We start from the raw sequence: 43,683 nt of genomic DNA, 5'->3' as shown, positions 1-43,683 counted from the left end.
CCATCATCGAAGCCGGACCCGACGGAGTCCTCTCCGCCATGGTCCAAAACACCACCGACAACACCACCGCCATCCCGCTCCTGCGGCGCGACCGCCCCGAACCCGACACCCTCGTCACGGCACTCGCCCAGCTCCACACCACCACCACGGTCGATTGGCAGACCTACCTCGCCGGCACCGGCGCCAAGCAGGTCGACCTACCGACCTACGCCTTCCAGCACCAGCGCTACTGGCTCGACACCCCCACCACCAAGGGCGACGCAACCGACCTGGGCCTCACCGACACCGGCCACCCCCTCCTCGGCGCGGCAGTGGCGATCGCCGACCGCGACGAGCACATCTTCACCAGCCGCCTCTCCCTCCACACCCACCCGTGGCTCGCCGACCACACCATCGAGGGGACGACCGTCCTCTCCGGCGGAGCGCTGGTGGAACTGGCGATCCGAGCGGGCGACGAGCTCGCAGCCACCGTGCTCGACGAACTCGAACTCGCGGCGCCCCTCACCATCCCGGCCCACGGCGGCATCCAGCTCCAGGTTCGTGTCGGCGCCCCCGACGCGACGAACCGCCGCTCCCTCACCGTCCACGCCCGACCCGACGACACGACCGACGCCCCGTGGACCCTCCACGCCCAAGGCCACGTCGCCGCCGGTGGCGGCGGGGTCGGATCGTGGAGTGCACGGTCAGGGGATGGCACCGGTGCCGAGGTGGTCCTCGCCCCGGAGCGTACGGGTGACGCGCCGCGCTTCGGACTGCACCCAGCGCTGCTGGACGCGGCCCTCGCCGGACACGGGCTGCCCGAACAAGACGGACACGTCTGGATCCCGACCGCATGGCAGGGCGTACGCCTGCACGCCACCGGTGCCACAACCGTACGAGCCCACGTCACCCCCACCGGAGGCGACAACACCGTCTCCGTCGTGCTGACCGACCAGACCGGTCAGCCCGTCCTGACCGTCGACTCCCTGACCTACCAGGCCGCATCCACAGAGAAGTTCCGCAACCCTGTGGCAGGGCACCTCGACGCCCTCTTCCACCTCGACTGGCTTCCGACCGCGCTGCCTCAGCCGGCAGCACAACCCACCTGGGGTGTCCTCAGCCACGAGCCCACGCCTGAGCGGGCCGCCTACTCCCACGCCGAGCACTTCACCGACGTCGAAGCCGTCGCCAAGGCAGTGGAAACGGGCACCGAACTCGACGCCGTCCTGCTCCCCTGCCCGCCGGCCACACCCGAAACGGACGTCATCGCGGCCACGCACAACGTCACGCGACGGACGCTGGCCGTCGTACAGGAGTGGCTGGCGGACGAGCGCCTGGCCCGGACCCCGCTGGTTGTGATCACCCACGGCGCCATGTCCACCTCCGACACCGGCACCGGCACCGGCACCGCCTCCACCGTCACGGGCCTCGCCGGCAGCGCCGTGTGGGGGCTCCTCCGCTCGGCCCAGTCGGAGAACCCCGGCCGCATCGTCCTCGCCGACCTCGACGACGACGCCGCCTCGTTCGAGGCCCTGGGCGCGCTGCTCTCCGCCGAGGAAGCCCAGGCCGCCGTCCGACGCGGGAAGGCCTTCGTCCCCCGCCTGCGGCGCCTCACGGAGCCCAGGCCCGAGATAGGATCCGCCACCCCGACGACCCCCTGGGCCGACGGCGACGGAACCGTCCTCATCACCGGCGGTACCGGCTCCCTGGGCGCCCTCTTCGCCCGCCACCTCGTCACCCACCACGGCACCAAGCACCTCCTCCTCACCAGCCGCAGCGGCCCCAACGCCCCTGGCGCCACCCAACTCCGCGACGAGCTCATCGCTCTCGGTGCCGCGCACGTCACCATCGCCGCCGTCGACACCACCGACCGCGACGCCCTCGCCACCGCACTCGACTCCCTCTCCACCAACCACCCCGGCCACCCCCTCACCGCCGTCATCCACGCAGCGGGCGTCCTGGACGACGGTCTCGTCTCCTCGCTCACGCCCGAGCGGCTGGCAGCGGTCCTGCGGCCCAAGGTGGACGCCGCGTGGCATCTGCACGAGCTGACCCGGACCATCCCCACGGTCTCCGCGTTCGTGCTGTTCTCGTCCCTCGCCGGCATCATCGGCGGCCCCGGCCAGTCCAACTACGCGGCCGCCAACGTCTTCCTCGACGCCCTCGCCGAGCACCGCGCCGCTCAGGGGCTGCCCGCGACCTCCGTGGCCTGGGGGCTGTGGGCGCAGGCCACCGGCATGACCGGTCAGCTGGGCGAGGCCGATCTCCAGCGCATGGCCAAGGCCGGCTTCCGGCCCGTCGAGTCCGACCAGGGCCCCGCTCTGCTCGACACCGCCCTGCGGCTGGGCCGGGCCACGACCGTGGTCACGCCCTTGGACATCGCTGCCCTGCGCGCCCAGCCGGGCAGGCCGCCCGCGGTGCTCGGCGCCCTGGTCCGTACTCCGTACCGCCGCAAGGCCCGCAACACCGACACCGGTACGGGATCGGCCTCGGCGGCCGAGTTCGTGGCGGCGCTGCCGGCCGACAAACAGCTGCCGTTCGTCCGCGACCGGCTGCTGGCGGAGATCGCGGAGGTGCTCGGCCATCCCGACACGAGCCGTATCGACGCCGACCAGGCGTTCGGGTCCCTCGGCTTCGACTCGCTCACCTCGGTGGAACTGCGCAACCAGCTCAGCGAGTTCACGGGCAGCAGGCTGCCGGCGACCCTGGTCTTCGACCATCCCGATCCGGCCTCCCTGGCGGCGTACCTCCACGCGGAGCTGCTGGCGCAGCTGGAGCCCGGGACCGGGCAGGACGAACCGGCGACGCCCGAGACGCGGAAGGTGGACTTCTCGGCCGAGATCCACCTCGACCCGGTCATTCGCCCGGAGGGCGGTGACCGAGCGCCCGAAGAGCCCGGGGACATCCTCCTGACGGGCGCCAGTGGCTTCCTCGGCGCGTTCCTCCTGCGCGACCTGCTGCGTACGACGCGGGCCACGGTCCACTGCCTTGTGCGCGGATCCGACGAGGCGCAGGCGTGGCAGCGGCTGCGCGAGAACCTGGAGTGGTACCGGGTGTGGGACGAGATGGAGGGCGAGTCGGAGCGGATCAAGGTCCTCGTCGGTGACTTGTCGCTGCCGCGACTGGGCCTCGGCGAGGACGTGTTCGACGACCTGGCACGTACGGTCGACGTCGTCTACCACAACGGCGCCACCGTCCACTGGCTGCGGCCGTACGCGGACCTGAAGGCGGCCAACGTGCAGGGCACGCAGGAGGTGTTGCGGCTGGCTGCGCGGCACCGCACCGTGCCGGTCCACTATGTGTCGACGGTCGGCGTCTTCGCCGGCGGCGCGGCGCACGGCGGGCCGACGAAGGTCACCGACCCGACCGGCCCCGGTGAGGCTCTGCCCAGCGGGTACACGCAGAGCAAGTGGGTGGCCGAGCAGATCATCGGGCTGGCGAGGGAACGGGGTCTGCCCGTGTCCATCTACCGCGTGGACGTGGTCTCCGGTGACCAGCGCAACGGTGCCTGCCAGACGCGTGACTTCGTCTGGCTGAGCCTCAAGGGGCTGCTGCAGGCGGGGGCGGTTCCGGACGTGGACGGCGGGCGGTTCCACATGCTGCCGGTCGACTACGTCAGCGCGGCCGTCGTGAACCTTTCCCAGCGAGCGGACGCGGCAGGCCGCGCCCAGCACGGGGACACGGCCGGCCGTACCTTCCACCTCTACAACAGGAGTTCGCTGAGCCTGCGTACCTGCGCGACGTACCTGCGCTCCCTCGGCTACGAGCTGGCGGAGAAGGACCACGCGTCATGGAGCGAGGCGGTTCGGGCCGACCGGGAGAACGTGATGACTCCGCTGCTGCACGCCTTCGACATCATGATCTCGGACACGGACGCCTTCTACCCGCCGTTCGACACCAGCGAGACCGACGCGGCCCTCGAAGGAACCGGCATCGAGTGCCCGGAACTGACGGAGGAACTCTTCCGGAAGTACGTCGCCTTCTTCGTCGAGGTCGGCCACTTCGAGCCGGCGCCGCAGCTGGTCGAGGCCTGAGGAAGACACCATGACCATCACCCAGAGTGAAGCCCTGCGGTTGATGTCCCGTATGGAAGGCGATGTCGCACGGGCGATGGCGGAGGGCGACGCTGCTGCCCTGACGGCGGGCTTCGCGCCCGACGCCCTGCTCTTCGCGGATCAGCGCAGCGGGCCGATCGTCGGGCGCGAGGCCATCGCCGCGCACTTCGGCTCGCTCCTGGACGAGGTACGGGCCATGGGCGGAACGCTCACGTGGCGGGCGGTGGGCGAGCCGCACGTGAGCGTCCACGGCGACCTCCTCCTCGACTCCGGCATCGCGGTGACGACGGTGACGCTGCCCGACGGCACGGTGCACGAGGAGCACACGAACGAGCTTGTCGTGTGGAGGCTCATCGAGGGCGAGTGGCTGATCGTCCGCCAGATGAGCAACAGGGCGTCGCCCCCGGAGCCCGCCCATGGACAACCCGCGCCCGCCCACTAGCGACCCACGGCAACCCACGACAACCCACGACAACCCACGGCCAGAGATACCTCCTGGGCACCTGATTACCTCGTGGTGAGCGACCGCAGGTGCCCCCACCCCTATGTTCGTCTCATGAATCTCCTGAAGGGTTCGGCATGAGCTCCGTGTCCACCGAGGAAACAATCGACCGAATCCCCATGGGTGAGCCGTCGTCGTTGCGCGAGACGATGTCACGCTTCATCACCGGCGTGATCGTCCTGAGCGTCGGCGGCGACCATATCCACGGCATGACGGCCAATGCGTTCAGTTCGGTGTCCCTGGATCCGCCGACCGTGCTGTGCTGCGTGTCTCACAGCGCGGTGATGCACAAGGCGATTCTGGCCGAGCGCCGCTTCGGCGTCTCCGTACTGGGCGCGGAGCAGGAGAAGTTGGCGCGCTACTTCGCCGACAAGAACCGGCCGCTGGGACCCGAGCAGTTCCGCGACCTCGACTGGGAGCCGGGTACGTACACCCGGGCACCGCTGCTGCGGGGCGCCATGGGCTGGCTGGAGTGCGAGCTCACCGAGGTGCACGACTCCGGCGACCATTCCATATTCCTCGGGAATGTGGTCGCCGCCGGCAATGGTTCGGAAACGTCCGGGCTGCTCTTCTTCAACGGAGCGTTCCAACAGGTAAGTGCCGTAGCCAAATAGTGGGAGCATGGGAAGTGGTCACGCTATGGGAAAGGGAATCGGCGAGAGCCCGGAACGGCTCGGAGGAGACGGAACGGAGAGGGCGGAGGGGACGGAGAAGGCACAGGGGGCAGACGGAGAAACTGGCGTCTGGCCGCACTTCGTCGGACGCAGCTTCGTCCAGGCGCTGAACGAGGGCCTGAGCCGATCGTCCACGCCGCCCAGCCGTCCTACGACAGCCGCGAGCCCCGCGCAACCAGTCCCCATGAGCAAGCAGTTGGCCGACCGGTTCGGCGTCACCACGGTGACCCCGGTGATCCGGTCGCTCAAGGCCGCCCTTCCCCGTTCGTCGGCACGGCGGCCCGGGACGACCCTGGCCGCACCACCCCTGCACGGTCTCGAACTCCGGCCGGAAACCGAGGAGATCGCGGCACGACCGCCAACAACGCACCCCCGCAATGCAGGTGGCCCGACGCGATCAACCCCCAACCTCCGCCCGTACGCGCGTTCTAGACTGCACCCCATGAACAGTGGCCTCCTCCCCGGAAAAGTCGTCCTCGTCACCGGCGCCAGCAGCGGTATCGGCGCGGCAGCAGCGCAGGTGTTCGCGCAGGAGGGTGCGACCGTCGTGCTGGCCGCCCGAAGAGAGGAGCGGCTGGCAGAGCTGGTCGCCGCCCTGCGGGACAAGGGGGCCGAGGCCTCCTATGTCGTCACGGACGTGTCGGTGGCCCAGGACGCCGCCCGGGCGGTGGACTTCACGGTGTCCACGTACGGGCGCCTTGACGCGGCCTTCAACAACGCGGGGATCGGCGGCGACCGCACTCCGCTGCACCTGATGTCGGACGACGTGTACGACTCGATCATGGACGCGAACGTCCGGGGGCTGTGGAACTGCCTCCGGTACGAGATCGCCGCGATGCTGGAGCACGGTGCGGGAAGCATCGTGAACAACAGCAGTGTGGGCGGGCTGGTGGCGATCCCGACCGCCGCGCCCTACGTCGCCTCCAAGCACGCGGTCGTGGGCTTCACCCGGGCGGCCGCGGACGAGTACGCGAAGCAGGGCATCAGGGTGAACGCGGTGGCTCCAGGGACGACGCGCAGCGAGATCACGGCGGACTGGTTCGGCCGCAACCCGGGGCTGGAGGACATGGTCAACTCGATGACCCCGCAGGGCCGTACCGCCGAGCCGGAGGAGATCGCGGCCGCGGCGGCCTGGCTGCTGAGCGACCGCTGCCCGTTCCTCACCGGCACGGTGCTGCCGGTGGACGGCGGGTTCGTCAACCAGTGACACGCACGGCGGGGTGGGCGGGCGAAACGCCCTACCCACCCCGCCGTAGCACGCCTCTCCCGGCGCACCGGACGCCACACGGCACACCGCATTCGCCATGCGCGCTGCGCCCTGCGCCCTGCGCCCTGCGCCAGAGGCCATGACCCAGCGGTCTACTGAGCAGTACCACTCAAGTCGACCCTGAACACCCTCTGGCCGCCCTGTAACCCGGTGACCCGCACGGTGAGGCGGCCGGAGGCGGGGAACGGGATCAGCTCGGCCTCCAGCCAGCAGGGCTCGTCGAACTCGACGTACCGTTCGTAGCTGGTGGCGAGATCGGTGGGTACGAAATGCGCCGGGGCGGCCGCGGCGTGCGCGGCCTGGTGGGCGGCCTCCATCAGGACGAGGCCGGGGACATGGTCGACCGGGTGGTCGTAGAGCAGGGTGTTGCCGATGTCGTTGCGCAGCTGCCAGCGGCCGGGACGGTCGCCGGCGGCGAGGAGGACGTCGACCGGATCGGTACGGCCGACCGTGTGCGGCTCGACGGGTGCCGGCACGAGCCAGTTCCCCCAGTCGACGGTCACGTGCTCGCCCCGCAGGCGCCGGTAGGCGGCCGGCGACACCCATCCGAACTCGGAGTCGGCGCGGGCGACGGTGATGCCGTCCTGACGTATGTGCATGTCCATGCGCAGGGCGCTGGCGCCGCGACCGTTTCGTCGCGTCTCGGTGACCCGGACCTCGACATCGAGGGCGGCGGGCTCGACGGGCGAGACCCGGAACTCGGGGTGGACGGTGTAGTTGAAGTCCCACAGCAGCGTCTGGTGGGACAGCGGAATGCCGTATTCGGCATGGACGATGAGAAGGCCGCTCTGCCGGATGGTCTGGGTGAGGACGCGCGGGTCGTAGGGGCCCTCGACCGCCGGTGCGGGCCATTGGGTGGTCAGTGTGTAGAAGGAGTCGTCGTGGCGGGTCCATCCCGTGACGACGACGGATGACTCGTGGTGGAGGTGCACGTATTCCTTCGGCACCCCCCTTGTGCCTCGTGGCGTTTTCGTATGTGCGTACGCGGTTGCCTCAGACACGGTTCCCCCATGGATGTGGCGACGATTGGACAGGTGATCGTCCGCAACGCTGATAAGATACCGGCTCTCCGGTCTTTTTCAAGAGACGTCAAAATCAAGACAAAACCACTTGACATGGGTGATGAGTTGGCAAGACAGGAACCGAAGCAGGAACGGGCGATCCGCACGCGCAGGATCTTCCTGGAGGCCGCCGCCCACGTCTTCAACGAGCACGGGTACGACGCCGCGTCCATCGCCGCGATCGTCGAGCGGGCAAGCCTCACGCGCGGCGCTCTGTACTTCCATTTCACGTCGAAGGAGGAGCTGGCGCGCGGCGTGTTGGCCGAGGCGGTCACCGCCGATGGGGTCCAGCCGCAGACCTTCAAGCTCCAGGAGTGGGTGGACCTGGGCCTGGTGCTCGCCCACCGGCTGCCCCGGGAACCGCTGCTCAGCGCCTCGGTGCGGCTGTCCGTCGACCCCCAGGCGCGCGCGCTGTTCGGCACGCGCTGGCCGGACTGGGTCGAGCTGGGTTCCGGCATTCTGGGCGAGGCCAAGGAGCGGGGCGAGTTGCTCGCCCACGTCGACCCGGCCACGACGGCCCGACTGGCCGTCGGCGCATGGACGGGGGTTCAGTTGCTGACGGAGTCGATGCCCGACTGCCAGGACCTGTCCGTCGAAATCGCGAACCTCTTCGACCACCTCCTGCCGAGCATCGCCGTACCGGGCGTGCTGGGACGACTGGACACCTCCCCGGACCGGGCCGTGCGCCTCCTCAAAGAGGCACGCGGCCTCGAAAACTGAATCGCCGGTATGTTTACGCAGACCTAACACGGCCTGATCGCCGGAACATCGCCGGCGAGAGCAACCTCACTGACCTGCACAGTTCGCCAGTCATCCCAGGTGGCAGGGCATCCGAGGGCCGTCAGGGCTCCCCAAAAACCCCTATACAAAGAACCGGATGAATGGTTTCTTTGTATCGAGATAGTTGTTCGGCGCCAGGACCGTACGAACTACGGGCCCCTGCCGCCGCTCGTCCGCGCACAAGGGGGAGCCATGGAATCCGACTTCGGTCAGCAACCTCAGGTCTCAGCCGAGGCCTCCTGGCCTCCGTCCCGGTGCGGCCGTACCGGGACGTGACCGTCGCGGGGCCACCCGTCGCATCGCAAGACGAAGCAACCCACAGGCAGTTCGACGGCCACCGACCCGTCGAGCCTGCCGGGGATGTCCTCCGATCGACTCGCGCGCGGACGCGCGGAACAGGAGTGTGCGCAGTGCAGTTCAACCTCATCGGTCCATTCGAGATCATCACCGATGACGGCAGGGAATACGCACCGAATGCACCGAAGATCTGTCAGATGCTCGCCCTGCTGGCACTGCAGCCCGGTGAGGCGGCCGCCACGGACTCGCTCATCCTGGAACTGTGGGGAGGCAACCCTCCGCGCAGCGCCCTGCGCACGTTGCAGACCCACGTCTACCACGCGCGCAAGATGCTCGTGGACGAGAACGCCGTCGCCCCTGGCCGTAACCTCCTGGTCACCAGGGCACCCGGTTACGCGATCCAGCTGCGCGAGGACGAGGTCGACGTGAGCATCTTCGAACGCCATGTCCGGGACGCGCAGGCCGACTTCACCGACGGCGCCTACGAGCGGGCCTCCGAGAGGCTGCAGCGCGCCCTGGCCCTGTGGCGCGGCCCGGTGCTGAGCAACGTCCCGGTCGGGTGCGTGCTCGCCGGCCGGATCGCGCGCGTGGAGGAGCTGCGGATACGCGCTCTGGAGCTGCGCATAGAGACCGAGAGCCGGCTCGGGAGGCAGCGCGAACTCCTCCCCGACCTGCGGACACTGGTCAACGACTACCCGCTGCACGAGTGGTTCCACGGCCAGCTCATCGCGACCCTGCACCAGGCGGGCCGTCGCGGCGAGGCCCTGCAGGCGTACCGGGACCTGCACCGCATCCTCAACGACGAACTGGGCCTTGAGCCCTCGGAGGACCTGCAACGCCTCCAGTCCGAGATCCTCCACGCCGCCGCAGGCGAGGTCCCCCTCCCCCTGCGCCGCCGCGACGACAGAACGACGCGCTCAGCCGTGGCCCCCCTCTGGGCAACCGCCGTCGCCAGCTGACGCCCGGCGCGTAGCAGCAACAGCCTGAAGACCTCACGGCACCTCCCCCGCCGCCCATGGCGTACGGGGGAGTCTTTGGCTACTTCTGAGTCACCTCGGTGATCGGGTAGCGTCCGGAGCTGCCAAGTCCGCTTCCGTGCCGCCGCCCCGTCTTGAGGACCTATGTCTGCCAGAGAAGTCCCCGCCCGTGCTGCCCGCCGGGCGCGCCGCTCCATCGACCTGGCCGCCCCGCGGTCCGCCCGGTTCGGGCCGTCTCGAATACCGGACGGTGGAGCTCTGGTTGCATGAGATTTCGGATCAGACGCCAAGAAAGCCCGCCGCCCGAGGTCCCGCGGTCGGAGGATCCGACAGGACCCGCCGCCGAGGCCGTGCACCCCGGCAAGCCAGAGGTCGTCGAGGCGCCCCTGTCGGACCGCGAGATAGAGCTCATCCGCGCCTCCGTCTCGGTCGTCGAACCTCTCGCCGCGGACATGACGGTCTATTTCTACGCGATCCTCTTCACCCGCTATCCCGAGGTGCGGCCGATGTTCCCGCCGGGGATGGACGCCCAACGCGACCGTCTGCTGCGCGCGCTGCTGCGCATCGTCGACCTGGTCGACGATCCGGAGAAACTGGTCCGCTTCTGCGGACATCTTGGGCGGGACCACCGTAAATTCGGCACTCTCGCCGCCCACTTCCCCGCCGTGGGCGAGTGCCTCCTCGCCTCCCTCGCCCGCTACGCAGGCCCGGCCTGGACCCAGGACATCGCCGCCGCGTGGACCAAGGCGTACGGAGCGGTCGCCGGCGCCATGATCGCCGCTGCCGAGGAGGACGCGACGTCACGGCCGGCCCTCTGGCCCGCCACGATCGTGCACCTCGCCCGGCGCGGGCCCGGCATCGCCGAGGTCACCCTGCAGCCCCACACGCCGTACGAGTACGCCGCCGGTCAGTACGCCAGCATCGAGACCCCCTGGCATCCCAAGCAGTGGCGCTACTACTCCCCCGCCAACGCGCCCCGCGAGGACGGCACCCTCACCTTCCACGTACGGGCGGTGCCCGGTGGCTCGGTCAGCCAGGCGCTGGTGCACCGGGCCGCGGTGGGCGACGTGGTCCACCTCGGCGCGCCGATGGGCGACATGGTGCTGGACGCCGCCGTCCACGGCGACCTGCTCTGCGTGGCGGGCGGGACCGGTCTCGCCCCCATCCGCGCGCTGATCGAAGAGGTCGCCCGACGCGGTGGCCGGCACCAGGTGAACCTCTTCCTCGGCGCGCGAACCGGTGCCGAGCTGTACGGAGTGGACGACATGCTGCGCATGGCGCAGCGGCACCACTGGCTGACGGTCAGGGGCGCCGTCTCGGACGAGTACATCCCCGGGATCCGGGGGTCTCTGCCGGAGGTCCTGGCCGAGTACGGACCGTGGTACCAGCACGACGTCTTCCTCAGCGGTCCGGCCGCCATGGTCACCTCGGCCACGGAGACGCTCACACTCACCGGCACGTCGCCGGAGCGCATCCACTACGACCCGTTCGACACCCCGGTCCTGGCGACCTCCTGAACACGGCCGTAGAGCACCGCCCCCCAGCCTCTCTCCCTCCCTGCCAGGAGACCACACACCGTGACCTACCCCCCAAGGCCCTTCGGATCAGCGGGCGAACACCGCCTGCAGCAGCAGCTGGGCACCTCCGACCGCGCCCACAGGTTCTACGACCAGCAGGTGCGCCCCTGCCTCACACCGCAGATGCGGGACTTCATCGGCCGCCAGTCCATGGTCTTTCTGGCCACCTCCGACGCGCGGGGGGAGTGCGACGCCAGCTTCCGGGCCGGCCCGCCGGGTTTCGTCCACGTGATCGACGAACACACCCTGGCCTACCCGGAGTTCCGGGGCAACGGCGTGCTCGCCAGCGCCGGCAACATCACGGAGAACCCTCACCTGGGCATGCTGTTCGTGGACTTCACCGACGACCGCATCGGCCTCCACGTCAACGGCGTCGCGAGCCTCTGCACCGACACCGACCTCCGCGCGCGCCACCCCGACCTGCCGTCCGACGTCGCACCGGGGCGCGACCCCGAGCTGTGGGTGCACCTGAGCGTCGAGGAGGCCTACATCCACTGCTCCAAGTACATCCCCCGCCTCACCCCCGCCCCCACCGTCCCCACCCCCACCCGCCCCAAGGACGCCCAATACTTCACGGGCCCCCGCCACGCGGCCCACCCCACCCCGACCGAACCGACGACGCCCCACCCGTGACCCTGCTCCAGCGGCGCCTCGACCGCGGCCTCACAGCACCAGGGGTGGCCGGTCGATCCGCTTGCCGCTCTACCAGGTGACCGGCAGTGCCACCGGTCCTCGGACGAGTACGTCCTTCTGCCAGGCCACGTCGGCGGGATCGAGGGCCAACCGCAGCTCGGGGAGGCGTGTGGTGAGGGTGGTCAGGAGCAGTTCGGCTTCCATGCGGGCCAGCAGGGGTGCCAGGCAGTGGTGGGGGCCGTAGCCGAAGGCCAGGTGTGGGGGGCCGCTGCGGTCGATGTCGATCCGGTGTGGCTCGGGGTAGTACCGGTCGTCCCAGTTCGCCGCCACGTAGGAGACGTAGACGGCCTCGCCGCGGCCGATCAGGACGCCCCCCACCTCCACGTCCTCGGTGGCGATGCGGGCCTGTCCCACGCCGTGCTTGTGAGGGATCCAGCGCAGCAGTTCCTCCACGGCCGCCGGTACGGCATGCGGGTCGGACCGCAGTCGGCTCCTCAGGCTGTCGTCGGTGAGCAGGAGGTAGACCATGTTGGAGGTGTGGTTGCGTACGGCGTGCCAGCCGTTGATCGCCATCAGCATGACCAGGGCGAGGAGTTCCTCTTCCTCGATCCTCCCGCTCTCGGCCGCGGCCTGCAGTTGGCTGATGAGGTCGTCCTGCGGCTGGAGCCGGCGTTCGCGGGCCAGGTCGCGGAAGTAGACGCGTACTTCTTCCTTGGCCCGCCGGGCCCGCTCGACCCCCGCTTCGTCCTTCGCCCGGGTCAGCACGGTGTCCGCCCACGTGCGCAGGCGCGGCCTGTCGCCCTCCGGCACACCCAGCAGAGCTCCGATGACATGCATGGGAAAGGGAGAGGTCACGTACCGGACGAGGTCGGCGGGCGGTCCGGCCGCGACCAGGGCGTCGATGAGGTCGTCGAGCACGGCTTGGGCGCGGGGACGCAGGGCCGCGATGCCGAAGCCGTTGAACGCCGAGGAGACCACGGAGCGGACGCGGGTGTGATCGGGCGGGTCGACGAAGCTGACCGCGCGGTCCAGCGGGACGAGGTACCTGTTCATGCTGGGCAGCGGCCGGCCGACGATGTCGCGACTGAACCGGGGGTCGGAGGTGACGAACCGGACGGCGTCATGCCGTGTCGCCAGCCAGCACTCCCCAGGCGCCCCGTGCGGCAGCCGGATCCGGATGACCGGTTCGGCCTGCAGCGCCTCGCGGAGGAAGGGGTCGAAGTCGAGTGCGGCCAAGTCCGACACCTCGTACAGGGGGGCGGTTCCGTCCTGCATCACTGGCTCCTCGCCGGCTGGTCGTGGCGCAGCGGTGTGAGCTGCTCGATGTCGTGGCGGCGGCGCAGTGCGGCGATGGCGCCGTGGTCCACCGGCCCGTCGGCGGACAGGATCGTCAGGAGTTCCTCGAAGTAGCGCTCGTGGTCCGGGGGTGGGGACGACTGGAAGAACATCCGGGCCGGGGCGCCGGTGGGGTTGGCGAAGGCGTGCGGGCAGCCGGGCGGGACCAGGATGACCGTGCCGGGCGTGGCGCGGACCACCCGCTCACCCTTCGGTGACTGCCATCCCCGCCAACCGTCCGGGGTGCGCACACGCGGCTCGAAGGCGAGAACGTCGAGTTCGCCCTCGAGGACGTAGAACAACTCCTCGCTGCGCGCGTGGACGTGGGCGCCGACGTCGAAGCCCGGTGGTACGAGCACCTCGAAGCTCGACGCGAAGCGCGACTGCGCGCCGGTCACTTTGAACGTCACATGCTGGGCGGCGGCGCGAAGGGTCCGGCCTTCGCCGGGGGGCACGATCAGGCCGCTGTCCGCCGGTGGCGGGGCGGCGTGGGAGTAGTCGGTCATCGGGTCTGCTTCCGGAAGGGTCACGGCGTGCGGCTCCAGCGGCCCAGCGTCATCTCGGCCGTGATGCCCGGGCCGAACCCGGCCAGGAGGCCGGGCGCCTGGTCGGCGGCGCCCCCCTCGTCGAACAGCCGACGGAGCGCGTCCAGTACGACGGCGCTCGCGATGTTCCCGTACTCGGTGAGCGTGGCCCGGCTGTGCCGGAACGCCTCCGGCTTGACGTCGAGGAAGGTGCCCAGGTCGTCGAGAATCCGCGGCCCGCCGGCATGCACGACGTAGAAGTCGAGGTCGGAGGCGTCCCAGCCGTGCCGGTCGGCGAGGCTGCGCAGCGCGGGGGCGAGCGGCTCCATGGTGCCCGGCACCCGCTTGTCCAGCAGGAAGTGGAAGCCGGTCGCCCGTACGTCGTACGCGATCCAGTCCTCCGTGCCGGGGACGAGGTACGAGCCGTTGCGCTCCAGGCGGATGCCCTGGCCACCGGTCCCGCGGACGACCGCGGCGGCCACACCGTCGCCGAACAGACCGTTGGACAGCAGCGATCCGATGCCGATGTCGGTGGGCTGGTAGCACAGAGAGCAGAACTCGCATGCCACGATCAGCGCGTTCGCCCCCGGGTAGGCCGTGCAGAAGTCGTGCGCCCGGTTGATCGCCGCCCCGCCCGCCGCGCAGCCCAGCTGAGCGATCGGTAACTGCCGGGTATGGGACGGGAATCCCATCGTGTTGATCAGCCAGGCGGTGAGCGAAGGCATCATGAACCCGGTGCAGGACACATAGATGATCACATCGATGTCCGCGGCCCGCAGTTCGCCGTCCTCCAGCGCGCGCCGCACGACCCGCGGCACACGGGCCTTCGCCTCGGCCGCGTACAGCCTGTTGCGTGCCTCGAAGCCGGGGTGCGCGAGCGTCTCGTCGACCGGCTGCACAAGATGCCGGGTGCGCACCCCGGTGTTCTCGATCAGGCGTAGCGCGAGGCCCAGTTGGGGATGGCCGGCATGCAGCGTGCGTGCGAGCTCGAGCGTCTCCTCCATGGTGATGACGTACTCCGGAACCGACACGGCCGGCCGACACAAGGTCGCCATGCGACACCCCTACCCCAACGGCACGAGCGTGCCTCCGTTGACCCGGACAGCTCCTTAACGATCATCAATCGTCCAGGTCACCCGTTCGGCCCCGGGGCGCCATCGCCGTGTCCGGGGCCGGGCGGTCCTCGGGGCCTCAGCCGGTGGTGCCGACCTCGGACAGGCGGAAGCCGTCGAGTTCCGCGACCAGGGCGGCGGTCACCGGGCCGGGCTGTTCGTTGAGGTAGAAGTGACCGCCGGGGAAGGTCCGGATGTCGAACGAGGACGTGGTGTGCTCGGCCCAGCGCTCCGCCTCCTCCCGGGTCACCTGCGGGTCGGCGTCGCCGGTGAAGATCCGGATGGGGCAGCGGAGTTCCGGACCCTCCCTGTACTCGTAGGTCTCCACCGCGGTGTAGTCGGCCCGGAGCGAAGGCAGCGCCATCCGCAGGATGTCCTCGTCGACCAGCAGGGCCGGGTCGGTGCCGTTCAGTTTCTGGATCTCGGCGATGAGGCCCGCGTCGTCCCGCAGGTGGACGGACTCGTGGCGCACCGTCCGGGGGGCGCGGCGGCCGGAGAGGACCAGGCCCAACGGTTCCGCGCCCGGGACGGCCGCGAGGCGTCGGGCGGTCTCGAAGGCGAGGATGGCGCCCATGCTGTGTCCGAAGAAGACCGTCGGACGGCCGGCGAGGGGCCGCAGTGCCTGTGTGATCCCGTCCACCAGCCCGTCGACGCTCTCGATGCACGGCTCGTTCCTGCGGTCCTGCCGTCCCGGGTACTGCAGGGACAGCACGTCGACGCGGGGCGACAGCGCGCCGGCGAGCGGGCGGAAGTAGCTGGCCGATCCGCCCGCGTGGGGGAAGCAGACGAGGGTGAGATCGCTGCCGGGTGCCGGATGGTGCCGTACGAGCCAGCGGTCGTCCAGCGGGGGGAGCTCAGGCATGGGTTTCTTCCGTTTCTCTTGCTGCGAGTTCTCTTGCTTCATGGACGACTTGAGCGGGGGCTTCACGCGCCGGGACGTGGACCGCGGTCACGACGAAGTGCTCGTCGGCCGCCCACCTGCCGCTGAACGCGGTCAGTGTGCGGCCGTCCACCACGGGACCGGGTACGAGCAGGCTCGCGCCGAACCGTCCGTCCGCGGTGAAGCCGATCCGGGCCTCGTCGAAGTCGAGCCGGCGCCCGGCCAGGGGGAACCACGCCTTGTACACGGACTCCTTCGCGCTGAACAGCAGCCGGTCCCAGCTGATGCCGGGCCTGTCGCGGCGCAGGTTCCCGAGATGGGCGCGCTCCTCCGGCAGGGCGATGGCCTCCAACACACCGTCGGGCAGCGGTGCGTGCGGCTCGGCGTCGATGCCGACGGCGCGCACGTCCTCGCGCCGGGCCACCGCGGCGGCCCGGAAGCCGGCGCAGTGGGTGAGGCTGCCGACGACCCCGTCCGGCCAGCACGGCTCCCCCCGTGGCCCGGAGGGGATCGGCGCCGGTGGGATGCCGAGGCCCTCCAGGGCCAGCCGGGCACAGTGCCGGCCTGCGGCGAACTCCGCCCGTCGGGACTCGACGGAGTTCGCGACGATCGCCGCCTCGGCGGGGAAGAGCGCCTCGGGCCCGGGGTCGTGGTCCAGTGTCGCCCAGGACGCCGCCGGCGGCAGGACGGCCCCGATCACCTGTCCTCCCCCCGGACGCGCAGGACGTCCCGCAGCACCCCGCGGGGCAGCCCGCGCTTGCGGTACTCGCGCGGGTAGCCGATGGAGACCTCGTCGAACCGGACCCCGTCATGGAACGTCGTCCGCGGGATGTGCAGATGCCCGTAGACCACCGCCGCCGCGCGGTAGCGCGTGTGCCAGTCGGCGGTGAGCCGGGTTCCGCACCACTGGGCGAACTCCTGGTGGCGCAGCAGCTCGGTGTCCTTCCGGACCAGGGGGAAGTGGTTGACCAGGACGGTCGGCAGGGCCGGGTCGACGGCGTCGAGCCGCGCCCGGGTCTGCGCGACCCGCGCCCTGCACCATGCGTCCGCGGACGGGTACGGATCGGGTGACAGCAGGAACTCGTCGGAGCACACCACACCCGTCTCGTACGCCGCGGCCAGGGACTCCTCCTTGGTCAGGCCGTCCGCCCGGAACGAGTAGTCGTAGAGCACGAACAGCGGTGCCACGACCACCGGACCGCCGGCCCCCGTCCACACCGCGTACGGGTCCTCGGGGGTCAGTACGCCGAGCCGCCGGCAGACCTCCACCAGGTAGCGGTAGCGCTCGTCACCACGCAGCTGGACGGCGTCGTCCCGTGGGGTCCACAGCTCGTGGTTGCCGGGCACCCAGATCACCTGGGCGAACCGGTCGCGCAGCAGGCCGAGGGCCCATTCGATGTCTGCGGCACTCTCGCCGACGTCGCCCGCCACCAGGAGCCAGTCGTCGGGGGAGGTGGGGACGATCCGTTCTTCCAGGAGGGCGCGGTTCTCCGGGTAGGCGATGTGCAGGTCGGAGACGGCCAGCAGACGGCCGGTCGAGGACGTCATCGGCCGACGACCTCCCGCAGCCAACCGTCGACCGCGGCGGCCGTGGTGGCGCAGTCGCCACTCAGCAGCGAGAAATGATCGCCCGGGACCTCCGCCTCATGGGTCGCGTGCTCCCAGCCACGGGCGGCGGGGTCCCCGGGCCGCCGGTCCGACGCCGCCGCGCGCAGCAGCAGCGTCGGTGCCGTCGCCGGTCCGGGTTCCCAGTCGGCGAACACACGGAGGTAGCCCCCCATGGTGATCATCCGGGCGTCGTCGGGCGCCAGGAAGGCGTCCTCGGAGTCGACGAGCCTGCCCGCGAGGACGGACAGACTGTGGCGGTTCTCGGCGCGCGCGAACGTGTCCAGGAGCACCACGGCCGCCACGCCCACGCCCAGCGAGCCGAGTTCACCGGCCACCGCGTGCGCGATCCAGCCGCCCGAGGAGTGCCCCAGCAGGACGGGGGCGGTCCCGCCCGAGGCCTCGGCGACGGCCCGCGCCTGGGCGCTCACCAGGGCCTGCCAGGTGCGCGGCAGCACCGGTTCGCCGGTGAACCCCGGGTGCGGAAGGACGGTCAGACCCCTGTCTCCGTTCCAGGCGGCGCCGAGCGCGAGGTACTCGTGCGGTCCCGACGCCGCTCCCAGGGAGGGGAACGCGAAGACGTCGGAAGCCGCCTGCTCCTGCGCCAGCCTGACCGGTTGCGGCCACGGGGTGGCGTCGTCGCGGGAGCCGAAGTCCGGCAGCAGCCGGGAGGCCGACATCAGCACGTCGACGGCTTCCTCGGTCCGGCCCTGCTCGTACGCGGTACGGAACAGCCGGACGAAGGTGTCGGCCGTCGGGCGCGCCGTGGGCTCGCCGTCGGCGGTCCGCCCGTCGAGGAGTTCGCCGAGGTGCGCGGCGAGCCGGGTCACCGACGGATGGTCGAAGACCGTCACGGGCGGCAGTTCGAGGCCGGTGGCCTCGGCCAGCCGGCGGGCCAGCTGGAGGGCGGCCACCGACTGGAAGCCGGCTTCGGTGAACGACCGGTCCACCGCCAGGGCGTCGGCGGACGGGTACCCGAGGGCCGTGGCGGCGTGCGCCCGGACCAGGTCGAGCAGGGTGGCCGCGCGCTGGTCCGCCGACAGCCCGGCGAGCCGGTCGCGCAGCGGGGCCGTGGCGCCCGTGGCCGCGGTCTCGTTGGCGGCCCGGCGCGGCTGCGCGGGGATCAGGGTGCCCAGCAGTGCGGGGACTTCCGCGCCGGAGGACCGCAGGGCGCGGCCGTCCGGGCGGGCGCCGACGAGGACCGCGCCGTTCCTGGCGGCGGAGAGGAGCCGTTCGTCCGCCGGGCCCTGGTGCGCGGTCAGCCCGAGCGGTACCCCACCCTGGTCGGGGCCCCAGCCGATGAGGGCGGTCGGCAGGCCGGCCGCCTGCCGCTGCCGGGTCAGGGCGGTGAGGAACGCGCCGAGGACGGCGGTGTACTCGTCCGTTCCGCCCAGGACGCCCCCGACCGAGGTGACGAACAGCAGGTCCTGACCGGCCGCTTCGGAGCCGGGACGGGCCGGGGCGCAGAGGTCGAGCACGGCGTCGATCTCGGCCGCCAGCGCGTCGTCGGAGGCTGCCTCCGGCCGGTCCGCGCCGGTGATCCGTACGGTCGTGTCCGGCGCGGCGGGGAGGTCGGCGCCGTCGGGCCGCTCGGCCCTCACCAGGCGGCGGGCGCTCGCCACTCCGTCCCTGAGCGCGAGATCCGGTTCTCCGGTGGTGAGCGCCTGCGGAAGTGTCTTGCGGCTCGCGTCGCTGTCGTCGAGGTCCACCAGGACGACGCGGCCCGGGTGTGCGGCCTGGACGGCCCGTACCAGCCCTCGTACGGCTGCGCCGACCGGGTCGGCCACCTGGTCCTCGGCGGTGACGGCTTCCGCGTTCCGGGTGGCCACCACGAGCAGGGAGTCCGCGCAGCGGTCCTCGGCCAGCCAGTTGTGGAGCAGTTTCCGTGCGCGGGCGACCGCGGCCAGCACGGTCCGGCCGCTGACCGGCTCCGCCGGGGGCACGTGTTCGGCGAGGACGACGCCGGGCAGCCCGGGTCCCTGCGCGGTCACGGCGAGCAGGGCCGGCAGGTCCGGGTACGCGGCGGCGCCGAGGCCGGCGTGCTCCCAGTCCCGGGACCGGTGGGCTCCGGCGTCGAGAGCGCCGAGGGTGCCGAGCAGGGCCCAGCCGCGGGGTTCACCGGACGCGGACGGCTTCGCGACGGTCTCCCAGGCGGGGCGCAGCAGGGTGCCTGGCGCGCCGCCGGCGTCGCGGTTCCCGTCGAGGGGGGCGGCGGCCGCCCGTACGCCGCGGACCTCGGCGACCGGTGCGCCGACGGCGTCGGCGAGCTCGACGGCCAGGGAGCCGTCCGGCCGCCGCTCGGCGCGCACGCGCAGCGACCAGGCGCCGGTGGCGAACAGGGTGGCCCCGCTCCACGCCACGGCCTGGAACGCTCCTCCGCCGGCCGGGGCCAGGGCCGCGAGGGCCGGGTGGAGGGCTGCGTCGAGGAGGACCGGGTGCAAGGGGAACGCCCCGGCGTCGTCCCGGAGGGCGGGCGGCAGGACGACCTCGGCGAAGAACTCCTCGCCGCGGTGCCAGGCGCCGGTGACCGCGCGGAAGGCGGGACCGTGGGAGAGACCGCTGTCGGCGAGCTGCTCGTACAGCTCGCCGGGGTCGATGCCGGCGGCGTTCTCCGGCGGCCAGTGCGCCAGGTCGAAGTCGGCCCGCGGGGGCTCGGGGGCCAGGACGGCGGTGAACCGCCTGGTCCAGGGCTCGTCCTCGGGGGCGCCTTCGGTCCGGGAGAGGCCGGTCAGCCTGCGCCGGCCGGTGCCGTCAGGGGCTTCCACCAGGAACTGGAGGGCGAGGGCGCCGGTTGCCGCGAGCGCCGGGAGCGACTCGACGGTCAGCTCCTCGACGTGCGGGCAGCCGGCCCGGGCGGCGATCAGCAGCGCCGCGTCGGCGAACGCGGCGGACGGCAGTGTCGTCGCCCCGGACACCGTGTGGTCGGCGAGCCAGGTGTGGGAGCGCGGGGAGACGGCGCCGGTGAAGAGCAGGGCCCCGGCCTCGGGCAGTTCCAGAAGCGCACCGGCCAGCGGGTGGCCGGTGGGGGTCGTCCCGGTCGGGCCGGTGCCGCCGGCCGGCACGCCCTCCTCCAGCCAGTACGGCCGGTGCTGGAAGGCGTACGTGGGCAGGTCGACCGGCCGGGCCCGGTGCTCGGCGAACACGGCCCGCCAGTCGACCGGGCCTCCCTGCACGTGGAGTTCGGCGACCGATTCGAGGAACCGGTCGAGTCCGCCCTGGTCGCGGCGGAGGGAGTCGACGACGACGGAGCGGTCCGCGGCGGGCAGGGAGCCGAGGGTCTCGGTGATGCCGAGGGTGAGCACGGGATGGGGACTGACCTCGACGAGGAACCGGTGCCCGTCGGCGGCCAGTTCGCGGATGGACCGGTCGAACCGCACGGTCCGGCGCAGGTTCTCGTACCAGTAGCCGGCGTCGAGGGTGGGGCCGTCCACCGTCTCACCGGTGACCGTCGAGTACAGGGGCAGCCGGGGCCGGAGCGGCCGGACCGGCTCCAGGACCTCGAGGAGCCGGTCCCTGATGGCTTCGACCTGCGGCGAGTGGGAGGCGTAGTCCACCGGGATGCGGCGGACCCGTACGCCCTCGGCGGTGTAGTGGGAGAAGAGTTCGTCGAGGGCGGCGGTCTCCCCCGCGACGACCGTGGCGGCCGGGCCGTTGACGGTGGCGACGGCGAGCCGTTCGCCGTACGCCAGGAGATCCTCGGTGACGCGCGCCACGGGCAGCGCCACGGACATCATGCCGCCGCGGCCGGAGAGTTCGGCCAGCACCTGGCTCCGGCGGGCCACGACGAGGGCGGCGTCCTCCAGGGAGAGCGCCCCGGCCACGCAGGCGGCCGCGATCTCGCCCTGGGAGTGCCCGACGACGGCCGCCGGCCGCACCCCGTACGACTGCCACAGTGCCGCCAGCGAGACCATCATGGCGAACAGGGCGGGCTGGACGACGTCGACCCGGTCGAAGGTGGGGGCGCCGGGCTTCTCCTCCAGCACGTCGAGCAGCGACCAGTCGGTGTGCGGGGCCAGCGCCGTGGCGCACTCCCGCATCCGCTCGCGGAAGACGGGTGAGGTACGCAGGAGTTCCCGGGCCATGGCCGGCCACTGGGCGCCCTGGCCGGGGAAGACGAAGACCACCCCGGCGTCCGGGTCGGCCGTCGCCGTGCCCCGTACGAGCCCGGCGGCGGGCTCGCCCTCGGCGAGCGCGTCGAGCCGGGCGCGGAGCTCCGTGTGGTCGGCGGCCATCAGCACCGCCCGGTGCTCGAAGGCCGACCGGCCGGTGGCCAGCGTGTGGCCGATGTCGGCGAGGCCGGCCGGTGCGCCTTGGCCGAGGTGGTCCCGCAGGCGTACGGCCTGGGCCCGCAGGGCCTGTTCCGTGCGCCCGGACAGGAGACAGGGCACCACGGGTGCCCCCGCGGGTGCGGCGGGTGCCTCCTCCGGGAGGGCCGCGGTGTCCGCGGGCTCTTCGAGGATGACGTGGGCGTTGGTGCCGCTCATACCGAACGAGGAGACGGCGGCCCGGCGCGGGCGCTCGGCCCGCGGCCATGCCCGCTCCTCGGTCAGCAGTCTGACGGCGCCCATCGTCCAGTCGATCCGCGAGGACGGCTCCTCGACGTTCAGGGTCTTCGGGAGAACGCCGTGGCGCATCGCCTGCACCATCTTGATCACACCCGCCACACCGGCCGCCGCCTGCGTGTGGCCGATGTTGGACTTCACCGAACCCAGCCACAGCGGCCGGTCCTCGGGACGGTCCTGGCCGTAGGTGGCGAGCAGAGCCTGCGCCTCGATCGGGTCACCGAGCCTCGTACCCGTACCGTGCGCCTCCACCACATCCACGTCGGCGGACACCAGCCCCGCGCTCTCCAGCGCCTGCCGGATGACTCGCTGCTGCGACGGACCGTTCGGAGCGGTCAGACCATTGCTCGCACCGTCCTGGTTCACGGCCGAACCACGCACCACCGCCAGCACCCGGTGGCCGTTGCGGACCGCGTCCGACAGCCGCTCCACCAGCAGCATGCCGACACCCTCACCCCACGCCGTACCGTCGGCGCCCTCCGCGAACGACTTGCAGCGGCCGTCCGGGGCGAGGCCGCGCTGCCGGCTGAACTCCACGAACGCGCCCGGTGAGGACATCACCGTGACGCCACCGGCGAGAGCCATGGTGCACTCGCCCTTCCGCAGCGACTGCACCGCCAGGTGCAGCGCCACCAGCGACGACGAGCACGCCGTGTCCACCGTCACCGCCGGACCCTCAAGACCCAGCGTGTACGAGATCCGGCCGGAGGCGACGCTGCCCGCGCTGCCGGTGCTGAGGAGGCCGCCGAAGCCGTCGGGGACGTGCGTCAGCCTGGTCACGTAGTCGTGGTGGATGACACCGGCGAAGACGCCGACCGCGGTCTCGCGGGCCGAGACGGGGTCGATGAAGGCGTCCTCGAACGCCTCCCAGGAGGCCTCCAGCAGCAGGCGCTGCTGCGAGTCCATCGCCAGGGCCTCCCGGGGGGAGATACCGAAGAACTCGGCGTCGAAGTCGACGGCTTCGTGGAGGAAACCGCCTTCCCGCACGTAGGAGGTGCCCGCTTCGCCACGGCTCTCGTCGAAGAGGCCGTCGATGTCCCAGCCACGGTTGACGGGGAACCCGGAGCGGCCGTGACCGCCACGGGCGACGAGGTCCCACAGCCCTTCCGGGGTGTCGGCGCCGCCGGGGAACCGGCAGCTCATGCCGATGATCGCGATCGGCTCACGGTCCTTGGCCTCGGCCTCGGCGAGACGGCGGCGGCTCTCCCTGAGGTCGGTCGTGGCCCGCTTGAGGTAGTCGAGCAGTTTGGCTTCGTTCGTGTTCGTCACGTGCAGTCGCTCCAACAGAGGTTCGCGGGTCGGCGGGGGCTGGGGGCCTGCGGTCAGAGGGCTCCCAGCTCCCCGTCGAGAAGGTCGAAGATGTCCTCCGCGGTCGCGGATTCGATGTCGGTGTCATCGCTGGACTCGGCCGTCCGGGCGTTCCATGCGGCCATCAGCTCGCGGAGCCGGGCGGTGACGGCGGCCTCGTCGGCCTCGTCGACCGATCCGAGCAGGGCCTCCAGCCGGTCGATCTCGGACAGGGCGGGGCGTCCGGCCGGCGCCTCCTCGTCCTCGGTACCGAACTCCTCCTGGAGATGCGCGGCCAGGGCGGCCGGCGTCGGGTAGTCGAAGACGAGGGTCGGGGACAGCCGCAGTCCGGTGGCCGCCGCCACCCGGTTGCGCAGCTCCAGAGCGGTGAGCGAGTCGATGCCGATCGCCTTGAAGCTCCGGGTGGCCTCGACCATGTCCGAGGTGGCGTGCCCGAACACGATCGCCGTGTTCTCCCGGACGATGTCGAGCAGCTCCCGGTCCCGGGCGCGCTTGGACAGGCCGGCCAGCCGCTCGGCGGGCGAGGCGGTGCCCGGACGGGCCGCGGCGGCCGCCGCGGCCCGGCGTACCGAGGCCCGGACCAGGCCGCGCAGCAGCGGCGGGACGGGACCTGCCGACGCGTTCACGGCGGCCAGGTCAAGCCGGGCGGGGACCAGCGCGGCGGCGCCGTCCGCGAGGGCCGAGTCGAACAGGGCCAGGCCCTCCTTGGAGGTGAGGGAGGAAGCTCCCGCCCGCTCCTGGCGGCCGTGCTCGTTCTCCCCCAGGTGGGCCGTCATCTCGCTGCTCTCCTCCCACAGGCCCCAGGCGAGGGAGGCGGCGGGCAGGCCGAGCGAACGCCGGTACTGGGCCAGGGCGTCCAGCGAGGCGTTGGCCGCCGCGTAGTTGGCCTGCCCGGGGTTGCCGAACACGCCGGCCGCGGAGGAGAAGAGGACGAACGCCGACAGGTCCAGTTCCCGGGTGATCTCGTGCAGGGCGAGTGCCGCTTCGGTCTTGGGGCGCATCACCTTCCCGAGGCGCTCGGCGGTGAGCGACGGCACGATGCCGTCGTCGAGCACGCCGGCGGTGTGGACGACCGCCGTGAGCGGGTGCTCCGCCGGGATGCCCGCCACCAGCTCGGCCAGAGCCACCGGGTCGGCCGCGTCGCAGGCGGCGATCCGGACGTCCGCGCCCAGGTCCGTGAGCTCGCGCTCCAGGTCGGCGGCGCCCGCCGCGTCCCGGCCGCGGCGACTCGTCAGGACGAGCCTGGTCACCCCGTACTCCCGGACCAGGTGCCGGGCGAGCAGCCCGCCCAGGGCACCGGTGCCTCCGGTGATCAGTACGGTGCCCTGCGGGTCCAGCGGCACGGGAACGGTCAGGACGACCTTGCCGGTGTGCTTGGCCTGGCTGACGTACCGGAAGGCGTCACGTGCCTGCCGTACGTCCCAGGTGGTCACGGGCAGCGGCGCGAGAGCGCCGTTCTCGAAGAGCTCGACGAGAGCGGCGAGCATCTCGCCGATCCGCTCAGGCCCCGCCTCCACGAGGTCGAACGCCTGGTAGCGCACCCCCGGATGGGCGGCTGCGACCTCCTGCGGGATCCGGATGTCGGTCTTGCCCATCTCCAGGAACCGGCCGCCGCCCGGCAGCAGCCGCAGGGAGGCGTCGACGAACTCCCGGGCGAGGGAGTCAAGGACGATGTCCATCCCGCGCCCGCCGGTCGCGTCGAGGAACGCGCCCTCGAAGTCCAGGGTGCGGGAGGACGCGATGTGCGCGTCGTCGAGCCCCAGGGCGCGCAGGGTGTCCCACTTCCCGGGGCTCGCCGTGCCGTACACCTCCAGACCGAGGTGGCGGGCCAGCTGCACCGCGGCCATGCCGACACCGCCCGCGGCGGCGTGGATCAGCACGGACTCGCCGCGCCGGGCCCCGGCCAGGTCCACCAGCGCGTAGTACGCGGTCATGAACACGATGGGGACGGCCGCCGCCTGGGCGAACGACCAGCCCTTGGGGATGCGGTGCACGGACCGGGCGTCGGCGATCGCCGTCGGGCCGAACGCGCCGTCGAAGATGCCCATGACACGGTCGCCCGGACGGATACCGGTGACCTCCGGCCCGACTTCGAGGACCACACCCGCGCCCTCGCCGCCGAGCACGAAGTCGCCCGGGTAGAGGCCGAGGGAGAGCATCACGTCACGGAAGTTGAGCCCTGCGGCACGCACCCCGATCCGGACCTGCCCGGCCGCCAGCGGCGCCCCGGCGTCGGGGGCCGGTACCAGCACCAGGTTCTCCAGCGTGCCCCGCACGGCCGCGTCCAGCCGCCAGGGGGCGTCGCCGGAAGGCGCGACCAGGGCGTCGGCGGTCCGGGCCCGGGCGAGTCGCGGCACGAGGAGGGTATCGCCGCGCAAGGCGAACTGACTCTCGTCGGTGGAGAGCGCGGCCGGAAGCCCCGCCCAGGCAGCGTCGTCGCCCTCCGACAGGTCCGCGAGGACCAGCCGGTCCGGGTTCTCCGCCTGCGCCGAACGCACCAGCCCCCACGCCGCAGCCGCCGCCAGATCCCGCACCGGCTCTCCGGGACGGGCAGCCACGGCACCGGAGGTCACCAGGACCAGACGCGACCGGTCGAACCGCGGCTCGGCGAGCCAGGACTGGACGAGCGCCAGCACCTGCTCGGCGGTCTCCCGCACCTGTTCCGCGGTGCCGACGGTGGCGGCAGCGGGGCACGGCAGGAGTACGACCTCCGGCACCGGGGCGGAGCCGGCGCGCAGCTCCTCCAGACCGGCGTACGCGGTGAACGGGATCCCCGCCGCCGCTAGAGCGCGCGCGGCGGGCGAGCCGATGGCGTCGCCGGCGCTGTCGCCTGCGCCTTCGCTGTCGGCGTTGCCTTCGCTGTCGGCGGCGTTGCCGTCGCCGTTGCCGTCGAGCAGTGCCCAGCTCGTGTCGGAGGAGGCGGCTCCCGCCGTCACGGGGAGCTCCGTCCAGTCGACACGGAACAGCGCGTCCGTCAGGAGGGACTCGGCGCCGTCGAGCCGGTCTTGCGTGACGGGACGGAGAACGAGGGAGGCAATGGCAGCCACCGGCACGCCCGCCGCGTCGGCCAGGGTCAGGGACACCGCGTCCGTACCGGCCGAGGGAGCGATCCGTACGCGCAGGGCCGACGCACCGGAGGCGTACAACGACACACCGGACCACGCGAACGGCAACCGCGCACCACCACCGCCGTCACCGCTGGAGACAAACTCGCCCAGGCCGATGCCGTGCAACGCCGCGTCCAACAGCGCCGGATGCAGACCGAAGCGACCCGCCTCGGCCGCCACCGACTCCGGCAGCTCGACCTCCGCGAACACCTCACCATCCACACGCCACGCAGAACGCAGCCCCTGGAAGACCGGACCGTAACCCAGCCCGACTCCCGCCAGCGCTTCGTACATGCCTGTCGTGTCGACCTCGACCGCGCCCGCCGGCGGCCAGACAGTCAAGTCGGCACCCGTCGCCGCCTCGACGGCGCTGAGCGTTCCGGTCGCGTGCCGCGTCCAGGGCGCGTCGTCGAGGGCGTCCTCACGACGCGAGAACACCGAAACGGCACGCCGCTCCGCCTCGTCCACCCCACCGACCAGGACACGCAGCTGCACACCACCGTCGTCGGAGAGGGCGATGGGCGCCTCCAGCAGCAGCTCGTCCAGTGTGCCGCCGCCGACCTCGTCGGCGGCCCGGATCGCCAGCTCCACCAGAGCCGAACCGGGGACAATCACCTTGTCCATGACGCGGTGGTCGTTCAGCCACGGGTGCGCCCGCAGCGACAGCCGGGACGTGAACATCACGCCGTCGGAGTCGGGCAGAGCGATCGAGGCGCCCAGCAGCGGGTGCCCGGCGGACTTGAGGCCGACGGACTCGACGTCCTGCGTGGCGCCCTCGGCGTCCTCCAGCCAGAACCGCTGCCGCTGGAAGGCGTACGTCGGCAGCTCGACGCGGCGCGCGCCGGACTCGGCGAAGAAGGAGTCCCAGTCGACGGACACGCCACTGATGGCTTCCCAGTCGAGGTCCACACCACGGCGGTGCAGCTCCGAGACCGCCTTGGTGATGCTCTGCGTCTCAGGCTGCTCGCGGCGGAGCGCGGGGACGAGGATCGCGTCGGTGTCCTCGGGCAGGCAGGTTCGGGCCATGGCGGTCAGGACGCCATCGGGGCCCAACTCGACGTACGCGCTCGCCCCTTCGGCGTCGAGTGTGCGTATCGCGTCGTGGAAGCGGACCGCTTCGCGGACGTGTCGGACCCAGTACTCGGGGTCGGCTATCTCCTCCGACACGACCGTGCCGGTCAGTGCCGACACGAAGGTGATCTGCGGCGTCTGGAAGTCCAGGCCTTCGACGACCTCGCGGAAGGCGTCCAGCATCGGATCCATCAACGGCGAGTGGAAGGCATGGCTGACGCGCAGCCGCTTCGACCGCACCCCCGCAGCCGTCAACCTCTCCACCACGCCCGCCACGGCGTCCTCGGCACCGGAGATCACCACCGCGTCAGGGCCGTTGACGGCCGCGATCGCCGCACCCTCCACCAGGAGAGGAGCAACCCGCTCCTCACCGGCCTGGACGGCGACCATCACGCCGCCCTCGGGCAGTGCCTCCATCAGCCCGCCACGTGCCGCTACGAGCACTGCGGCGTCCTTCAACGACAGGACACCCGCAGCGTGTGCGGCCGCGATCTCGCCGACCGAATGCCCGGCCACGAAGGAAGTGCGCACACCCCACGACTCCACCAGACGGAACAACGCCACCTCAACGGCGAACAACGCCGGCTGGGTAAAGCCGGTGCGATCCAGCAGGTCCTGCTCCTCGAAGACGACCTGCTTCAGGCCACGGCCACCGCCCAGCAGCGGGTCGAGCTCGGCGCACACCTCGTTAAACGCCTCCGCGAACACCGGAAACGCCTCGTACAAACCACGGCCCATACCCAACCGCTGCGCACCCTGACCCGTGAATAGCAAGGCGAGTCGAGCGCCTGCCGAGTCCACGGCGGGCGTGACGTTCGACGTCGCGCCATCGCGGCCCAGGCTCCGCAGACCATCGAGCAACTCGGCGCGATCACGCCCGACGACCACCGCACGGTGGTCCATCGCGCTCCGGGCCATCAGCGAGGAGGCCACATCGGTCACGCTCAGCTCGGGACGTGCCTCTACGAACTCCAGCAGGCGCGAAGCCTGCGCCCGCAGCGCCTCCGCCGACCGACCCGACAGCATCCACGGAACCAGCGCGCCGTTGCCGGACTCGCCCTCTGCAGTCGGCCGCTTCATCGGAGCTTCTTCGGGGGCCTGCTCAAGGATGATGTGGGCGTTGGTTCCGCTGATGCCGAACGAAGAGACAGCCGAACGGCGGGGGCGATCCTGCTCCGGCCAGGCTTGCTGCTCGGTCAGCAGCTCGACCGCGCCGGCGGTCCAGTCGATCTGGGAGGACGGCTCCTCGACGTGGAGCGTGCGGGGCAGGACGCCGTGGCGCATCGCCTGCACCATCTTGATCACACCCGCCACCCCGGCCGCCGCCTGCGTGTGGCCGATGTTGGACTTCACCGAACCCAGCCACAGGGGCTGGTCCTTGGGGCGGTCCTGGCCGTAGGTGGCGAGCAGGGCCTGCGCCTCGATCGGGTCGCCGAGCTTCGTACCCGTACCGTGCGCCTCGACAGCATCGACGTCGGCCGTCGTCAGACCCGCACTCTCCAACGCCTGCCGGATCACCCGCTGCTGCGACGGACCGTTCGGCGCCGTCAGACCATTACTCGCACCGTCCTGGTTCACGGCCGAACCACGCACCACCGCCAGCACCCGATGACCGTTGCGGACCGCGTCCGACAGCCGCTCCACCAGCAGCATGCCGACACCCTCACCCCAGCCCGTACCGTCGGCGCCCTCGGCGAACGACTTGCACCGGCCGTCGGGCGCCAGGCCGCGCTGCCGGCTGAACTCGACGAAGGTCCCCGCCGAGGACATGACCGTCACGCCGCCGGCGAGGGCCATGGTGCACTCGCCGCGCCGGAGCGCCTGCGCCGCCAGGTGCAGCGCCACCAGGGAGGAGGAGCAGGCCGTGTCGACCGTCACTGCCGGACCTTCGAGTCCGAACAGGTAGGAGACCCGGCCCGAGGCGACACTGCCGCTGCTGGCTGTGCCACGGAAACCCTCCAGGCCCTCCGGCACGGAGCGCAGCCTGGTCAGGTAGTCGCGGTACATCAGGCCGGCGAAGACGCCGGTGCGGGAGCCCTTGAGGGACTTCGCGTCGATGCCCGCCCGCTCGATGGCTTCCCAGGCGGCTTCCAGGAGGAGCCGCTGCTGCGGGTCCATGGCGAGTGCCTCACGGGGCGAGATCCCGAAGAACTCGGCGTCGAAGTCGGCGACGTCATGCAGGAAGCCGCCCTCCCGGGTGTAGGAGGTGCCTCGGTGCTCCGGGTCCGGGTGGTAGATGGCCTCCAGGTCCCAGCCGCGGTTGTCCGGGAAGGACGAGATCCCGTCCGTACCCTCGGACACCAGGCGCCACAGATCCTCGGGGGACTCCACACCACCCGGGTAACGGCAGCTCATGCCGATGATCGCGATCGGCTCGTCGTCCGCCACCGCCGTCGTGTCCGCGGCCGCGCCCGTCGCATCGGTGCCGAGGATCTCCGAGCGGAGGTACTCGGTCAGGGCGGCGGGAGTCGGGTAGTCGAAGACGAGTGTCGCGGGCAGGGTGAGGCCGGTGACGGGGCCGAGGGCGTTGCGGAGGTCGACCGCGGTGAGTGAGTCGAACCCCAGCTCGCGGAAGGCCCGCTCGGGGTCCACCGTCTCTCCGCCCGCGTAGCCGAGGACGGCCGCGACATGGCTCCGTACGAGGTCGAGCAGGGTTGCGTCGCGCTGCTCCTCCGGGAGTGCGAGCAGCTGCTGCCGCAGGGAGGTGTCGGTGTCGGCCTTCGCCGAGGAGGCGGTCGTGCGCCGGCGGGATGTCGTGACCAGGTTCCGGAGGAGGGCGGGTATCTCAGTCCGGCCACGTAGGACGCGCAGGTCCAGGGGGGCCGGAACCAGCAGCGCCGCATCGACCCCCAGCGCCGCATCGAACAGCGCCAGCCCCTGCGCCTCGCCCAGAACCCGAACGCCCGAGCGTTCGACGCGCCGCACGTCGGCGTCCGACAGCCCGCCGCCCATACCGCCGACGCCGTCCCACAGGCCCCACGCCAACGACAGACCCGGCAGACCCTGGCCACGCCGGAACTCCATGAACGCGTCCAGGAAGCTGTTCGCCGCCGCATACCCGCCCTGCCCCGCACCACCGAACACACCGGCGACGGAGGAGAACACCACGAACGCGGACAGGTCCAAGCCGGCCGTCAGCTCGTGGAGATGGACCACCGCGTCCACCTTCGGCGCCAGAACGGCGCTCACGCGCTCCGCCGTCAGCTCGGTGACGACACCGTCGTCGAGCACACCCGCCACATGCACCACTGCCGACAACGGACGGTCCGCGGGCAGAGCGGCAAGGACCTCAGCCAGCGCCGAACGGTCCGTCACGTCACAAGCAACCACATGCGCCGAAGCACCCAGCTCCGCGAGCTCCTCCACCAACTCACGTGCGCCCGGAGCCTCCAGACCCCTACGGCTCGTCAGCAGCAGATCACGTACCCCGTGACCGGACACGAGGTGCCGGGCGAACACCGCACCCAGACCACCCGTACCACCCGTCACCAACACCGTGCCCGAACCGAACCCAACACCCGAATCCGCACCCGCACCCGCACCCGAGCTCGGCGACACGCGACCAAGACGCGGCACGAACACCGCACCCCCACGCACCGCCAACTGACCCTCACCACTACCGACCGCCGCACTGAGCGCGGCCGGGACCAGACCCCAGGCAGACTCCTCATCCGCCACGTCCAGCAACACCAGCCGGTCCGGGTTCTCCGCCTGCGCCGAACGCACCAGACCCCACACCGCAGCCGCCGCCAGATCCCCGGCCTCGTCAGCAGCGCCGGTCGACACCAACACCAGCCGAGAATCGGCAAACCGTTCATCGGCAAGCCACGACTGGACCGCGCCCAGAGCCCACTCGACCGTCTCCCGCACCTGTTCCGCGGTGCCGACGGCATCGGTGGCGGCGCACGGCAGGAGCACGACCTCCGGCACCGGGGCGGAGTCGGCGCGCAGCTCCTCCAGACCGGCGTACGCGGTGAACGGGATCCTCGCCCCCGCCAGCCCGCGCCCGACGGACGAGCCGTCATCGCCAAGCAGCCCCCAGCTCGTGTCGGACGAGGTGGCTCCCTCAGCCACGGGGAGCTCCGTCCAGTCGACCTCGAAGAGCGCGTCGCGCAGACCGGCCGCCGCATCGCCGTCGAGCTGCTCGGCCGACACCGGCCGCAACGCCAACGACTCGACGACCGCCACCGGCACACCCGCCGTGTCAGCCAGAGTCAGAGACACCGCGTCCGTACCGGCAGACGCAATGCGTACGCGCAGGGCCGACGCGCCGGACGCGTACAACGACACACCCGACCACGCAAACGGCAACCGCGCACCGCCACCGCCGTCACCGCTGGAGACAAACTCGCCCAGGCCGATGCCGTGCAACGCCGCATCCAACAGCGCCGGATGGAGACCGAAGCGAGCCGCCTCGGCCACCACCGACTCCGGCAGCTCGACCTCCGCGAACACCTCACCATTCGCACGCCATGCAGACCCCAGCCCCTGGAACACGGGACCGTAAGTCAGCCTAGCCGCCGCCAGAACCTCGTACATCCCAGCCGTGTCGACCTCGACCGCGCCCACGGGCGGCCACACGCTCAAGTCCGCACCACTCGACGCCTCGACGGCACTGAGCGTGCCGGTCGCGTGCCGCGTCCACGGGCCGTCCAGCGCGTCCTCGGCACGGGAGAAGACGGAGACCGCACGCCGCTCCGCCTCGTCCGCCTCACCGACGAGGACACGCAGCTGCACGCCACCGTCCTCGGGCAGCACCAGCGGAACCTCAAGGTTGAGCTCCTCCAGCGTCCCGCAACCGGCCTCGTCGCCCGCCCGGATCGCCAGCTCCACCAGAGCCGCACCCGGCACGATCACCCGGTCCAGCACACGGTGATCGTCCAGCCAGCCGTGCGACCGCAGGGAAAGGCGACCCGTGAACAGGAAGCCGCCCGATTCCGCGAGGGCGATCGCCGTGCCCAGCAAGGGGTGACCGGCCAGGCTCAGGCCCAGTTCGGCGGCTGCGGCGGAGTCGCCGATCCGGCCGAGGCCCGCCGGGGCCTCCAGCCAGTAGTGGTCGCGCTGGAAGGCGTACGTCGGCAGGTCGGTGGTGTGCGGGTGGACGTCCGCGAAGAAGGCGGACCAGTCGACGGGAATGCCGCGGGTGTGGAGCCGCGCGACGGCGGTGAGCAGCGATACGACCTCGGAATGGTCCCGGCGGAGCGTCGACACGAGGGCCGTGTCGGCCTCCTGGGTGAGGCACTCGCGCGCCATCACGCTCTGCATGGCGAGCGGTCCGACCTCGAGGTAGGTGGTGACGCCCTCGCGCTCCAGGGTGCGGATCGAGTCGCAGAACCGCACCGCTTCGCGGACGTGCCGCACCCAGTACTCCGGACTGCACACCTCCTCGGCGCTCAGCATCTCTCCGGTCAGGGCGTCGACCATCGGAATGCTCGGTGCCTGGAAGTCGAGGGCCGCGGCGACCTCTCGGAAGGCGTCGAGCATCGGGTCCATGTGCGGGGAGTGGAAGGCGTGGCTGACCAGGAGCCGCTTGATGCGGTAGCCCTCGGACTTCCAGCGGTCGCCGAGGGCGACGATCAGTTCTTCGTCACCGGAGACCACGAAGGCCTGGGGTCCGTTGATCAGCGCGATGTTGACCCGTCCGGCCAGCTCGTCGAGAGCCTCCCGTACGACGTGCTCGGGTGCCTCGACAGCGACCATGCCGCCGCCCGGCGGCAGCGCGTTCATCAGGCGGCTACGGCTGGTGACGAGGGTCGCGGCGTCCTCAAGGGACAGCACGCCCGCGATGTGGATGGCGGCGGAGTCGCCGATCGATCCGCCGGCGATCAGGTCGGGGCGGATGCCCCAGTGCTCGAGCAGCCGGTACAGGGCCACTTCGAGGGCGAAGATCGCGGGCGACGAATAACCGGTCTGGTCGAGGAGTTCGGCCTCCGGGGTGCCCTCCGCCGCGAAGATGATCTCCCGGATGGGCCGGTCGAGGTGCTTGTCGAGCTCTTCGCAGACCGCGTCGAAGGCGGCCGCGAAGACCGGGTAGGCGTCGTACAGTTCGCGGCCCATGCCCGGGTGCTGGCTGCCCTGGAAGGTGAAGAGGAACGCCGTCTTCCCGGCTGCCGGGGCGCCCTGGACGACGGCGGGCGCGGAGCCTCCGAGGGCCAGCGTGTCGAGTCCGGAGAGGAGTTCGTCGCGGTCGGCCGCCACGACGACGGCCCGGTTCTCCATGGTGCTGCGCGTGGTGAGGAGGGAGTACGCCAGGTCCGTCTGCGTGGCCGCCGGGCCCGTCGCGTCCTCGCCGTCCCTCCTGAGGAAGGCGGCCAGGCGGGTGGCCTGGTCGCGTACCGCCGCGGGCGTCTTGCCGGAGAGCGCGAAGGGCAGTGCGGCGGGCGAGTCCGCCGCCGGCTCCGACGCCTCCGTCTCGGTCTCGGCTTCGGGGGCCTGCTCAAGGATGATGTGGGCGTTGGTGCCGCTGATGCCGAACGAAGAGACAGCCGAACGGCGGGGACGATCCTGCTCCGGCCACGCCCGCTCCTCGGTCAGCAGCTCGACCGCGCCGGCGGTCCAGTCGATCTGGGAGGACGGCTCCTCGACGTGGAGCGTGCGCGGCAGGACGCCGTGGCGCATCGCCTGCACCATCTTGATCACACCCGCCACCCCGGCCGCTGCCTGCGTGTGGCCGATGTTCGACTTCACCGAACCCAGCCACAGGGGCTGGTCCTTGGGGCGGTCCTGGCCGTAGGTGGCGAGCAGCGCCTGCGCCTCGATCGGGTCGCCGAGCTTTGTGCCGGTGCCGTGCGCCTCGACGGCGTCGACGTCGGCCGTCGTCAGACCCGCACTCTCCAACGCCTGCCGGATCACCCGCTGCTGCGACGGACCGTTCGGAGCGGTCAGACCGTTGCTCGCACCGTCCTGGTTGACCGCCGAACCACGCACCACCGCCAGCACCCGATGACCGTTGCGCACCGCGTCCGACAGCCGCTCCACCAGCAGCATGCCGACACCCTCACCCCAGCCCGTACCGTCGGCGCCTTCGGCGAACGACTTGCACCGGCCGTCGGGCGCCAGGCCACGCTGGCGGCTGAACTCCACGAAGGTCGCGGGCGTCGACATGACCGTCACACCGCCGGCGAGGGCCATGGTGCACTCGCCGCGCCGCAGGGCCTGGACCGCCAGGTGCAGCGCCACGAGCGAGGAGGAGCAGGCGGTGTCCACCGTGACCGCCGGGCCCTCAAGACCGAGCGTGTACGAGATCCGGCCGGAGGCGACACTGCCCGCGCTGCCGTTGCCGATGTAGCCCTCCAGCTCCTCGGGCACGTCGGTGACGCTGGTGGCGTAGTCGTGGTACATCAGACCGGCGAAGACACCGATCCGCTCGCCCTTCACGGACAGCGGGTCGATACCCGCCCGCTCCAGCGCCTCCCACGACGTCTCCAACAGCAGCCGCTGCTGCGGATCCATCGCCAGCGCCTCACGCGGCGACACACCGAAGAACCCGGCGTCGAACTCCGCCGCACCGTGCAGGAATCCACCCTCGCGGGTGTAGGAGGTGCCCCGGTGGTCGGGGTCCTCGTTGTACAGCCGCTCCACGTCCCAGCCGCGGTCGGCGGGGAACGGGGACACCCCGTCGGCACCGGTGGCCACCAGGCGCCACAGGTCCTCGGGAGACTCCACGCCGCCCGGGTACCGGCAGCTCATACCGACGATCGCGATCGGCTCCGTGGCCTCGGCCTCGACCTCGCGCAGGCGCCGGGACGTCTGACGCAGGTCAGCGGTGACCCGCTTGAGGTATTCAACAAGCTTCGTCTCGTCGGCCATCGTTCTACTGCCCTCTCAGGGAATTTCTTCGGCTCGGAGCCGTGAGGTGGGGAAAAAGGTTCCGCCGCGCCCGGCGGGTGACGGTGTGGTGGTGGCCGCCGCTTACAGCGAGCCGAATTCCTTGTCGATCAGATCGAGCAGTTCGTCTGCCGTGGCCGATTCGATCTCCTGCTCGTCCTCGGTCTCCTCGGGCCCTGCGACGGGATCCGCGGCGCGCGCGAGCTGCGAGAGCAGCGTCCGCAGCCGCGCTTCCGCCTTCGTCCGCAGCGATTCGTCCTGGGCGATCGTGTCCATCAGCGGAAGGAGCGCGTCGAACTGGCCGAGCAGCTCGGACTCGGCGTGCTTGCCGATGAGTTCGGACCGCAGGTGGTCGGTCAGGACGGCGGGAGTCGGGTAGTCGAAAACCAGCGTCGCGGGCAGGCTGAGGCCCGACACGGCGCTGAGGCCGTTGCGGAGCTCGACCGCGGTGAGCGAGTCGAATCCCAGCTCGCGGAAGGACCGGTCGGCCTCCACCGCCGTGGTTCCGGCATAGCCCAGTACAGCCGCGACCTGGCCGCGTACGACGTCCAGCAGCGCGTCGTCGCGCTCCTCCTCCGGCAGGGCCAGCAGGCGCTGCCGGAGCGACTGCTCGGCGGTGATCCCGGCAGCGCTCGTGCCGGCGCCGACGCTACGGGCGACCGTACGGTTCGTCGCCGGGGTGACGAGGGATCGCAGCAGGGTGGGGATGTCGTCCCGGCGGCGCAGCACGGCAAAGTCCAGCGGTGCGGGGACCACCACCGCGCGACCGGCCTCGGCCGCCGCGTCGAAGAGCCCCAGCCCGAGGGGGAGGTCCAGGAGCCGGACGCCGGAGCGCTCGACGCGCCGCACGTCGGCGTCCGACAGCCCGCCGCCCATACCACCGACGCCGTCCCACAGCCCCCACGCCAACGACAGACCCGGCAGACCCTGGCCACGCCGGAACTCCATGAACGCGTCCAGGAAGCTGTTCGCCGCCGCATACCCGCCCTGCCCGGCGCTGCCGAACACGCCGGCGACGGAGGAGAACACCACGAACGCGGACAGGTCCAAGTCGGCGGTCAGCTCATGGAGATGGACCGCCGCGTCGACCTTCGGCGCCAGAACGGCGCTCACGCGCTCCGGCGTCAGCTCGGTGATGACACCGTCGTCGAGCACACCCGCCACATGCACCACCGCCGACAACGGACGGTCCGCGGACACACCCGCCAGAACATCCGCGAGCGCCGAACGGTCCGTCACATCACAAGCAGCCACCCGAACCGACGCACCAAGCCCAGTCAGCTCCTCCACCAACTCACGCGCGCCCGGCGCCTCCAGACCCCTACGGCTCGTCAGCAGCAGATCACGTACCCCGTGACCGGACACGAGGTGCCGGGCGAACACTGCACCCAGACCACCCGTACCACCCGTCACCAACACCGTGCCCGAACCGAACCCAACACCCGAACCCGAACCCGAACCCGAGCCCGAGCCGGAAGGCGTGCCCGGCGACACGCGACCTAGGCGCGGCACGAACACCGCACCGCCGCGTACCGCCACCTGACCCTCACCACTACCGAGCGCAGCACTGAGCGCGGCCGGGACCAGACCCCAGGCAGAGTCCTCATCCGCCACGTTCAGCAACACCAGCCGGTCCGGGTTCTCCGCCTGCGCCGAACGCACCAGACCCCACGCCGCAGCCGCCGCCAGATCCCCGACTCGGTCATCGACACCGGCCAACACCGCACCCGACGTCACCAGCACCAGGCGTGAGCTGGTGAACCGCTCATCGGCAAGCCACGACTGGACGAGCCCCAACACCTGCTCGACCGTCTCCCGCACCTGCCCGGCCACATCCCCGGCAGCAGACGCCGGACACGACACCAACACGAGACCAGGTGCCGTGCCGCCTGCGTCCACCGCCGCCCGGAGTTCGTCCATCCCGAGGTACGCCTCGACATCGACACCCAGCTGCTTCAGGCCCAGTTCGGCCGACGAGCCGGACGCACCGAGCACCACGCACTCAGGAAGGGCCGAAGTCCCACTGTTGAGTGGCAGTTCCGTCCAGTCGACCCCGAAGAGCGCGTCGCGCAGACCGGCCGCCGCATCGCCGTCGAACTGCTCGGCCGACACCGGCCGCAACGCCAACGACTCGACGACCGCCACCGGCACACCTGTCGCATCGGCCAGAGACAGGGACACCGCGTCCGTACCGGCCGAGGGAGCGATCCGTACGCGCAGGGCCGACGCACCGGAGGCGTACAACGACACACCGGACCACGCGAACGGCAGCCGCGCACCATCCCCGCTGGAGAGAAAGTCGCCCAGCCCGATGCCGTGCAACGCGGCATCCAGCAGCGCGGGATGCAGACCGAAGCGCCCCGCCTCGGCCGCCACCGACTCCGGCAGCTCAACCTCCGCGAACACCTCATCCCCCAGGCGCCACGCAGAACGCAGCCCCTGGAAGACCGGACCGTAACCCAGCCCGACTCCCGCCAACGCTTCGTACATGCCTGTCGTATCGACCTCGACCGCGCCCGCCGGCGGCCACACGCTCAAGTCGGCACCCGTCGCCGCCTCGACGGCGCTGAGCGTTCCGGTCGCGTGCCGCGTCCAGGGCGCGTCGTCGAAGGCGTCCTCACGACGCGAGAACACCGAAACGGCACGCCGCTCCCCCTCGTCCACCCCACCGACCAGGACACGCAGCTGCACACCACCGTCCTCGGGCAGCACCAGCGGAACCTCAAGGTTGAGCTCCTCCAGCGTCCCGCAACCGGCCTCGTCGCCCGCCCGGATCGCCAGCTCCACCAGAGCCGCACCCGGCACGATCACCCGGTCCAGCACACGGTGATCGTCCAGCCAGTCATGCGACCGCAGGGAGAGGCGCGCGGTGAAGAGCATGTCGGCCGAGTCGGGCAAGGCCACCGCAGCACCCAGCAGGGGGTGATCGACAGGCGCGACACCAGCAGCCCCGGCGTCGATGGAGGATCCCGCGTCGTGGATCCAGTACGTCTGGTGCTGGAAGGCGTAGGTGGGGAGGTCGGTGTGCGCGGCGCCGGTCCGGGCGAAGTACGCGGACCTGTCGGACACCGCGTCCTGCGCGAGCAGGTGTGCCAGCGCCGTGACCGCGGTCTGCGCCTCCGGCCGCTCCCTGCGCAACACCGGAACCAGCAACGCCTCGGTGTCCTCGGGCAGGCAGCCACGGGCCATCGCCGTCAGGACGCCATCAGGCCCAAGCTCCAGATACGCGCTCACGCCCTCGGCATCGAGTGTGCGCACCGCATCGTGGAAACGGACCGCTTCGCGGACGTGTCGGACCCAGTACTCGGGGTCGGCTATCTCCTCCGACACGACCGTGCCGGTCAGTGCCGACACGAAGGTGATCTGCGGCGTCTGGAAGTCCAGGCCTTCGACGACCTCGCGGAAGGCGTCCAGCATCGGATCCATCAACGGCGAGTGGAAGGCATGGCTGACCCGCAGCCGCTTCGACCGCACCCCCGCAGCCGACAGAGCCTCCACCACGCCCGCGACGGCGTCCTCGGCACCGGAGATCACTACCGCCTCAGGGCCGTTGACGGCCGCGATCGCCGCGCCGTCGGTCAGCAGCGGAGCGACCTGCTCCTCCCCCGCCTGGACGGCGACCATCACGCCGCCCTCGGGCAGTGCCTCCATCAGCCCGCCACGTGCCGCTACCAGCGTGGCGGCGTCCTTCAACGACAGGACACCCGCCGCATGCGCGGCCGCGATCTCCCCAACCGAATGCCCCGCCACGAAGCCCGGGCGCACACCCCAGGACTCCACCAGACGGAACAACGCCACCTCAACGGCGAACAACGCCGGCTGGGTGAAGCCGGTGCGATCCAGCAGGCCTTGCTCCTGGAACACCACATCCTTCAGACCACGGCCCAGCAACGGATCCAGCTCCGCACACACCGCGTCAAACGCCTCCGCGAACACCGGAAACGCCTCGTACAAGCCACGGCCCATACCCAACCGCTGCGCACCCTGACCCGTGAACAACAACGCGAGTCGACCGCGTCCGGCGACACCGGACACCACCGACGCGTCCGACTCACCCGCCGCCACGGCACCCAGACCTCGCACCAGCGCCTCACGGCCCTCCGCGACCACCACCGCACGATGCTCGAAAGCCGCACGGTTCGCAGCCAGCGAGGAGCCGACGTCGGTCACGCTCAGCTCGGGACGTGCCTCTACGAACTCCAGCAGGCGCGAAGCCTGCGCCCGCAGCGCCTCCGCCGACCGACCCGACAGCATCCACGGAACCAGTCCACCGCTCGCGGACTCGCCCTCTGCAGTCGCCCGCTCCACCGGAGCCTCTTCGGGGGCCTGCTCAAGAATCACGTGCGCGTTGGTGCCGCTGATACCGAACGAGGAGACAGCGGAACGGCGCGGGCGATCCTGCTCCGGCCAGGCCTGCTCCTCGGTCAGCAGCTCGACCGCGCCGGCGGTCCAGTCGATCTGGGAAGACGGCTCTTCGACGTGCAGGGTCTTGGGCAGGACGCCGTGGCGCATCGCCTGCACCATCTTGATCACACCCGCCACACCGGCCGCCGCCTGCGTGTGGCCGATGTTGGACTTCACCGAACCCAGCCACAGCGGCTGGTCCTCGGGACGGTTCTGGCCGTAGGTGGCGAGCAGGGCCTGCGCCTCGATCGGGTCACCCAGCTTCGTACCCGTACCGTGCGCCTCGACAGCATCGACGTCGGCCGTCGTCAGACCCGCGCTGTCCAGCGCCTGCCGGATGACGCGCTGCTGCGACGGACCGTTCGGAGCGGTCAGACCGTTGCTCGCACCGTCCTGGTTCACCGCCGAACCACGCACCACCGCCAGCACGCGGTGGCCGTTGCGGACCGCGTCCGACAGCCGCTCCACCAGCAGCATGCCGACACCCTCACCCCAGCCCGTACCATCCGCAGCCTCCGCGAACGACTTGCACCGGCCGTCCCGCGCCAGGCCGCGCTGCCGGCTGAAGTCGATGAACGTGTCCGGAGTGGACATGACGGCGACGCCGCCGGCCAGGGCCATGGTGCACTCGCCCTTCCTCAGCGCCTGCACCGCCAGGTGCAGCGCGACCAGCGACGACGAGCACGCCGTGTCCACCGTCACTGCCGGACCTTCGAGTCCGAACAGGTAGGAGACCCGGCCCGAGGCGACACTGCCCGCGCCCGCCGTGCCCCGGAAGCCCTCCAGCCCGTCCGGGATCGAGGTCAGCCTGGAGAGGTAGTCGTGGTACATCAGACCGGCGAAGACGCCGACCCGCTCGCCCTTGACCGACAGCGGGTCGATACCCGCCCGCTCCAGCGCCTCCCACGACGTCTCCAGCAGCAGCCGCTGCTGCGGATCCATCGCCAGCGCCTCACGCGGCGACACACCGAAGAATCCGGCGTCGAACTCCGCCGCCCCGTGCAGGAATCCGCCCTGGTCGGCGTACGAGGTCCCCGGGTTGTCCGGGTTGTCGTCGAAGAGCGTCTCCAGGTCCCAGCCGCGGTTGTCCGGGAAGGACGAGATCCCGTCCGTACCCTCGGACACCAGGCGCCACAGATCCTCGGGGGACTCCACACCACCCGGGTAACGGCAGCTCATGCCGATGATCGCGATCGGCTCGTCGTCCGCCGCCACCGCCGCGGCCACGGCCGCGGCCGGCCCTCCGGTGTCCGCGCCGACGAGTTCGGTCGTCAGGTACTCCGCGAGGGCGGTCGGGGTCGGGTGGTCGAAGACCAGGGTCGCGGGAAGGCGGATTCCGGTCTCCGCCATCAGAGTGTTCCGGAACTCCACCGCCGTGAGCGAGTCGAACCCGAGCTCGCGGAAGGCCTGCCCCGGCTCGATCATCGCGGTGCTGGTGTGGCCGAGTACGGCTGCGGCGTGCGCGCTGACCAGATCGAGCACTGCCAGCCGTTGTTCGGCGGCGCTCAGGCCCGACAGCCGGGCTTCGAGAGCCGACCCGCTCCGCGCCGACGTTCCGGCGTTTGCGGTGGTGCGGTGGCGGGGTGTCGTGACCAGGCTGCGGAGGAGGGCGGGTATCTCCGCCCGACCGCGCAGGACGCGCAGGTCCAGGGGGGCCGGAACCAGCAGCGCCGCATCAACCCGCAACGCCGCATCGAACAGCGCCAGCCCCTGCGCCTCCCCCAAAGCCCGGACACCCGAACGCTCGACACGCCGCACATCACCCGCACCGAGCCCGCCACCCATGCCACCGACGCCGTCCCACAGCCCCCACGCCAACGACAGACCCGGCAGACCCTGGCCACGCCGGAACTCCATGAACGCGTCCAGGAAGCTGTTCGCCGCCGCATACCCGCCCTGCCCCGCACCACCGAACACGCCGGCAGCGGAGGAGAACACCACGAACGCGGACAGGTCCAAGCCGGCTGTCAGCTCGTGGAGATGAACGACCGCGTCCACCTTCGGAGCCAGGACACCGTTCACGCGCTCCGGCGTCAGCTCGGTGATGACACCGTCGTCGAGCACACCCGCCACATGCACCACTGCCGACAACGGACGGTCCGCGGACACACCCGCCAGAACCTCCGCGAGAGCCGAACGGTCCGTCACATCACAAGCAGCCACCCGAACCGACGCACCGAGCCCGGTCAGCTCCTCCACCAACTCACGCGCGCCCGGAGCCTCCAGACCCCTACGGCTCGTCAGCAGCAGATCACGCACGCCATGGCCGGACACCAGATGCCGGGCGAACACCGCACCCAGACCACCCGTACCACCCGTCACCAACACCGTGCCCGAACCGAACCCAACACCCGAATCCGCACCCGCACCCGCACCCGCACCCGAGCTCGGCGACACGCGACCAAGACGCGGCACGAACACCGCATCCCCACGCACCGCCAACTGACCCTCACCACTGCCGACCGCCGCACTGAGCGCGGCCGGGACCAGGCCCCAGGCAGACTCCTCATCCGCCACGTCCAGCAACACCAGCCGGTCCGGGTTCTCCGCCTGCGCCGAACGCACCAGACCCCACACCGCCGCCGCCGCCAGATCCCGGACACGGTCATCGGCACCCGCCGACACCGCACCCGACGTCACCAGCACCAGACGAGATCCGTCGAACCGCTCATCGGCAAGCCACGACTGGACGAGCCCCAACACCTGCCCGACCGTCTCCCGCACCTGCCCGGCCACATCCCCGCCAGCAGGCACCGGGCACGGCACCAATACGACGTCCGGCACCGAGGAAGCGCTCAGAAGTGCTTCCAGATCGGCATACGCCTCGACGCCCAGCCCCGCGGCCGCCAGACCACGCCCGAGCGATGCTTCCGCGTCGCCCAGCAAAGCCCATCCACCAAGGGACGCGGCACTTGCTGAATCCACGGACAGCTGGGCCCAGTCCAGGCCGAACAGCGCATCCCGCAGGGCGGCACCCGCAGCCCGGCCGTCGAGCTGCTCGGCCGACACCGGCCGCAACGCCAACGACTCGACGACCGCCACCGGCACACCCGCCGTGTCAGCCAGAGTCAGAGACACCGCGTCCGTACCGGCAGACGCGATCCGTACGCGCAGAGCCGACGCGCCGGACGCGTACAACGACACACCCGACCACGCGAACGGCAGCCGCGCACCATCCCCGCTGGAGACAAACTCGCCCAGGCCGATGCCGTGCAACGCCGCATCCAACAGCGCGGGATGGAGGCCGAAGCGAGCCGCCTCGGCCACCACCGACTCCGGCAGCTCGACCTCCGCGAACACCTCACCATTCACACGCCATGCAGAACGCAGCCCCTGGAAGACCGGACCGTAACCCAGCCCGACCCCCGCCAGAACCTCGTACATCCCCGTCGTATCGACCTCGACCGCACCCGCCGGCGGCCACACGGCGAGCCCGCCGTCCACGGTGCTCACCTCGGGAACGACCGCACCGCTGGCGTGACAGACCCATGCCTCGTCCGTCAGGGCGTCCTCCGGGCGGGAGAACAGCGTCAGCGCACGCCGGCCGTCCTCGTCCGGCTCGGCGATCATCAGCCGGACCTGCACGGCGCCGCTCTGCGGCAGGAGCAGGGGGGCCTCGATCGTCAGCTCGTCGAGCCGTCCGGTGCCGACCTCGTCCCCGGCCCGGATCGCCAGCTCCACCAAGGCCGCACCCGGGAAGACGACCTGCCCCATCACCTGGTGGTCGATCAGCCAGGGGTGCGTATCGAGCGACAGTCGCCCTGTGAAGACCATGGCGGCCGAGTCCGGCAGCGTAATGGCACCGCCCAGCAGGGGGTGGTCGACGGTGGCGACGCCGACAGCCCCGGCGTCCACGGAGGATCCACCGCCGTGGACCCAGTAGCGCTGGTGCTGGAAGGCGTACGTCGGGAGGTCGGTGTGCGCGGCGCCGGTCCGGGCGAAGTACGCGGACCTGTCGGACACCGCGTCCTGCGCGAGCAGGTGTGCCAGCGCCGTGACCGCGGTCTGCGCCTCCGGCCGCTCCCTGCGCAACACCGGAACCAGCAACGCGTCGGTGTCCTCGGGCAGGCAGGTTCGGGCCATCGCCGTCAGGACGCCATCAGGCCCAAGCTCCAGATACGCGCTCACGCCCTCGGCATCGAGTGT

16 protein-coding genes and 3 pseudogenes are annotated in these 43,683 nt (G+C 71.5%); 8 read left to right on the top strand and 11 right to left on the bottom strand.

Translation table 11 applies throughout. The features are described 5' to 3' along the window. The first annotated feature begins 38 nt into the window (after window positions 1-38). The 4 genes from ACWF79_RS29840 (at window position 39) to ACWF79_RS29825 (ending at window position 6,417) form a co-directional block, all read left to right on the top strand. Entirely contained in the window at window positions 39-4,013 is a 3,975-nt protein-coding gene (locus ACWF79_RS29840) for a thioester reductase domain-containing protein (protein ID WP_453731277.1), read from the top strand. Window positions 4,014-4,023: 10 nt separating this feature from the next. Next, entirely contained in the window at window positions 4,024-4,476 is a 453-nt protein-coding gene (locus ACWF79_RS29835; protein ID WP_453731276.1) for a YybH family protein, read from the top strand. 137 nt (window positions 4,477-4,613) lie between these two features. Next, entirely contained in the window at window positions 4,614-5,150 is a 537-nt protein-coding gene (locus ACWF79_RS29830) for a flavin reductase family protein (RefSeq protein WP_453731275.1), read from the top strand. A 502-nt stretch (window positions 5,151-5,652) separates the two neighbouring features. After that, on the top strand, window positions 5,653-6,417 hold the full coding sequence (locus ACWF79_RS29825) for a glucose 1-dehydrogenase (protein ID WP_453731274.1): 765 nt from the start codon (window positions 5,653-5,655) through the stop codon (window positions 6,415-6,417). Between the two features lie 152 nt (window positions 6,418-6,569). Here the strand turns inward: ACWF79_RS29825 and ACWF79_RS29820 are convergent, their stop codons facing one another. Continuing rightward, the gene (locus ACWF79_RS29820; RefSeq protein ID WP_453731273.1) at window positions 6,570-7,424 is read right to left on the bottom strand and encodes a ScbA/BarX family gamma-butyrolactone biosynthesis protein; all 855 of its coding nucleotides are present in this window, start codon (window positions 7,422-7,424) and stop codon (window positions 6,570-6,572) included. A 168-nt stretch (window positions 7,425-7,592) separates the two neighbouring features. Here ACWF79_RS29820 and ACWF79_RS29815 point away from each other — a divergent pair, with 168 nt between their 5' ends. The 4 genes from ACWF79_RS29815 to ACWF79_RS29800 all read left to right on the top strand — a co-directional run bounded on the left by ACWF79_RS29815 (window position 7,593) and on the right by ACWF79_RS29800 (window position 11,802). Further along, window positions 7,593-8,258: a ScbR family autoregulator-binding transcription factor gene (locus ACWF79_RS29815; RefSeq protein ID WP_453731278.1), complete on the top strand. Its 666-nt coding sequence runs from the start codon at window positions 7,593-7,595 to the stop codon at window positions 8,256-8,258. Between the two features lie 461 nt (window positions 8,259-8,719). Then, entirely contained in the window at window positions 8,720-9,574 is an 855-nt protein-coding gene (locus ACWF79_RS29810; protein ID WP_453731272.1) for an AfsR/SARP family transcriptional regulator, read from the top strand. A gap of 284 nt (window positions 9,575-9,858) precedes the next feature. Then, the gene (locus ACWF79_RS29805; protein WP_453731271.1) at window positions 9,859-11,109 is read left to right on the top strand and encodes a globin domain-containing protein; all 1,251 of its coding nucleotides are present in this window, start codon (window positions 9,859-9,861) and stop codon (window positions 11,107-11,109) included. Between the two features lie 60 nt (window positions 11,110-11,169). After that, the gene (locus tag ACWF79_RS29800) at window positions 11,170-11,802 is read left to right on the top strand and encodes a pyridoxamine 5'-phosphate oxidase family protein (protein WP_453731270.1); all 633 of its coding nucleotides are present in this window, start codon (window positions 11,170-11,172) and stop codon (window positions 11,800-11,802) included. Between the two features lie 69 nt (window positions 11,803-11,871). On the opposite strand, the gene ACWF79_RS29795 is transcribed toward ACWF79_RS29800, so the two are convergent. From ACWF79_RS29795 to ACWF79_RS29750, 10 genes and pseudogenes are all read right to left on the bottom strand, one after another. Next, window positions 11,872-13,077: a cytochrome P450 gene (locus ACWF79_RS29795; RefSeq protein WP_453731269.1), complete on the bottom strand. Its 1,206-nt coding sequence runs from the start codon at window positions 13,075-13,077 to the stop codon at window positions 11,872-11,874. Then, window positions 13,077-13,643, bottom strand: a complete 567-nt coding sequence (locus ACWF79_RS29790; RefSeq protein WP_453731268.1) for a cupin domain-containing protein — start codon at window positions 13,641-13,643, stop codon at window positions 13,077-13,079. Before ACWF79_RS29790 ends, ACWF79_RS29795 begins: the two co-directional genes overlap by 1 nt. Before the next feature lie 20 nt (window positions 13,644-13,663). Continuing rightward, window positions 13,664-14,716, bottom strand: coding sequence for a type III polyketide synthase (locus ACWF79_RS29785; protein WP_453731267.1), 1,053 nt, complete (start codon window positions 14,714-14,716; stop codon window positions 13,664-13,666). Window positions 14,717-14,852: 136 nt separating this feature from the next. Then, window positions 14,853-15,635: a thioesterase II family protein gene (locus tag ACWF79_RS29780; RefSeq protein ID WP_453731266.1), complete on the bottom strand. Its 783-nt coding sequence runs from the start codon at window positions 15,633-15,635 to the stop codon at window positions 14,853-14,855. Beyond that, complete coding sequence (locus ACWF79_RS29775) at window positions 15,628-16,353, bottom strand: 4'-phosphopantetheinyl transferase family protein (RefSeq protein WP_453731265.1); 726 nt, start codon at window positions 16,351-16,353, stop codon at window positions 15,628-15,630. The genes ACWF79_RS29780 and ACWF79_RS29775 overlap by 8 nt, the downstream gene beginning before the upstream one ends. Beyond that, a complete protein-coding gene (locus ACWF79_RS29770; protein WP_453731264.1) occupies window positions 16,350-17,201 on the bottom strand; it encodes a metallophosphoesterase family protein in 852 nt (283 codons plus the stop codon). Before ACWF79_RS29770 ends, ACWF79_RS29775 begins: the two co-directional genes overlap by 4 nt. Continuing rightward, window positions 17,198-19,210, bottom strand: a pseudogene (locus tag ACWF79_RS29765) (SpnB-like Rossmann fold domain-containing protein); the annotation flags it as partial. The pseudogene ACWF79_RS29765 and the gene ACWF79_RS29770, both read right to left, overlap by 4 nt. A 270-nt stretch (window positions 19,211-19,480) precedes the next feature. After that, a pseudogene (locus ACWF79_RS29760) lies at window positions 19,481-23,146 on the bottom strand (type I polyketide synthase); the annotation flags it as partial. Continuing rightward, window positions 23,143-35,115, bottom strand: a complete 11,973-nt coding sequence (locus ACWF79_RS29755) for an SDR family NAD(P)-dependent oxidoreductase (RefSeq protein WP_453731263.1) — start codon at window positions 35,113-35,115, stop codon at window positions 23,143-23,145. The pseudogene ACWF79_RS29760 and the gene ACWF79_RS29755, both read right to left, overlap by 4 nt. 102 nt (window positions 35,116-35,217) lie before the next feature. Then, window positions 35,218-43,665: pseudogene (locus tag ACWF79_RS29750) on the bottom strand (SDR family NAD(P)-dependent oxidoreductase); the annotation flags it as partial. Window positions 43,666-43,683 lie beyond the last annotated feature (18 nt).

The sequence above is a fragment of the Streptomyces sp. NPDC054975 genome (assembly GCF_053609105.1).
The sequence above is the reverse complement of the archived record's forward strand: the minus strand, read 5'-3'. Positions and strand labels throughout refer to the sequence as shown.

Excerpts from the sequence above, each read along its gene's own strand:
- ACWF79_RS29795 (WP_453731269.1), bottom strand. The coding sequence starts at position 13,077 with ATGCAGGACGGAACCGCCCCCCTGTACGAGGTGTCGGACTTGGCCGCA.
- ACWF79_RS29780 (WP_453731266.1), bottom strand. The coding sequence starts at position 15,635 with ATGCCTGAGCTCCCCCCGCTGGACGACCGCTGGCTCGTACGGCACCAT.
- ACWF79_RS29785 (WP_453731267.1), bottom strand. The coding sequence starts at position 14,716 with ATGGCGACCTTGTGTCGGCCGGCCGTGTCGGTTCCGGAGTACGTCATC.
- ACWF79_RS29805 (WP_453731271.1), top strand. The coding sequence starts at position 9,859 with ATGAGATTTCGGATCAGACGCCAAGAAAGCCCGCCGCCCGAGGTCCCG.
- ACWF79_RS29770 (WP_453731264.1), bottom strand. The coding sequence starts at position 17,201 with ATGACGTCCTCGACCGGCCGTCTGCTGGCCGTCTCCGACCTGCACATC.
- ACWF79_RS29755 (WP_453731263.1), bottom strand. The coding sequence starts at position 35,115 with ATGGCCGACGAGACGAAGCTTGTTGAATACCTCAAGCGGGTCACCGCT.
- ACWF79_RS29790 (WP_453731268.1), bottom strand. The coding sequence starts at position 13,643 with ATGACCGACTACTCCCACGCCGCCCCGCCACCGGCGGACAGCGGCCTG.
- ACWF79_RS29815 (WP_453731278.1), top strand. The coding sequence starts at position 7,593 with ATGGGTGATGAGTTGGCAAGACAGGAACCGAAGCAGGAACGGGCGATC.
- ACWF79_RS29825 (WP_453731274.1), top strand. The coding sequence starts at position 5,653 with ATGAACAGTGGCCTCCTCCCCGGAAAAGTCGTCCTCGTCACCGGCGCC.
- ACWF79_RS29840 (WP_453731277.1), top strand. The coding sequence starts at position 39 with ATGGTCCAAAACACCACCGACAACACCACCGCCATCCCGCTCCTGCGG.
- ACWF79_RS29830 (WP_453731275.1), top strand. The coding sequence starts at position 4,614 with ATGAGCTCCGTGTCCACCGAGGAAACAATCGACCGAATCCCCATGGGT.
- ACWF79_RS29835 (WP_453731276.1), top strand. The coding sequence starts at position 4,024 with ATGACCATCACCCAGAGTGAAGCCCTGCGGTTGATGTCCCGTATGGAA.